A 57,671-nucleotide genomic window follows, 5' to 3' on the forward strand; every position below is an offset into this window, starting at 1 on the left:
GGAGTCACGTGAACCCGGGGGCCGCTCGGGCAGATAGCGGGCACCCTTGTGCAGCTTCTGCCATCGGGACCACTGAAGGTCGACGAACGCGTGGTGCAGCCAGAAGGCGGGGTCGTTGACCGAGGCGCCGCCCAGCATGTGGCCGCCGACCCAGCGGTGGACACGGTTGTGGTTCTCCCAGGTGGCGTTCCCCGTCCCGTGCCCCCACCCCTCCAGCCGGTTCCGGAAGCCGCGCGTGGTCGTCGAGTCGAAAGGCGCCGTGTCGTAGACGGGGTCGTTCAGGGCCGCGTTCAGCGCGGCCCGTGTGGGCAGTTGGATCGGCTTGCGCGGGCGGCCGAACTCACGCATGAGGAACGCGCCGTCGGTCACCCCTTCCTTGATCGTCCACTTGCCCTGGGCGTAGGCGAAGGGTCCGGTCATGACCTGCCGGTCGGAACGCCGCCCGTCGCCGCCGAGCAGGTCCTTGGTCCACGGGGCGGAGGTCGGTGTGCGGTCCCGCGTCCAGTCCCAGTACGGCACGCTCACACCGGAGTCCACGCGCCTGAGCGCCTGCTCCAGGTCCAGCAGGAAGCAGCGGTGCCAGGGCAGGAACGAGGGCGCCATGTGGGCCGCGCGCAGTCCGCCGTCGCCGTCGGAGACGTAGTAGTCGATGTGCCTGCGGACGAACTCGTCGTATTCCCCGCGGCGTTTGACCTCCAGCATCGCGGTGACGAATCGGCGCCGCTCCGCGCTCGTTAGGGTGCTGACGTTCTTACGCGTGTACACCATGGTGGTGGTCGCTCCCCTCCGTACCGTTCTTCCCTGTGCCGATCCCCCGCCCGCCCAGGCCGGCCGGCCTGCCGTCCATGCCGCCCATGTGCCTGAGCTGCTCGGCTGGGCCCAGCTGCTCGACGGCCGCGCGGACCGCCGCCAGCGGTGTCGGATACGACTCGTAGTGGTCCACCATGCTGAGATAGCTGCCGTCCGCGCGGCGCATCAGATGGAGCGGCCGGCCGTCCACCGTGACCTGCCAATCGCCGCCCGCGAACGCGGCCCTGCCGTCCGAGCGGCTCTGTGTGCCGAGGATGTGCCGGCCGCGGTACACCTCGTCGAAGGAGAGGTCCCGGGGGCGGCGGCGCGGCGGCCGTGAGGCCGCGACGACGGGGGCCAGCGCCACGCCGACGGCCGACACGAGCAGTCCCCGCATCGCACCGCGCCGGGTCAGCGCCAGCCCGCCGGCCACACGTTCCGTCCGGCGGCCGCGCGCCGGGGCACCCGGCACCCGGCCGCCCCGCCCGCGCCTCGGTACTCTGCCCGGCATCCAGCTGGCGAACATGCTTCTCTCCTCGGCGAATCGATGCTGTTTCGGTCCGTATCACGTAACGATTCCGGGAACGTCATCAGATCAAGATTCCCCTGACGGACTCATTAGTCGTCCGATAGGGAGATCTCAGCTCGTCCAGAAATCCCACCAGCGGGTGAGGATCAGCATTCCGATGACGCCGATGTGCAGCGCCGGAACGACCCAGGTGAACTCCGCGAGAAATACCTTCAGCCATTCCGGGGCGGGCAGAAATGCGTTCCGCACATTGAAGGATGTGACGTACCAGAACATGATGATCGTGGCGGCCCACGCCAGACAGCACCACAGACACAGTGCGTTGATCCGGTAGAACGACTGGAACTGGAGCCAGCTGCAGAATCCGACTCCGAACAACATGCCCGCGTTGAAGGTCAGCCAGTACCACCGCGGGAATCCCGCACCGGTCAGCAGACTCACACCGACACAGATCACCACGCTGTACGCCACCAGGCCCAGCATCGGGTTAGGGAACCCGAAGGCCGACGCCTGCTCGCTCTTCATGACGCTGCCGCACGAGACCACCGGGTTCAGGCTGCACCCCGGAACGAAGTTCGGGTTCTCCAGCAGCTTGAACTTGTCGATCGTGATGACCCACGCGGCGAGAAGACCGGCCGCCCCGGTGATCACCAGCAGCACGGCCAGGGCACGGCCACTGCCGACGGTGTGGCCGCGCGGACCGTTGCCGCCGCTCGTCCCCGATCCCGCGGCGGCCGCCATCAGCCGCGCAGCCTGCGCGCGGGCAGCAACACGTGGGACGCGCTGAGCAGAGTCTCCTCGTCGCCCGCGAAGGCCGTCAGGTCCTCGGGCGCGACGGGCTTGCCGGGCTGGGCCACGGGCCAGGCACGGGTGGCGAACAGGAAGTAGGCGTAGCCGCGTTCCCCGACCGCCTCGAGCCACTCCGGCGGCGCCACGCACTGGGCATTGAGGTACGGCATGCCGACGACGGCCTGGCCGGCCTCGACGAGCAGGGTGAGCGGCAGGCCCGGCTGCCGGGATCCGTCGATGAGCTTGTCGCCCACGGGCAGTCCGTTGTCGATGAGCAGCTGCCGGATGGCCGCGGCGGAGCCCTCGGGACCCCCTTCGCCGTCTCCCAGCGAGTAGGCGAGGAGATAGGGCATGTCGCCGTCGGGGGCCTCGCCGCTGAATGCCATGACGGCGAGCGTGCCGAGATCGGCGCTCCGAAGTGAGCGCTTTTCGCTTGAGGTTGAGGTCACCGCGGAACCTTATCGATGCGCCCGTTCGGGTTCTGACCCGATATCACCCTCCCGGGGGATGTCAGGGAGCGTGACCACACGAACGAGGTACGCGGCTCGAACAGCGCGAAGGACCGATTCCGCGCCTGGGGAATCGGCCCTTCTCACCGCATCGGCCGCGCGATGTCAGTGATTGAGGCAGGCGTTGCCGAAAGCCGGGTTCAGCAGACCGACGACGTCGACCGTGTTGCCGCAGACATTGATCGGGGCGTGAATGGGAACCTGGACGACATTGCCCGACAGAACGCCCGGGGAATTGACCGCGGCACCCTCGGCCCCGGAGTCCGCGGCGGCACTCCCCGCGGCAGCACCCGCAGCCATTCCGGCGGTGGCGAAAATAAGAGCGGCCTTCTTGGCAGTGTTCATTGTGAGCCCTTTCATCGGAGATTTTCTCCAGAGCCTAGGGAAATGCCCGCGGGCATTGCGGAAAGACACGCACGCAAGGGATACGACTAACCCCGAGGGGGAAGCCCGCCGAGGAGCTGTGCGGGGGAGGCCGTCGTGTTCAGCGTCTTCGCCGCGCTGTTCACGCCGCTCAGCGCGGAGTCCTTGTTCTCGGTGTCGAGCGCGTTCGACTGGTGCTGGAGAGGAAGGGCGTCCTGCACGCTGAGCGAACGCTGGCTGGTGACGGTCTCCAGGGCGCCGTTGAGGCTGGAGGGCGCGAGGTCGGAGGCTCCGGCGGCGAACGCGGGCGCGGCGGCTCCGGCGACGACCAGGGACCCGGCGACCACTGCGGCGGCCTTGAGAGACTTCATCGTGTTCCTTTCTTCGGCGACGGATGTCACCGGAGGGAATTCCTCTGTGCGCTGCCTAACGAGCCCCGAACGCAACGGAAACTCCGCGTGCGGAGAATTCCTGTGCCCCGCCGGGAGCCCCTGCGCGTCACGCCGGACGGCACCGGCCCGTGCCGGGCTTTCGCGCGAACGGCCGGCGCCGGGCCCGCCGACGCGGACCGGCCGCCCTCCGTTTCGGGAGGACGGCCGGCCAGAAGGGTCCGCGACGGCGTCAGGCGTTGACGCAGGTGTTCCCGAACGTGGGGTTCAGCAGAGCGATGACGTTCACGGTGTTGCCGCAGACGTTGACCGGGACGTGAACGGGAACCTGCAGGACATTGCCCGACAGGACGCCCGGGGAGTGGGCGGCCGCGCCGTGCGCGCCGCTGTCGGCGGCGGCGATGCCGGCGGTGCCGGCCACGGCGGCGGCGGCAACGGAGGTCAGGGCCAGGCCCTTCGCGATACGCGACATGGAGAAGTGCTCCTTGGAAATCGACACGACATCCGGGCGGAATGCCCGGCTCTGGTGCAACGCGTGAGGCTCACGCGGGTTGTGCCTCCAAAGGGGTGATGTCTCAAGCGACCGGGCTCACGATTCCGACACACATCACAGCTTTCGATGACAAAGGAGGACACCGGCTAGAGTCGGGCTCTCCGAGGACGGCTGGAAGCAGGCGCCCAGGGGCGCCGGGGGCTCGCGGGGAGCCGACGCGCACACGCCTGATTCATCGGATTCTCGGATTTCCGTCCGTCCGCTCGTCCGCCAGTCCAGAACCTTTCCCCGAAAGGGCACCGCCGGTCATGCGTACTTCCCCGGGCCTGCTGCCGCGCCGTGCGATCGTGGGCGGCTCCGCCCTCACCGCCTGGGCGCCCGGCGGCCCCGCGTCCGCGGAGCCGCCCGCCGACAGACCGCCCGCCGCGCGGGCACGGACGCTCCCGTTCCCCCAGCGGTACCGCGCCCTCCAGCACCACGGAATCGCACGGGCCGCCAACTCCTCCATCAGCTGCCGGAGTTCGGCCGGGACACTCGGCTCCGGCGAGGAGCGCGTGGTCCGGCCGGACCGGAGCGAACTCCCCGGACACGTACGGGGCCGGGTGGGCCCGGTCGCGTACAACGGCGACCGCGGACGCGGGGGCGACTCGCTGTCCGTCTCGACGGGCCGCGGTACGCCGACGGCGCTGGGCGACCTGGCCAACCCCCGGGACGACGTGCTGAATTCCACGATCAGCGGGTCCGGCCCCGGTGCCCCGAGGCGGGTGCCCTCGTACGCGAACACCCTCGGTTACGACTCGGACGTCCTCGAACTCGGCGAGGGGATCCGCGGCGGGGGTGACCAGTTGGCCTTCCGGATCGTTTCGCAGCGGGACGCGGCCTGGATCGGAGCACTGTTCGCCGCCGTCGACGCGAAGCAGTGACGCGCGCCCCGGTGCGCCGCCCGTGAGCAAGGAACCGCGCATGCATCTGCCAACAGACCCTCCGCCGCGGGTCCTTCATGTCACACAGCCGGTCGACGGCGGTGTCGCACGCGTGGTCACCGACCTCGTCCGCGCCCAGATCGCCGCCGGAACCCGGGTGACCGTCGCCTGCCCGGACGGCAACGGCTTCGGCCGGGAGCTGCGGGCGCTCGGCGCGGACGTACGGCCCTGGCACGCGACGCGGGCGCCGGGGCCGCAGCTCGCTCAGGAGGTACGGCGACTCGGCCGGGTTCTGGCGCGGGTGCGGCCGGACGTGGTGCACGCGCACAGCGCGAAGGCGGGGCTCGCGGCCCGGCTCGCGCTGCGTGGACGGGTACCGACGGTGTTCCAGCCGCACGCCTGGTCGTTCGAGGCCGTCGACGGTGCCGCCGCGGCGCTCGCGCTGCGCTGGGAGCGGTGGGGGACGCGCTGGGCGTCCCGGGTGGTGTGCGTCAGCGAGGCGGAGCGCGCGACCGGCGTACGAGCCGGAGTGCGCGCCCCCTGGAGGGTGATCCCCAACGGCGTCGACCCCGGGCGGTTCCACCCCGCCGACGCGGACGCCGTACGAGCCGGGATGCCGCTGCTCGCGGGGGTCGATCCGGCCGCTCCCCTGGTGGTGTGCGTGGGACGGCTGTGCCGGCAGAAGGGGCAGGACATCCTCCTCGACGCGTGGCCCTCGGTGCTGCGGCGAGTGCCCGCGGCGCGGCTCGTGCTCGTCGGGGACGGACCGGACTCGGCGCGGCTGCGCGCCGTGGCACCGCGTGACGTGCTGTTCGCCGGGGCCGCCGCCGACGCGGTGCCCTGGTACCAGGCCGCCGATCTGGTGGTGCTGCCGTCCCGCTGGGAAGGCATGGCGCTGGCCCCGCTGGAGGCCATGGCCTGCGGGCGTCCGGTCGTCATGACGGACGTGGACGGCGCCCGCGAGAGCCTGCCGCCGGGGCACGAAGCCCGCTGTCTGGTGGCCGCGCCGGAACCGGCGCCGCTGGCGGAGGCGATCGGCGCGCTGCTGGCCGATCCCCCGCTGCGCGCCTCGCTCGGCCACCAGGGGCGCCGCCACGTACTGACCACGCACGACGTGCGCCTCACGGCCGACGCGGTCGCGGGGGTGTACCGCGAACTGCTGGCCGGCCGAGAGCCGCAGCACGCCGGAAGGGTCATGTGCGCGGACCACACCGAGTGCAGGGAGTCCATCCACTCGTGACTGCGGAAAGCACCGTTCCCACCCCCGGCGGACAGCCCCGGGAGTACGGATTCTCACCCGTCTCGGTCATGTCGTCGCGCGAGAGCGACGGCGGTTTCAGGTTCCCGGCCGGACAGCGGAACAGGGTCCGGCGCGTCTCCTGGCTGCCACTGGCCGCCGTGGACGCCGTCGCGGCGCTGGCTGCCGGACAGTCGCTCACGGAGATCCAGCGGCACCCGCTGTCCGTCGTCGCGCTGCTGCTGGTCGTGGTCCTGCTGAACGCCCGGGCTTCCCTGTACCGGCCGACGCCGCTGCCCGCCCTGCTCGACGAACTGCCCGCCGTCTGCGCGCGGATCGCGGTCACCTGGTGCGCCCTGGCCGCCGTCTTCGCCGCGTTCGCCCCGGACGAGGCGCTGACGGCCCGGACGCTGGCCCTGGGATGCGCCGCGCAGTCGGTGATCAGCTGCGCCGGCCGTGGCACCGTGCACTGGCGGCGTCGCCGGGCCCTCGCTCAGCACCCCGGCGCCGCCCTGGTGATCGGTCCCGCCGGGACCGCGCAGCGGGTGGCCGCGGCCTTCCTGCGCCACCCGAACTGCGGGGTACGGCCGGTCGGCGTCGTCGCCGACCGGCCGACCGGCCCCGACGGACTGCCGGTACTCACCACCGGCGAGGAGGTGCAGCGGGCGCTCATCCAGAACGGGGTGCGGGCCGTGCTGGTGGTGGAGCCGCCGGTCAGGCGCGGGCCGATGCTGCGGGCGCTGGCCCTCGCGGGCTGCGAGCTGTGGGAGGTCGACCCGGACTCCCCGTCGTACGACCGCGCGGGCCGGCACACACTGGCCGGCTTCGCCTGCCGCCCCCTGTCGATCGGCGCCCGGCGCGCCGCGTTCGGGAAGCGGTTCCTCGATGTCGCCGTCTCCGGCGCGCTGCTGCTGCTGGTCAGTCCGCTGCTGCTGGTGTTCGCGGCCGTCCTGCGGCTGACCGACGGGCCCGGTGTGGTGTTCCGGCAGGAGCGCATCGGCAAGGACGGACGGCCGTTCACGCTGCTGAAGTTCCGCACCCACCGCCCGGTCGACGCGCACGAGGCCGCGACCCGCTGGAGTGTGGCGGGCGAGCAGGAGATGAGCCGCTTCTGCGCGTTCCTCAGACGCACCTCGCTCGATGAACTGCTCCAGCTCCTGAACGTCCTGTGGGGCGACATGAGCCTGGTCGGACCGCGACCCGAACGGCCCTACTTCGTGGCCAAGTTCAGCCAGACCTACCCCGGCTACGCGGCCCGGCACCGGATGCAGACCGGCATCACCGGACTCGCCCAGGTGCACGGGCTGCGCGGGGACACCTCGATCGAGGACCGGTGCCGGTTCGACAACGCGTACATCGACAACTGGTCGATGTGGCAGGACATCTGCATCCTGCTGCGCACGGCCGCGGCGCTCGTGCGCCCGACGGGGAGCTGAGCCGGTGAGCCAGGCCCTGCCCGTCACCCCCCTGGACAGCGTGACCGCCGCCCTGCGGCGCGTGCTGCCGGTCCTGCCCGTCGTCGCGGTGATCGCGCTGCTCGGGCTGCCGATCGCGCCGCGCGACGAGGGCGGCGCGAACATCGCGGACGCCATGTCCGGTCTCGTGGTGCTCTGCTGCGCGCTCCGTCTCGTACGGACCCGCCGACGCCCCCTGTCCGCGACCGCCGCCCTGGTTCTCGGTCTCCCCGTGGTCGGCATCTCGGTCGCGGCGGCCGGGGCGGCGGACCCGGGCGCGGGGATCACCGGGCTCACCCGCTATCTCCAGGTCTTCGTGCTGGTGCCGGCCGCGGTCCTGCTGCTCGTCCGCGACCGGCGCGACCTCAGGCTGCTGGCCTGGTCGTTCGTGGCGCTGGCGCTGTGGCAGGGGGCTATCGGGGTACGGCAGTACGTCACCGGGACCGGCGCCTCGTACCAGGGCGAGAACGTCCGGGCGGTCGGCACCTTCGGGCCGACCGACGTGATGGGCATGGCGACGGTGGTCGCGTTCGGGCTGGTGTGCGCGGTGGCACTGGCCCTGGGAGCCGGTGAGGCACGGCAGCGCTCCGTCGCCGTGCTGTGCGCGCTGGCCCTGCTGCCGCCGCTCGCGCTGTCGTTCAGCCGGGGCGCGTGGATCGCCACGGCCGTGGCCTGCGGCGCGCAGCTCGTGCTGGCGGGGCTGCGGCGCGCGGTGAAGGCGGTCGCCGCGCTGGCCGCGGCCGGGATGATCCTGGTGGGCGGGCTGGGCCTCGGCAGCGCGATGCTCCAGGAGCGCGTCACCAGCATCACGCAGGTCACCGACGCGCCGGACCAGTCGGTGACCGACCGGTACACGATGTGGGCGGCGGCCACCGACATGTGGCGCGAACACCCGCTGACGGGCGTCGGGCTGAAGGGCTTCCCCGAGTACCGGGACGGTCACGCCTCGCTCGCGCTCTCCTCGGGCAGCGACATCGCGGGCGCGGGAACCGCCTTTCACAAGCAGGCGCTGCTCTCGCCGCACAACATGTATCTCCTCGTGCTCGGCGAGCAGGGTCTCGTCGGACTGCTCGCGCTGGTGGGCAGCTGGCTGGCGCTGCTGGTGTGCGCGCTGCGCGGACTCGTCCGCCTACGCCGCACGACACGGCAGGCCCCGGGCCCCGGCCTCGCGGCGGCGGGCCGTACCCCGCACGGAACGGACTGCGCGCTCGTTGCGTGCGGGCTGCTCGTCTGGCAGCTCGTCGACTTCGTGTACGCGGACATCGGCGGCCCCTCCACGGTCCTGACGGCCGTCGTCTTCGGCGTCATCGGCTGGTGGGCCCTGATGGATCCGTCGGCCACGCCCGGCTTCGGGGCGGCGGCCCCAGCCGCCGCCGTACGGGAAGAGGCCGCGGCGCGATGACGGTGACGCCGCCCAGGGCGGGGGAAGGCCCGGACACCACCCCGGACTTCGGGACGGGCAGGGCGACGGACACAGGCGCGCGGACCGGTCCGGGAGCGGGCACGGGGACCGGCACGGGGGCGGGGCCAGGTTCGGGCGCGCGCACCGGTCCGGGAGACGGCACGGGGACCGGTGCGAGGGGCGGTATGGGTGTCGGGGGCGTGGGGATGAGCACGGAAACGGAAACGGGGGCGGGGGCGGGGACGGGCGTCAGCTCGGGAACGGGCATCGGTTCGGGGGCGGTTGCCGCCGCGGGAACCGGCGCCGAGCCGGCCCTGTCGTTGCCACCCGCCCGGGAACCCGGCTCTCCCGGCGGTCCGCCGCCCGCGTCCGTCGCCGTGAAGACACCCGGTTCCCGGAAGGGCCGGAAGAAGGCGGATCGGCCCGAAGCCGCCTCCGACCGGTTCCTCGCCAAGGCCGCGTTCGTCACCGTCGCCCTCTCGATCGCCGGAGCCCTGCTGGGCCTCGGCCGGGACCAGGCGCTGGCGCATCTGTTCGGGGCGGGGTCGGACACGGACGCGTTCCTCGTCGCGTGGACGGTGCCGGAGTTCGCGGCGACGCTGCTGATCGAGGACGGGCTGGCCTTCGTGCTGATCCCGGCGTTCAGCATGGCCGTGACGCGGCGTGCCCGGGGAGCCGCCGGTGATCCCGTACGCGCCCTGGTCGCCGCCACCCTGCCCCGGCTGACGTTCGCCTTCGCGGCCTTCGGCGCGCTGCTCGTCGCGGGGGCGCCGTACCTGGTCGAGGCACTCGCGCCCGGCCTGCCCGACCCCCGCCTCGCGGTGGACTGCACCCGGCTGACCGCGACCTGTGTGTTCTCCTTCGGGCTCGCCGGGTACTGCAGCGCGGCCCTGCGGGCGCACCGGCGCTTCGTGGCACCGGCGGCGATCTACATGGCGTACAACACCGCGATCATCGGGGCGATGTTCGTCCTCGGCACGCGCTGGGGCGTACGGTCGGCGGCCCTCGGTGTCGCGGTCGGCGGCGCGCTCATGGCGGTGGCGCAGGCACCGTCGCTGTGGCGACAGCTGCGGCGCGGGCGACCGGCGGCCGGGACCCTGGAGGGTGAGCCGGCCCGCCCGATGGACCTGACCCTCATCGGAACGGTCCTGCTCTTCGCGCTGTGCCGGCAGTCCCAGGTCCTCATCGAGCGCTTCCTCGCCTCCTCGCTGCCCGCCGGGGCCATCTCGCATCTGAACTACGCCCAGAAAGTGGCCCAGATGCCGATGGTGCTCTCGCTGATGCTCTGCACGGTCACCTTCCCGGTGGTCGCGCAGGCCATCGCCGAGGGCGACACCGAGCGGGCCCGCGACCGGGTGGAGCGCGATCTGACGCTCGTCGCCTGCACCGTGCTCCTCGGCGCGGCCGTGGTCGTGGCGTGCGCCCCGCAGATCATCCAGCTGCTCTTCCAGCGCGGCGCGTTCACCGCCCAGGACACGGCGGCGACGGCGGCGGTCATACGGGTGTACGCCCTCGGACTGCTGGGCCACACCCTGGTCGGCGCGCTCGTGCGCTCGTACTTCTGCTCGGGACGGCCGACCTGGTACCCGCTGTTCGCGATGACCGCCGGGGTCGTCGCGACCGGCTGGGCCGGGGCCCTGGCCGTCGGCCCGTGGGGGGTCCGCGGGATCGCCGCCGCCAACGCGGCCGGCGTCACCCTCACCGCCGTGCTCCTGCTGTACGGCATGGGTCCGCGCAGTGTGCCGATCCGCACCCGCGCGGTGGTGTCCGAGATCGGCAAACCGCTGCGGGCCGCCCTGACCGCGGCGGTGACCGGTGCTCTGTGCGCCAGCGGCGTGGATTCCCCGCTGCTCGGACTCGTCGTCGGCTGCACGGTCGTGACCTTCGTCTTCGCCCTGCTGGCCTGGGCCTTCCGGGTCGAGGGGTTCGCCTCCGCAGTCCGTTCCGTCACACGAAGGGTTCAGAATGCCCGTTTCCGCTGACACCAGCAGACGTACCGGTACGCGCTCCCTCGACGCGCCGCCGTGGGTGGCGATGTACCACTCCGTCGGAGACTGTTCCGACGACCCGTACCGCGTCACGGTCTCCCCGGACCGCCTCGACCAGCAGTTCGGCTGGCTGAGCCGGCGCGGTCTGCGCGGGGTGTGCGTCGCGGACCTGCTCGCGGCCCGTGCCTGCGGCCAGGGGCGGGATCTGGTGGGCCTGACCTTCGACGACGGGTACGCCGACTTCGTCGAGACCGCGCTCCCCCTCTTGCGGCGCCACGGGTTCGGCGCCACCCTGTTCGTGCTGCCCGGCCGGCTCGACGGCGACAACGCCTGGGATCCGCTGGGCCCGCGCAAACCCCTGCTGGGCAAGCAGGGCATCCGGCTCACCGCCGCCTCCGAGGGCATGGAGGTCGGCTCGCACGGACTCACCCATGTCGACCTGACGAAGGCCGACGACGCCGTGCTGCGCGCCGAGGTCGCGGAGAGCAGAGCGGTGCTCTCGGAGCTGACCGGTGCTCACGTCGAGGGCTTCTGCTATCCGTACGGGACCGTCGACCGCCGGGTCGTCGACGCCGTCCGCGAGGCCGGATACGGCTACGCCTGCGGGATCGACCCCGGCCCGCTGACCGGCCCGTACGCCCTCCCCCGTGTGCACATCGGCGAGAACGACACCTCCGTACGCCTGTTCCTGAAGCACCGCCTTCACCGGCTGCGCCGGCGCCCCGTCGAGGCGGTCCGGTGAAGGTGCTGCACATCATCACCGGCCTCGGTGTCGGTGGCGCCGAGCAGCAACTGCGGCTGCTGCTGCGGCACCTGCCCGTCCCCTGCGACGTCGTGACGCTGACCAATCCGGGCGCCGTCGCCGAGGGGCTCGCCGCCGACGGCGTGCGCGTGATCCATCTCGGCATGTCCGGCAACCGCGACCTCGCCGCGCTCCCCCGCCTGGTGAAGGTGATCCGCGCGGGCCGCTACGACCTCGTGCACACCCACCTCTACCGGGCCTGCGTGTACGGAAGGCTCGCCGCCCGGCTGGCCGGGGTCAAAGGGGTCGTGGCCACCGAGCACTCGCTCGGCGACTCGCAGATGGAGGGCCGCCGGCTCGGACCGGGCGTACGCGCCCTGTATCTGGCCAGCGAGCGGCTCGGCCGCTCCACCGTCGCCGTCTCGCCCACGGTCGCCGAACGGCTGCGGCGCTGGGGTGTGCCCGCACCCCGCATCGAGGTCGTGCCGAACGGCGTCGACATCGCCCGCTTCCGCTTCGACCCGGACCTGCGCGAACACACCCGCCGTCGGCTCGGGCTCCCCCAGGACGCGTACGTCGTCGGCGGTGTCGGCCGGCTCGCGCCGGGCAAGCGGTTCGACGTCCTGATCAGCGCGCTGGCCGAGCTGCCCGGCGACTGCTGGCTGCTGCTGGTCGGCGGTGGCACGGAGGAGACCGCGCTGCGGCGCGCGGCACACGACGCCAGGGTCGCGGACCGGGTCCTGTTCGCCGGGGAACGCCCCGCCGGCGGCTCTCCCGGCGCCGATCTGCCGTCCCTGATGGGTGCCATGGACGTCCTCGCCTCGCCCAGTCCCGAGGAGGCGTTCGGGCTGGCCGTCGTGGAGGCGCTGGCGGCCGGACTGCCGGTGCTGTACGTCTCCTGTCCGGCCGTCGAGGACCTCCCGCCCGGGGTGGCGCGCGGCGCGACCCGGGTCGCGGGCGGTGCGGATTCCTTAGCCCGCGCGCTGGCCGGCGTCCGTGCCGGGGGCCCCGCCCCCCGCTCGGCCCCGGAGGCGGCCCACCAGTACTGCATCACCCGCAGCGCCGCACAGCTCATGGACGTGTACGCGGCCGCTGTCTCGCGCACCTGACTGGAGTGAGTTCCACATGTCCGAAATCCTCACCAGGGGCCACCGCCCCTCGGGTTCGTCCCTTCCCCGGGCGAGAACCGTCCCGGCGTGGTCGCTGCTCGCGGCCACGACCGTGCTCGGCGGCGCACTCGGCGGCGCGTACGGCGTGGTGAAGCCGCCGGCCTACACGGCCACGAGCTACGTCATCGCCGTTCCGACGGACAAGGGTGATCCGTCCGCCGCGCTCGGCTTCGCCCAGGCCTACGGCCGGGTCGCCACACAGCTCGCGGTGCTCGGGGACGCGCAGGTGTGGGCCGGTGTGCCCCTGAAGACGCTGGAGGCCGACGTGCGGACGGCGACCTCCCCGGACGCGCCGATGGTCGCCGTCTCGGCGACCTCCTCACGCCCCGACCGGGCCGCCGACATGGCCAACGCGGTCACCCGCTCCCTGACCCAGCACGCCAACGCGAGCCAGAAGAGCACCCACGTCCAGCTCCTCTCGTTCTCCCGCGCGATGAAGCCGACATCGGCGTCCTCCCCGTCCCCGACGGTGACGGGCCTGGTCGGCGCGAGCGCGGGCGGACTGCTCGGCGGCCTCGTGCTGCTGGTCCGTCCCCGGCGGACCGGCGACACGGCCCGCCCGGCCTCGGTTCCGGGCCCGGCCACCGCCGCCGATGTGCACGGCCAGCTGTGAGCGCGACGACACTCCGGGCCGGTGTACGCGGCACCGCGCCGACCGAACTCGTCACCGAGGAAAGGGAGTTCGCCGAACTGGCGGAAGCCTGGGGGCGCCTGCACCGCCGGTGCGGCGCGGCCACCGCGTTCCAGAGCCACGCCTGGCTGCACTCCTGGTGGCTCTCGTACGGCACACCGGGGCGCCTGCGTCTGATGGTCGTGCGCGAGGGCGGTGAACTGCTCGCGGTCGCGCCGCTGATGCGGGCCCGCCGCCCGCTGCCGACGCTCGTGCCGCTCGGCGGGCCGATCTCCGACTACGCGGACGTGCTCCTCGACGACGAGCACGCCGACCACGCGGCGGCCCTGCTCGCCGAAGGGCTGTCGGCCGCGGCCCGCACCGCGCTGATCGACTTCCGCGAGGTCCGTCCCGGCGGCGCGATGGAGCGGATCTACGAGCACTGGCGAGGACCGCGCCGCCGGGTCGGGGACTCCCTGTGTCTGGAGCTCCCGGCCACCTCGATGGACGAACTGGTCGGCCGCCTCCCCTCGTCCAAGGCCCAGCGCGTCCGGGCCAAGCTGCGCAAACTCACCGCGCTCGGGGTCGAACAGCGGGTGGTGGGCCACGACGAGGTGGACGCGGCCCTCGGCCGGCTGCTCGAACTGCACCGGTTGCAGTGGGAGGGCCGGAAGGTGACCTCCGAGCACCTCCACGAACGGTTCTCGGAGCATCTGGTCCGCTCGGTGCGCCCGATGGTGCGGTCCGGGGACGCGGTGGTCACCGAGTTCCGGCTCGACGGCACCGTGATGGCCGTGGACCTCACGCTGCTGTCCCGGCGCCTGGCGGGCGGCTATCTGTACGGCGCCCATCCGCGGTTGCGCGAACGCAAGGCGGACGTGGCGGTGATGCTGCTCGACGCCTGCTCCCGGCACACCGAGGGCGGCGACCGCTGGACGCTGAGCCTGCTGCGCGGCGACGAACCGTACAAGCACCACTGGCGCCCGGACCCGGTCGTCAACCAACGGCTGCTCCTGGCCCGTCGGCGTACGGCGTTGCTGATGTCGGCGGTGATCTTCGAGGTCGCCGCGCGCCGGCGGGGCAAGGAGCTGCTGCGGAGCTGGAAGGAACGCGGTGGCGGCAGGCCCTGACCGACCCGCCGCCGCCCGAGGGTCACCAGCCGCTCGACCACCGGTCGCCTGACCACCACTCGTCCGGCGCCCAGTCGAGCCGCACGCACGGCTTCCCGCCGAGCCAGTACTCCACCCAGTCACCGAGCTCCAGCGGCGCACAGGTGGCCGGGTCCGGCGTCGCGTGCGGCACGGGCTCGCGCGCCGGGGGCGGGGTCGGCGTCGGGGTCGGGGTGGAGACCGGCTCGGACACGGGGGTCTTGACCGGCGTCGGAACCGGCTCGGGCGTCGCGGTCGGGGTGGAGACCGGCTCGGACACGGGGGTCTTGACCGGCGTCGGAACCGGCTCGGGCGTCGCGGTCGGGGTGGAGACCGGCTCGGACACCGGGGTCTCGACCGGCGTCTGGACCGGTGTCGGAACCGGCTTCGACACCGGCGTCTTGACCGGCGTCGGCACCGGCTCGGGCGTCACGGTCGTGGTGGAGACCGGCTCCGGTGTCGGCTCAGGTTCCGGGGTCGGCGTCGGGGTCGGGGTCGGCTCCGGCGTGGAGGCGGGCTCGGTCGTCGGTGTCGAAGCCGGTACGGACGTGGAGGCCGCCGCGGATGTCGGCGTCGACGCCGGATCTGACGTCGGGGCCGGGGTCGCTGCCGGAGCCGTGGGCTGCGGATCGTCGAAGGGGGACAGCGCGGCCCGGTAGGCCTCGGCCGCCGACGGGTTGTCCTGGCACTGCCACACACCGTGCGGGCAGTAGTCGGTGAGCGTGTTGTACAGCGGCTTGTGCTCGTCGATCCACGCGAGCATGTCCTTCATGTACGTCACGTTGTCGCCGTTGCGATAAAGGCCCCACTCCGGATAGGAGATGGACTTGCCGTGGGCCTTGGCGAAATCCACCTGCTCCTGAAGCCCGTACGGCTCCTTCACCTGCTCGTCGAACGAGAGTCCCGACGGCTGGTCGTACGCGTCCATGCCGATGATGTCGACCGTGTCGTCACCGGGATAGCACTCGGTCCAGGGAATGGCGTCCAGGCCGCGGTTCGGGGCGAAATCGAACCGGAATCTCTGTCCCGGCACCGACCGCATGGCGGTGACGATTCTGTTCCAGTACGTCTTCCAGGCCTCCGGGTCGGGACCGCAGCGATGGGAGTACGTGATGCCGTTCATCTCCCAGCCGAGCACGATGACGGTGTCGGGCACCTTCAGCTCGACGAGCCGCTCGGCGAGCGCGCGGAAATGGTGGTCGAAGGCTCCGGTCTCGGCCTCGCGCAGCAGCCTGCGGACCTGGCCGTCGGAGAGACCTTCCTCGTTGCGCTCCATCATCGGGACGTTGAGGACGAGCATCCGGTCGTCCTGGCGGCGGCGCCAGTCCGCCCAGGCGTCCAGGAATCCGGGCGCGCCCTCGATGTTGCTCCAGCGGTCGCCGGGCAGATACGTGTGTCCGACCCGCAGTTCGGTGCCGCCGAGCCACCGGCTGAGCTGCTCGATACGGGCGACGCCCTCGGGGCCGAAGTCGAGGTAGGCGCCGAAGGCCGGCAGCCCGGCCGCTCCCTGCCGGGCGGGCTTCACGCCGTCCGTGACCGCCGCCGTGGGTACACCGGCGACCGGGCGCGGCGTCCCGGTGGCGGCCGAGGCCGACCCCGCGGCCGGAACGCCACCGCCGGCCGGGGAGTTCAGGGGTGGTTCCGCCGTCGTGGGTGTCGGAGCCGGCGGGTCGCCTGCCCGCACCGCCCCGGCGCCCACGGCGTACACCGGACCGGACGCGAGCGCGACCGACGTGACGATGCCGGCCGCGATGAACGCCAGTCTTCCGCTCCGGGGCCGCTGCCGCTGTGGGGCCATGCCTGCTCCTCTCCCTCTTGATCCTCGGATTTCCCTTTCCGATTACTGACACTCAGTCATATGAATGCGTATTCAGCCAACCGGGCTTCCGGTTTCCCGTTTTGATGATCACTCGCACGGGTGACCCGCCCGGTCGCCCCGCCCCTCTCCATTCCGAAGGAGAAGCCCGTGCGGAATCTCGACAGCCGAGTCCCCGCCGTGCCGCTGCGCGTCGACCGGAATCCCGTTCACCACGGAACGCCGGGAGCCGTGCGCTCACTCGGCAGAGCCGGTGTGGAGGTGCACCTGGTCGCGGATTCCGAGGAGAGTCCCGTCAGCAGATCGCGCTTTGCCGGCGAGACGCACCCTCCGCCCCACCCGGTTCGTCGCTCGCGGACATCGCCGCGGTGTTGCGCCAAGTGGCCGCCCGGGTTTCCCGGCCCGCCGTACTGGTCCCGTCGGATGACGTGAGCGCCCTCGCGGTGAGCGCTCTGGGCGAGGAGCTCGCCTCCGGGTTCCTGCTGCCGCTGGACGACGGTCTGCGCGCGGGTCTGGCGGCTCTGCCGGACGGTTCCCCGGAGGTCGGCCGGGACTTCGAGTGGTCTGTGCCGGGTCTCTTCATGGCGGGACTGATCACCGCCTCCGCCTCCGCCTTCGGCCCGACCATGCGCTTCGTGCAGGGCGCCGGCTTCACGGCGGGCACGCTGGTGCGCGGCGTACGGCGACGGCTGCGGCGACGGCTGCGCACGGGTGCGGGTGCGGGTGCGGGCGGTGGGCGGATCCCGGCGCCCGGGGAGGGCCGTCGGCGGGGATCGGACCTGGAGCTCGGCGCCGGGCTCTGACGTCGGGCCGCGCACCGGGCGCCCGGCTCCGGGCGGACCAGCCGCGTACCGGGCGGCCCTGCTCCGACCGCGCGGCGCGCGGACCGGCTCCGGGTGCCGGGCGCGAGAACGCGAGCGGCACCCGGAGCGGGGCGTCACGGGCGGGACTGGGCCCGGTTGCGCCGGTACAGCAGGGCGCCGCCCGTCATCAGGGCGACACTGATCGCGGCGTTGGCGAGCACACCCTCGCCGCCGGTCTCCGCCAGCGTGGGCGGGGTGTACTGACGGGGCACCGGGGGCTGCTCGTGGACCGTCACGGGGGTGTGCACGACGGGCGTCTTCGGCGGCTGCAGAACCGTCCGCGGGGGCGTCGCGTGGCCCTCCGGCGCGGGGTGGTGGGCGCACGAGTTGTCGAACGCGGCGTTCGCGATACCGATCACGTCCAGCGTGTTGCCGCAGAGCTCGACCGGGAGGTCCACGGGAGCCGCCACCTGGTTGCCCGAGAGGACACCGGGCGATCCGTGCGTCTCGCCGTACGACGAGGCGCCGCTCCAACCGCCGTGGCGGGCATCCGAGTCCCCGTACCCCGGGCTCATGTGACCGGACTGGCCGTGCCGGGAGTCGCCGTAGCCCGAGTGGCTGTAGCCGCCCCGCTCACCGCCGTAGCCGCCGTGCTCGGCACGCTGACCCCCGGCGTGGCCGCCGGGACCCTGCGCGTGGTCGGTACCACCGCGGCCGGCGCCGCGTCCCGGGTGGTACGCGGAGTCGGCGCCGTGCTGCGCGGGGTGGTGCGGCGCCGCGTGCCTGCCCTGTGAAACCGGGCCGTTGGCACAGGAGTTGCCGAACGCCGGGTTGAGGGCGGCGACGACGTCGACCGTGTTGCCGCAGATGTTCAGCGGCACGTTCACCGGAACCTGGACGTTGTTTCCCGACGCCACGCCGGGTGAGTCCGAAGCGGTCGCGGTCGTGTTCGAGTCCGCGAGGGCCGGACTGGCGTACAGGGACATGATGCCTGTCGCAGCCGCGGCCAGGACCACTCCCCTACTCAGGTTCTGTCGCACTCTTGTTGTCTTCCTGCTGGGAGAAGTGAGGAAGCCGGCCTTGGGTCCGCGAGGCGGTCCAAAGCCGGCCGTGGCACAGCCGGAGGCGGCTGAAGTGCCGAAACGTCAGTAGTTGGCGCAGACGTTGCCGATCGTCGGGTTCAGCAGGGCGATCACGTTGACCGAGTTGCCGCACGCGTTGACGGGGATGTGGATCGGGACCTGGATCACGTTGCCCGAGAGGACGCCGGGAGAGTTGGCGGCGATGCCCTCGGCACCCGAGTCCGCGAAGGCGGGGGCAGCCATGCCCAGAGCCATGATCGCGCCGACGGCGACGGAAGTGCTCTTCCTGAGCTTCACGTGCTTTCCCTTCTCTGCGGTCATGCCCCTTTGTCGGCCGAAACCGAGCGAGCACACCTGGGCGGCTCGCATCATGACCTGCGGGCTGTAAACGAGGGACGGACCACCGAGGAAACTGCGGAACGTAAGCCCTTGGGGAATTCACTCGAATCGCCCTGCCCGGAATGGGCACGGAAGCTTCACAGCGGGTGAAACGCTCCTCTCGAATGAGAAGCGTTTCACGGAGCAGGAATGTCAACACGACAGAAACGGAATTCATATATACGACGGGAACGCGCGTCGGGGCCCGGACCGCGCCTGAACACGGCGTGCGGCCCGGGCCCCGGGCGGAGGTCAGCTGCCGAGGGTGCCGTTGCCCGACAGGACCGGGATGTTCCCGTGTCCGGCGCGCTGTTCCCCTGTGTAACGGAATTTCCATGGGCCGCACACGATTCGTCGGGGCGCGCTACCGGGCGCAGTCGCCGGCGCAGATGTCCAGTTCGTCGGCCTGCCCGATCGCGGTGGCGAGTGCCGCGACGTCCTTGTCCTCGGTCACGTTCGCCAGGGAGCGGGCCCGCGAGGCGAGCTCTCCGAGGGACGGGACACCGGGCAGGGAGCTCCAGCGGGCGTCTCCGGAGCGCAGGTCGTCGGCGAAGTAGGCGGCCACGGCGGTGACCTGGAAGGAGTACGGCGAGGTCCAGACACCCTCGCGCAGGCCGCCGGTCTCCAGGCTGCCGGACTCCTCGTGCGGGGCGCGGGAGCCGGGGTCGAGCCAGCGGACGGTCGCGGTGGCCAGATGCCCGGAGGCACCGGGGCGGGTGCGGACGGCGTAGAGGGCGGTGACCGTGTGGCCGGGGCCCACCTCGCCGCCGTCCACCCGGTCGTCGCGGAAGTCCTCGTCGGCGACCTTGCGGTCGTCGTAGCCGATCAGCCGGAACCGCTCGACCGTCTCGGGGTCGAAGGCGACCTGCGCCTTGGCGTCGCGTGCCGTGAGGTCGATGTTCTGCGGAAGCCGGTCACAGAACACGGTGAGGGCGTCGTCGCGGTCGGAGACGTACGTCGTGTGGCCGTCGCCCTTGTCGGCGAGGCGTTCCATGAGGGCGTCGCCGTAGTCGCTGCCGACACCCACGCCGAAGAGCGTGATGCCGTGTTCGCGGCGGGCCGAGGAGATCCGTTCGAGGATGTCGTCCGCGTCCGTGTCGCCGGTGTTGGCGAGGGCGTCGGAGATCAGGACGACCCGGTTGGTGGCCCCCTCGCGCAGCCCGTCGACGGCCGTCGCGTACCCGGTCCGCACGCCCGCGCCGAGATTGGTCGAGTCGGTCGGCTCCAGACTGCCGATCGCCCGGTGGACGCGGGCGCGGTGGCCGCCGAGCCGGGTCATCGGCAGCACGGTCTCGGCTTCGTCGCTGAAGGTGACCAGGGCGACCGAGTCGTCGTCGCGCAGCCGGTCCGTCATCACGTCGAGGGATTCCCTGGCCAGGTCGAGGCGGCCCGGCTCCGCCATGGAACCCGAGATGTCGATGACGAAGGTGAGGGCGGCGGGCGGGCGTTCGCGCTCGCTGTCGGCGGGCCTGGTGGCGAGCCCGACCCGGACGAGGGACCAGCGTCCGTCGTCGGTGCGGGCTCCGTCGACGGACAACGAGAAGCCGTTGCCGTCGGGCCGTTCGTAGTCCTGGCGGAAGCTGTTGACGAACTCCTCGGGGCGGACCGTCGAGGGGTCGGGGGCGCGGCCGTCCGCAAGAGTGCGGCGGGCGTAGCCGTACGACGCGGTGTCGACGTCGAGGGCGAACGTGGAGAGGTAGTCGGGCGACGGCTGGACGTCCGGGGCGTCCGACTGCTCGCCCTCGGCGTCGCGCTCGGCCGCGCCGCCGGTCGGCTGCGCGGGGCCCGGCAGCGGGAGGTTGTTGCGGCCGCCGGACTTGTCCGAGCCGTCCGAGGAGTTGCTGCCGTCGCCCGCGCCGCATCCGGTGAGCAGCAGTGCGCCCGCCAGGGGCAGGGCGAGCAGGGTGCCGGCCAGCCTTCGACGGCTCGCTCTCCGTGCGCCGTTGTGCGGGCGGCCCGCGGCGGCCGCCGTCCGTGTGTACTTCATCCCCATCTGTGCCCCCTCGGCGTACGGCCCCTGTGTGGGCCGACCTGTGTGACTGTGACGGCCGAGGGGGCCGGGACGAGCGCTCGGATGCGTTGCGGAAGGATCTCGAAGCGGCCACGACGGCGGGCCGCCGAGACCGGTAGGTGATCTTCCGGAGACCTACGACACGATGTCCTTGCGCCGGAAGCCGCGGAAGGCCAGGGCGAACAGGACGAGGGCGTAGGTCACGGAGATCGCCGCGCCCTGGATCATGCCTCCCCACTCCGGTGTCGGCTGGATGGCGTCGGCCCAGGCGAACTGCCAGTGGGCGGGCAGGAAGTCGCGCCAGTGACCCAGTGCGGTGACCGCGTCCAGGACGTTGCCCACGATGGTCAGTCCGACCGCGCCGCCGACCGCGCCGAGCGGGGCGTCCGTCTTCGTCGACAGCCAGAACGCGAGCCCGGCGGTGACCAGTTGGGACACGAAGATGTACGCGATCACCGCGAACAGCCGCTGGGCGGCGGTGCCCGCGGGGAGCGCGCCGCCGGTGGGGATCTCCAGCGGGCCCCAGCCGTAGGCGGCGGTGCCCACGGCCAGCGCGACGACCGGCAGCAGGACCATCGCCGCGAGGCTGAGCCCGAGGGCGACAGTGAGCTTGGACCACAGCAGCCGGGCTCTGGGCACGGGCGCCGCCAGCAGGTAGCGCAGGGAGGACCAGCTCGCCTCGGAGGCGATGGTGTCCCCGCAGAACAGCGCGACCGGGATCACCAGGAGGAAGCCCGCCGAGACGAACAGGTTCACCGCGGCGAAGTTGGCGCCCGAGGCCGTGGCCGTGTCCAGCAGGGTGATCCGGCCGTTCCGCGCGCCCGGCTGACCGCCGATCGCGAACGCGACGAGCAGGACGAGGGGCAGGGCCGCGAGGACCGATCCCATCACCAGGGTGCGGCGGCGCTTGAGCTGGCGGACGAGCTCGACGCGCAGCGGCAGGGTGCGGCTCGCCCGGTACCCGTCCGCGGTCTCGGTCCGCTCGAGGAGCGTGCTCATGCGGAGCCTCCGATCAGGGTGAGGAACGCGTCTTCCAGACGGCGGTGGGGTCCCACCGACGCCACCGGTACTTCGAGGCGTACGAGTTCCACTACCAGGCGTTGTGCGCTGCCGCCGGGGTCGAGGCGGACCAGCAGTCCGTCCTCGGTCGCGACGGCCGAAAGGACGCCCGGCAGTGCGCCGACCTTCTCCACGACCGGCGCGTCGACGGGTGTCCCCAAGCCGACGAGCAGGGTGTCGCCGGAGCCGATGATCTCGGACACCGGGCCGGCCTGGACGAGCCGGCCGCGGTCCATGACCACGAGGTGGGTGCAGGACTGCTCGACCTCGGCGAGGAGATGGCTGGAGACGATGACCGTGCGGCCCGCGGCGGCGTAGCGGATCATCACCTGGCGCATCTCGCGGATCTGCGGCGGGTCGAGGCCGTTGGTGGGTTCGTCCAGGATCAGCAGGTCCGGGAGGCCGAGCATGGCCTGGGCGATGGCGAGGCGCTGGCGCATGCCCTGGGAGTAGGTGCGCACCGCGCGGGCGAGGGCGTCGCCGAGTCCGGCGATCTCCAGGGCCTCTTCCAGGTGGGCGTCCTCGCGGGGACGGCCGGTGGCCTGCCAGTACAGCTCCAGGTTCTCGCGGCCGGTCAGGTGCGGGAGGAAGCCCGCGCCCTCGACGAACGCGCCGACCCGGGAGAGGACCGGCGCGCCGGGGCGGATCGCGTGCCCGAAGACGTGGATCTCGCCGTCGTCGGGCTTGATGAGGCCCATGAGCATGCGCAGGGTGGTGGTCTTGCCCGCGCCGTTCGGCCCGAGCAGGCCGAGGACCTGGCCCTTCTCCACGCGGAACGACAGGTCCCGTACGGCGTACCGGTCGGCGGACTTGGCGTAGCGCTTGCTCAGGTCGGTGATCTGGAGCGGGACTTCGGCCAGTCCGGGGTCGGGTGCCGGGGCGCTCGTACGGCGGCGGCCGGTCACCAGCAGGGCCAGGGCGGCGAGCGCGCCGGCGAGCGGCAGCCACCACACCCAGGAGGGCAGCGGCGCCGCGGCGGTCTTCACCGCGGGGGCCGTCGGCACCTGGAGGGCGCTCTTGAGGGACACGGTGTACGTCGCCGGGGCCGCCGGGGAGGCGTAGGCGAGGTCGGTCGAGGCGAGGACCAGGCGCAGCCGGTGGCCTTTCCGGACCGCGTGGTCGACTGCGGGAAGGGTCAGGGACACGTCCTTGCCGTTCCTCGCGCCCTCGACGCGGACCGGGGTGACGAGCTGGGAGGGCAGTACCTGCTGGGTGCCGCCGGGACCGACGTCGTACACCTTGCCGAAGAGGACCGCGTCGTCGGTGCTCGACTCGACGTGCACGGTGACGGTCGGCGAGCCGGTGATCCGCAGGTCGTCCCGGAAGGGAGCGGACTCGAAGCGGGCGTACTGGCCGGGGAAGTCGAGGGAGACCCCGAGGCCGAGGGTGGAGAGCTGGGCGAGGCTGCCGGAGCCGCCGAGCCCCGGCAGGGCCGAGATGGCGGGCGGACTGGCGCCCGCCGGGTTCTGGAAGCGCTGCTCACGGCCGGTCAGCTCGATCGTGCGGCGGCCGCTGTCCAGTCCGGGGTAGGTGTCCGAGCTCGCGCCGCGCAGCAGGGCGGCGCCGTCGGTGGAGTCGACGCCTCCGGTGCGGGTGACGCGGAAGGCGGTGCCGGTGCCGGCGCCCTTGTCGTCCTTCAGGTAGCGGTCGAACCAGGAGACGACGCGGGAGGTGACGCGGTCCGTCTCCATCTCGCCGCCGTCGTGTCCGCCCGCGATCCAGTCGACGTCGACGGGAGCGCCGTTGGCCTTGACCGCCCTGGCCATCGCGTCGGCCTGGCCGAGCGTGAAGAGGGAGTCGGACTGGCCCTGGGTGATGAGGGTGGGGACCTTGATGCGGTCGCCGACGGCCGAGGGGCTGCGCTCCTGGAGCAGCTTCGTCGCCGCCGCGTCCGGCTTCCCGGACTCCGCGACCCGGTCGTACATCGCGCACAGCTCGGGCTGGAAGCGGGCGCAGCCACCGCCGGAGTTGATGAAGATGCCCGCCCAGAGCTTCTTGAACACGCCGTTCGGGAACAGGGCGTCCGCGAGGTTCCAGTACGTGATCGACGGGGCGATGGCGTCCACGCGCCGGTCGTTCGCGGCGGCCAGCAGGGAGATCGCCCCGCCGTACGAGGCTCCCGCCACGCCCACGCGCGGGTCGCCGTTGCCGTCGAGCCGGACCTCGGGGCGCCGGGCGAGCCAGTCGACGAGCCGGGAGACGTCGGCGACCTCGGCCTCGGGGTCGTTCAGCCCGATCTTTCCGGTGGACCTGCCGAAGCCGCGCGCCGACCAGGTCAGGACCGCGTATCCGTCGCGGGCGAGTTTCTCCGCCTCGGGGCGTACGTCCGCCTTGCTGCCGCCGAAGCCGTGCGCGAGGAGAACGGCGGGGCGGCGGGGCGAGGACGGTCCCGCGGTGAAGTACGAGGTGTCGATCCGTACTCCTCCGTCCATGGCCATGACGCGGTCGGAGCGGTGGACGGCGGGCGTGCCGTCGGAGGCGACGGCCGTCCAGGTGCCCGCGCCGGCGAGCACCACGAGGGCAGCGGCCGCGGCCGCCCATCGCCCGCGGGCTCGGGCCGCCGTGCGGCCGGAGGGGTGTCCCCGGCGCGGCCCGCGCGGCCGGGGCAGTCGAAGATCCATGGCTCAACGGTACGGGCGCGCGCCCGCGCCAGGGACAGCCGCCGGGTTGAACCGGCTCCCCTCCCGGGGAAGTACGGCGGGGGCCGCGTGTACCGCGTCCGTGGTACGAACGGGCCATGGAGCTGCGCCGCGCCGCCACCGTCCTGGAACTGACCGCCGCCGAGTACCTCTTCGACTCCCCCGTGCGTCCCGAGTGGGCCCGGCGGTTCCTTCGGGCGCAGGGCCATCATCTGTTCCTGGCCTACGAGGGCGAGGTGCCGGTCGGCTTCGTCAGCGGGGTCGAGACGGTCCATCCGGACAAGGGCACCGAGATGTTCCTGTACGAGCTGGCGGTGGCGGAGCCGTTCCGGCGGCGTGGCGTCGGCCGTGCGCTGGTCCGTGAACTCGCCGCCCTGGCCCGGGAACGCGGCTGCTACGGCATGTGGGTGGGCGTGGACGCCGGGAACGACGTCGCCCTCGCCACGTACCGCAGCGCGGGTGGCAAGGACGACGGGATGTGCACGGTGGTGACGTGGGAGTTCGGCTGAGGTTCCCGCGGGGCGCCGGGGCCCGGCTCGGGGGAGCCGGGCGGGCGGACCGTCGCGGTCACGCCTGCGCGTCCTCCGGGATCGACACCAGCCAGCGGGTGTCGCGGCGCGGGCGCAGGTAGAAGGCCCAGTACAGGGTGGCGACGGCGGTGATGCCGCCGGTCCACAGCAGGTACTGCGTCTCCTGCTGGGTGAGGACGTAGGCGAGGACGACGATCAGCAGGACCGGCATCGCGGGCCACAGCGGCATCCGCCAGGCGGGGGTGTGGCGGTGGTGGCCGCGCCGGGCGAGCAGGGCGGCGACCGCGACGAGCAGGTACATGGCGGTCACCGACACGCCCGTGACGCCGTACAGGGTGTCGAGGTTGACGAAGCAGAGGGCGGCGCCGGGGACGCCCACCATCAGGGTGGCGACCCAGGGGGAGCCGAACCGGCCGAGCCTGGACAGGCCGTTGTTGACCGGCTCGGGCCACGCCTTGTCGCGGGCCGAGGCGAACAGGACACGCGAGTTCTGGATGACCATGACGATGCCCGCGTTGATGATCGCGAGGGCGACACAGAGGCTGACGAACGTGCCGACGGCCGAGTTGGACCAGGCGGTGACCATGCTGCTGATGTCGCCGCCGGTGAGCTCCTTGAGGTCGGAGGCGCCCATGGTGATGGCGACGACCGGGACCAGGATGACGACCGTGGAGATGGCGAGAGTCGCCAGCACCGTGCGGGCGACGTTGCGGCGCGGGTTCTCCAGCTCCTCGGAGAGGTAGACGGCGGTCGAGAAGCCCTGGGTGGCGAAGAGGGCGATGGCGAGCCCGGAGATGACGAGCATGGCCGTCACGGCGTCGGTGTGTCCGCCGGTCCCGGCGACCTGCATGGAGGTCAGGCTGCCGAGGCCTCGGTGGCTGTGCGTGAAGCCCAGCAGGGCCACCACACCGGCGGCGACGACCTCGAGGACCAGGAAGATGCCGGTGATCCAGGCGTTGGCGCGCAGGTCGAGCAGTCCGGCGAGGGTGGCCAGCAGCATCACGCCGGCGCCGGTCATCGCCGGGTCGAGGTGCACCAGCGGGGCGAGGTAGTCGGCGGTGCCGATGGCGATCACCGGCGGGACGATCATGACGACGAGCAGGGACATCACGAAGACGAGCCAGCCCGCGAGCCGTCCGGCCATCGTGGAGACCATGGCGTACTCGCCGCCGGCGCTGGGGATGAGGGTGCCCAGCTCCGAGTAGCAGAACGCCACGGCGACGCAGAGGAGCGAGCCGATCGCGATCGTGAGGGCGGTCGCGGTGCCGAGCGAGCCGAAGAGGTCGGGGATGACCACGAACAGCGTCGAGGCCGGGGTCACGCAGGACAGCGTCAGCAGGGTGCCGCCGACGACGCCTATGGAACGCTTGAGTGTCTTCGGGTTCCCGGTCTCCGTGGGGGCTGCGTCCAGGACGGCGGTCTCTGCGGGGCGGAGCGTGTCGGTCATCAAGCGGTTCCGATCGACTCGTGCGTCAGGTGGTTCGGGCGGGAGCGATATCGCCTCCGGCGGCTCGCGTCGTACTTCGTTCCCGTCCGCTCCCGCGCCGATGGAACCTTGACGGAAACCGTTGCGTCAATGGCCGTTCACCTACGGAATCCGCAGGAGCGAAGCGGCGCGCGTCACATCACATTCTCAGGCGACAGCACCCTCATGCTGCAATCGTCAAAGCTTTTCGAAAGATGACCTTGCTTTCGAAGGTCAAACAAACAAGTCACCTACATCACCCGGTTCATCCGCATGAACGGGAATCGTTGCGAGGCCGTCAAAAAAACGTCAAGCCGTCCGCATAGCGGACGGCTTGACGAGGTGGGTCGGGAGGTGGTCCGGCGGGACCTCAGTGGTTGCGGGGGAAGCCCAGGTCGACGCCCGCCGGCGCCTCCGACGGGTCCGGCCAGCGGGTGGTGACGACCTTGCCGCGGGTGTAGAAGTGCGTGCCGTCGTTGCCGTAGATGTGGTGGTCCCCGAAGAGGGAGTCCTTCCAGCCGCCGAAGGAGTGATAGCCCACCGGCACCGGGATCGGCACGTTCACGCCGACCATGCCCGCCTCGATCTCCAGCTGGAAGCGGCGGGCGGCGCCGCCGTCCCGGGTGAAGATCGCGGTGCCGTTGCCGAAGGGGGACGCGTTGATCAGCGCCACGCCCTCGTCGTAGGTGTCCACGCGCAGCACGCACAGCACCGGGCCGAAGATCTCGTCCTTGTACGCGTCCGCCGTCACCGGAACGCGGTCCAGGAGCGAGAGGCCGATCCAGTGGCCGTCCTCGTACCCGTCGACCGTGTAGCCCGTGCCGTCGAGGACGACCTCCGAGCCCTGGCCGGCGGCACCCTTCACGTACGACGCCACCTTGTCGCGGTGGACGGCCGTGATGAGCGGGCCCATCTCCGACGTCGGGTCGTTGCCGGGGCCGATCTTGATCTTCTCGGCGCGCTCGCGGATCTTGGCCACCAGCTCGTCGCCGATGGAGCCGACCGCCACGACCGCGGAGATCGCCATGCAGCGCTCGCCGGCCGAGCCGTACGCGGCGGAGACGGCGGCGTCGGCGGCCGCGTCCAGGTCGGCGTCCGGCAGGACCAGCATGTGGTTCTTGGCACCGCCGAGAGCCTGGACCCGCTTGTGGTTCGCGGCGGCGGTGGTGTGGATGTAGCGGGCGATCGGCGTCGAGCCGACGAAAGACACCGCCTTGACGTCCGGGTGCTCCAGGAGGCGGTCGACGGCCACCTTGTCACCGTGCACGACGTTGAAGACACCGTCGGGCAGACCGGCCTCGGCCAGCAGCTCGGCGAGCTTCATGGCGGCCGACGGGTCCTTCTCCGAGGGCTTGAGGACGAAGGTGTTGCCGCACGCGATGGCGAGCGGGAACATCCACATCGGCACCATGGCCGGGAAGTTGAACGGCGTGATGCCCGCGACGACGCCGAGCGGCTGGCGGATCGACGCCACATCGACCTTGGAGGCCACCTCGGTCGACAGCTCGCCCTTCAGCTGCACGGTGATCCCGCAGGCCAGGTCGACGATCTCCAGACCGCGCGCGACCTCGCCGAGCGCGTCCGAGTGCACCTTGCCGTGCTCGGCGGTGATCAGCTCGGCGATCGCGTCCCGGTTGGCGTCGAGCAGCGCGCGGAACTTGAACAGGATCGTGGAACGCTTGGCCAGCGAGGACTGTCCCCAGGTCACGTAGGCGTCCTTCGCGGCGGCGACCGCGGCGTCGACCTCCTCGACGCTCGCGAACGCGACCTTCGTGGTCACGGCGCCGGTCGCCGGGTCGGTGACCGGCCCGTACGTACCCGACGCACCCTCGACGGTCTTGCCGGCGATCCAGTGGTCGACGGTCTTCGTCATGGCCATGCACTCCTTCACAGATGGCGGCGTCGGGCGGCGACGTGCCGGTCGTACTCCTCACGGGCCTTGACCGCCGACGGTCGGGTCGCGGTCTCGGCCACAGGTACATCCCACCAGGCCTGGGCCGGGGGCGCGCCCGACACTGTGTCTGCCGTTTCGGTCTCCACGTAGACACAAGTGGGAGTGTCCGCCTCGCGCGCCTCGGCCAGGGCCGCCCGCAGGTCACGCACGGTCCCCGCGCGCAGGACCCGCATCCCCAGACTGGCCGCGTTGGCCGCGAGATCCACCGGCAGCGGCGCCCCCGTGTACGTACGGTCCGCGGCCAGGGCGCGGTACGCCGTGCCCAGACGCTCGCCGCCCACGGACTCCGAGAGCCCGCCGATCGAGGCGTACCCGTGGTTCTGGAGGATGACCACCTTGATCGCGACACCCTCCTGGACCGCGGTGACGATCTCGGTCGGCATCATCAGATACGTGCCGTCGCCGACCAGCGCCCACACCGGCCGGTCCGGGGCAGCCATCCGCACCCCGATCGCGGCCGGGATCTCGTAGCCCATGCACGAATAGCCGTACTCGACGTGGTACTGGTCCCGCGACCGCGCCCGCCACAGTTTGTGCAGGTCGCCGGGGAGCGAGCCGGCCGCGTTGATCAGGATGTCGTCCTCGGTGACCAGCTCGTCGAGGACGCCGAGGACCTGCGGCTGGGTGGGCCGGATGTCGATGTCCTCGGCCTCGTAGGCCGCGTCGACGCGGTACTCCCAGCGCTCCTTGTCGTCCGTGTACTCGGTGACGTACGCGGGCTCCGCGCGGTGGCGGTGCGGCCCCAGCGCCTCGGTGAGCGCTTCCAGACCGGCGCGTGCGTCGGCGATCAGCGGGGAGCCGGCGAGCTTGTGACCGTCGTACGGAGCGATGTTGAGGTTGAGGAAGCGGACGCCCGAGGCCGTGAACAGCGTGCCCGAGGCGGTGGTGAAGTCGGTGTAGCGGGTGCCGACCCCGATCACCAGGTCGGCGGTGCGGGCGAGCTCGTCGGCGGTCGCCGTGCCGGTGTGCCCGATGCCGCCGACGTCCTGGGGGTGGTCCCAGCGCAGCGAGCCCTTGCCCGCCTGGGTGGAGGCGACGGGAATGCCGGTGGCCGAGGCGAACGCGGCGAGCGCCTCCTCGGCGCGGCTGTGGTGGACGCCGCCGCCCGCGACGATCAGCGGACGCCGGGCGCCGCGGACCGCCTCGACGGCCCGGGCCAGCTCCACGGCGTCGGGCGCCTGGCGCCGTACGGTCCAGGTCCGCTCGGCGAAGAACTCCTCGGGCCAGTCGTACGCCTCCGCCTGCACGTCCTGGGGCAGTGCGAGCGTGACGGCACCGGTGTCGACGGGGTCGGTGAGCACGCGCATCGCCTGGAGGGCCGCCGGGATCAGGGCCTCGGGGCGGGTGATCCGGTCGAAGTACTTCGACACCGGGCGCAGACAGTCGTTGACCGAGACGTCCCCGGCGAAGGGGACCTCCAGCTGCTGGAGCACCGGGTCGGCGGGGCGGGCCGCGAAGACGTCGCCGGGCAGGAGCAGCACCGGCAGGTGGTTGACGGTGGCGAGCGCGGCGCCGGTGACGAGGTTCGTGGCGCCGGGCCCGATGGAGGTGGTCACGGCGTGCGCCGACAGCCGGCCGCACTGACGGGCGTAGCCGACGGCCGCGTGCACCATCGCCTGTTCGTTGCGTCCCTGGTGGTACGGCATCACGGGGGGTGCGGAGGGTGTCCCCCCGCCGGGCACCGTGGCGTACTCGACGAGCGCCTGGCCGATCCCGGCGACGTTCCCGTGGCCGAAGATGCCCCAGGTGGCGCCGATCAGCCGGCGGCGCGCGCCGTCCCGTTCGGTGTACTGCGCGGCCAGGAACCGCACCAGCGCCTGCGCGACCGTCAGCCTCGTCGTCGAGGTCATCGGTATCCCCCTGTGCTCTTCGCGTGTCCCGGGTGGAAGCGGATCCGCCACTCCCTGTCCCCGCCGGGCCCCGCCATGACGTTCAGGTAGTACATGGCGTGACCGGGCTGGGCGATGGACGGGCCGTGCCATCCGTCGGGGACGAGGACGGCATCGCCGGTGCGGACCTCGGCGAGGACGTCCGAACCGCCCTCACGGGAGGGAAATACGCGCTGATAGCCGAAACCGTCCGGTCCGTCGATCTCGAAGTAGTAGATCTCCTCCAGCAGGGACTCGACGCCGGGCAGGTGTTCGTCGTGCTTGTGCGGCGGATACGAGGACCAGTTGCCGCCGGGGGTGATCACCTCCACGGCGATGAGCCGGTCGCACGCGAAGACGTCCGCGGCGGCGAAGTTGCGCACCTGGCGGGCGCAGTTGCCGCTGCCGCGGTCTTCGACGGGAACCTCCGGCGCGGGGCCGTAGCGGGCGGGGAGTCGGCGCTCGCACTTCGCTCCTGCCAGGGCGAAGCGGCCTCCCGCACCGGAGGCGATCTGGGCCCGGGCCTCACGGGGAACGTACGCGAAGTCGGAGACTCCGTCGAACACGCTCCGCCTGCCCAGGAGTTGGAACTCCTTATCGTCCATACCGTCTTTGGCGCGCACCGTGCAGCCGCCGTCGAGCGGGAGCACGATCCACTCGCTGTCCCCGGTGGTGAACGTATGGGTGCCGCCGGGTGCCAGCTCCACGATCCGCAGGCTGCTGTGGGTCCAGCCGGCCCGTTCGGGGTCGATGTCGAGGGCGTAGTGGGCGTCGGCGGCGGTGCCCGCGGGCACGTACAGCTCGTTGCTCGGACGACTCATGCGACCCTCACAGAAGTCCTACGGCGGTGTCCACGGCCGCGGCGACATCGCCGTCCGCGGGATACAGCAGCGAACGGCCCACCACCAGGCCCTGCACGGTGGGAAGTTGGAGCGCCCCGCGCCATTTCTCGTACGCGCCCTCCTGGTCCTCGCCGACATCGCCGCCGAGCAGGACGGCGGGCAGCGTGGAGGTCTCCATGACCCTGGCCATGTCGTCGGGGTTCTCGGTGACGGGGACCTTCAGCCAGGTGTACGCCGAACTGCCGCCCAGGCCGCCGGCGATGGCGATGGACTTGGTGACGGCCTCGGCGCTCAGATCGTTGCGCAGGGAACCGTCGTCCCGGCGACGGCAGAGGAACGGTTCGACGAAGACCGGAAGCCGCCGTTCGGCCATGTCGTCGATCACGCGGGCGGCGGACTCCAGGGTGCGCAGCGACCCGGGATCGTCGTAGTCGACACGCAGCAGCAGTTTGCCGGCGTCGAAACCGAACCGTTCGATGTCCCTCGGGCGGTGGCCGGTGAACCGGTCGTCCAGCTCGAAGGCGGAGCCCGCGAGTCCGCCCCGGTTCATCGAGCCGATGGCCACCTTGCCGTCGAGCACGCCGAGCAGCAGCAGGTCGTCCAGTATGTCGGCGGTGGCGAGCACCCCGTCGACCCCGGGGCGCGCGAGCGCGACGCACAGGCGCTCCAGCAGACCGGCGCGCCCCGCCATGGCCAGCTTCCGGTCGCCGACGGCCAGCATGCCGCGTGCCGGATGGTCCGCGGCGACGATCATCAGCCGTCCGGAGCCGTCGACCAGCGGCCGCCGGACCCGCCGGGCGGCGGCCTCCGCGATGGCCTCGGGCCGGCGGGCGCGGGTCCGGGCGAGGGCGGAGACGTCGACGCGCACGGACGCGGGCCCGTCGCCGCCCTGTTCGGGGCGGGCTCCCCCGACGTGGCCGGCCCTCACCGCACCGCTCCGGCGGCGAGGGCCTGTTCGATCTCGCGCGGGGTGGGCATCGCGGAGGAGCACTCCAGCCGGGAGGCGACGATGGCGCCCGCCGCGTTCGCGTGGCGCACGGTCTTCTCCAGGTCCCAGCCGGCGAGCAGCCCGTGGCAGAGGGAGCCGCCGAACGCGTCGCCGGCACCGAGGCCGTTGAGGACCTCGACCGGGAGGGGCGGGACCTCGGCGGTGGTGCCGTCGCGATGGACCGCGAGGACGCCCTTCGGGCCCTGTTTCACCACGGCGAGTTCGACGCCGGCCGCCAGGAGCGCGGCGGCCGCCGCGTGCGGCTCGCGTTCTCCGGTGGCGACCTCGACCTCGTCGACGTTGCCGACGGCGACGGTGGCGTGGCGCAGGGCCTCGGCGTAGAAGGGGCGCGCGGAGGAGGCCGGGTCGTCCTGGGCCCGGTTCTCCGGGGCCCGGTTCTCCAGGGCCCGGTTCTCCAGGGCCCGGTTCTCCTGGGCTGCGACTGTCCGGGCCGTGTCTGTCCGGGCGGTGTTTGCCGAGGCCGCGCCGTTCCAAAACATGGGGCGCCAGTCGAGGTCGAAGACCGTCGTGCCGGAGCGGGCCCGGTGGGCCAGGGCGGCGAGGGTGGCCGTGCGGCTGGGCTCCGCGCTCAGGCCCGTGCCCGTCATCCAGAAGACACGGGCGTCGCGCACGGCGTCGAGGTCGAGCTCGTCGACACGGATCTCCAGGTCGGGGGCCTTGGGCTCGCGGTAGAAGTACAGCGGGAAGTCGTCCGGCGGGAAGATCTCGCAGAAGGTGACCGGAGTCGGCAGTCCCGGGACCGCGGTGACCCAGCGGTCGTCGACACCGAAGTCGCGCAGCGCCTCGCGCAGATAGGTTCCGAAGGGATCAGCACCCGTTCGGGTGACGACGGCCGTACGCCGTCCGAGCCGCGCGGCCGCCACCGCGACATTGGTCGCCGAGCCGCCGAGGAACTTGCCGAAGGAGGTCACCCGGGACAGCGGGACACCCGTCTGCAACGGGTAGAGGTCCACACCGATCCGCCCCATGGTGATCAGCTCGTACGCCATCGAGTTCCCTTCTCCGCGGTCCCTGCGGCTGCCCCCAGGTCTAGTCCCGCGAGGGGACCCTGTCAACGTTTTGTCCAGACATTCGGACCAGGGCTTGACACCTCCCGGGAGCCGCCGGAAGCTGACGCCCATGACGTCGTTGCCGCCGCAGTCATCGCCGCAGCCACCCCCCGGACCCTCACCGAGGTCGTCACCGCGGTCGTCACCTCCTTCCTCACTGTCGCGCATCCGGATCGGTTCGGCTCCCGACTCCTGGGGCGTCTGGTTCCCCGACGACCCCGGGCAGGTCCCCTGGCGGCGCTTCCTCGACGAGGTCTCAGGATCCGGCTACGAGTGGATCGAGCTCGGCCCGTACGGCTATCTGCCCACCGATCCGGACGTCCTGCGGGAGGAGACCGCCCGGCGCGGGCTCAGCGTCTCGGCGGGCACCGTCTTCACCGGGCTGCACCGGGGTCCCGACGTGTGGGAGTCCACCTGGGCGCACGTCTCGGACATCGCCGCGCTCGCCCAGGCGATGGGCGCCGGGCATCTCGTGGTCATCCCGGCCTTCTGGCGGGACGACAAGACCGGCGCGGTGCTGGAGGACAGCGTGCTGACGCCGGCCCAGTGGCGCGATCTGACCGCCCAGACCGAGCGGCTCGCCCATGAGGTGCGCGAGCGCTACGGGCTGCGTGTCGTCGTCCATCCGCACGCCGACACCCACATCGACAGCGAGGAGAACGTCACCCGTTTCCTCGATGCGACCGACTCCTCGCTGGTGTCGCTCTGTCTGGACACGGGCCACTACGCCTACTGCGGCGGCGACAGCGTCAAGCTCATCGAGACGTACGGCGAACGCGTCGGCTACCTCCACCTCAAGCAGGTGGACCCGCAGGTGCTGGCCGGGGTGCGGGCCGAGGAGCTGCCCTTCGGGCCCGCCGTCGCCCGCGGCGTGATGTGCGAACCGCCCTCCGGCGTACCGGCGCTGGAACCCGTCCTCGCCGCCGCGCAGGACCTCGGCGTCGAGCTCTTCGCGATCGTCGAGCAGGACATGTACCCGTGCCCGCCGGACAAGCCGCTCCCCATCGCCCGGCGCACCCGGGCGTTCCTGCGGTCCTGCGGGGCCTGACGTCCGCCTCCCGGGGCACCCGGGCCGGCGGGTGCCCGGGGCCGGCGGGCCATCGGGGCCGGCGGGCCATCGGTGTCACCCGTCCGCCCCGCCGGGCGGCGGCCGAAAAGCCCCGTCGCCCCCGCCCCGCTCCGCCCGCTCAACCCCCTCCACCTTCTCCGTCCCCATCGCCCTCTCCAGCCCGTTACCGCCAATGCGTCACTCGTGTCACAAAGAACACCCCTGTGTCACACATGTCGCGTTTACGCGGGTCTTGGGTCACATCCGGTCGACAGTCACAGCCCGGCGCTCACGCTGCGTCGTTCACCGGGCACACGCTTTGTGATCACCAGCGCAGCGCCCGGCTCCCCCGACGACCGTCCCAGGCCGCCGCCGCGGCGCGCGCGGGGAGGTGCCACTCATGACCGACCGCACGCTCTGGTCGTACAAGGAGATCGCCGCGCACATCAAGGTGCAGCCGGACACCGTCCGGTCCTACCGCAAGCACGGGCTGCTGCCGCCGCCCGACCACGTCGAAACCGGAAAGCCCTACTGGTACGCCGACACCGTCCGTGCCTGGGTCGCCGCCCGCCCGGGAAACCGGGGCCGCAGCGACAGGTGACCCTGCGCGCGGGTTCCCGGGCGTCGGGCACCTCTCCTGGCGGCGCCTCACCTCCGGGTGGGGTGCCGCCCCGAATTCGATTGCCGTCGTGCCGGCCGCCCGTCGATGATCCACCGATGAGCTTCTCCGAGAAACCCGTCCTCAGCGGCGAGAAGACCCTGCTCCGACCGTTCACGCCCGACGACGTCCCCGTGATGACCGAGATCCTCGCCGACCCCGAGGTCCTGCGGCTCACCGGCAGCCCCGACGAGGAGCTGGCGCCGGAGCGGCTGCGCTCCTGGTACGGGACGCGCAACGACCAGCCGGACCGGCTGGACCTCGGCGTGGTGGACCGCGCCACCGGTGAACTGGTCGGCGAGGCCGTCCTCCACGAGTGGGACCGGCACAACCACAACTGCGTGTTCCGCATCCTCATCGGGCCGCACGGCCGGGACCGGGGGCTCGGCACCGAGGCCACCCGGCTCATCGTCGGACACGCCTTCGAGCAACTGGCCCTGCACCGCGTCTCGCTGTACGTCTTCGCCTTCAACCACCGCGCCCGCCGCGCCTACGAGAAGGCCGGCTTCGTGGCCGAGGGGATCGAACGCCAGACGCTGCTCCAGGGCGGCGAGTGGATCGACGCCGTACGGATGTCGGTCCTGGCCCACGAGTGGGCCGCCCACCGGGGACACCCCACCGGCCCGACGGCGGTCAGCTCCACGGCTCGATGACCGTCACCCCCGATCCCGGTGCCGAGCCCATCGCCGCCAGTGCCGCCGGTGCCGCGTCCAGGGTGATGGTGGACGTCACCAGGAGGTCGGGCCGGAGGGTCCCGGCGCGGACCGACTCCAGCAGCGGCGGGTAGGCGTGGGCCGCCATCCCGTGGCTGCCGAGGAGTTCGAGTTCGAGGGCGATCACCCGGGCCATCGGGACCGGGGTGACACCGGTCGGTGAGGGCAGCAGGCCGACCTGGACATGCCGGCCGCGGCGGCGCAGGCCCTCGACCGAGGCCGCGCAGGTGCCGGGCGATCCGAGGGCGTCCAGCGACACATGCGCGCCACCGCCGGTCAGTTCACGGACCGCCCGCGCCGGGTCGGCCACGGCGGAGGCGTCCACGCACTCCTCCGCCCCGAACCGCCGCGCCAGACCGAGCGCCGCCGAGGACACGTCGACGGCCACGACCCGCGCCCCGGAGGCCGCCGCGATCATCACCGCCGAAAGGCCCACGCCACCGCAGCCGTACACCGCGACCCACTCCCCCGGGGCCGTCCTCCCCTGCGCGACCACCGCCCGGAACGCCGTGGCGAACCGGCATCCCAGCGAGGCCGCCGTCGCGAAGGACAGCTCCGGCGGCAGCGGGATCAGGTTCACCTCCGCGTGGTCGAGCGCCACGTACTGGGCGAAGGAGCCCCAGTGCGTGAACCCCGGCTGGGTCTGGCGCTCGCACACCTGCTGGTCGCCCGCCGCGCAGGCGGGGCAGCTTCCGCAGGCGCAGACGAACGGGACGGTGACCCGGTCGCCGGGGCGGTGGCCGCTCACCCCGGCGCCCACCGCCTCGATCACCCCGGCCAGTTCATGGCCCGGCACGTGCGGCAGTGTGATGTCCGGGTCGTGGCCCATCCAGCCGTGCCAGTCGCTGCGGCACAGTCCCGTGGCCTCGACCCGCACCACCACGCCGTGCTCCGCGGGCGCCGGGTCCGCCACCTCCCGGACCTCGGCCGGCTCCCCGTACCGCTCGAACACCACTGCCCGCATCCGCTCCCGCCCTCCACTCGGAGATCAGCTCCCGCGGAAACGCTATCCGCGTGCCTCGGCCCTGTCCCGGCCGGACTCCGCCGACTCTTCCGGCACCGCGTCCGGGGCCGGCCCGGCCTTGGACACCGCGTCCGCGACCGGCTCGGCGGCCGGGGCCGGCTCCGGTGTCTCCGCCTCGCTGAGGCCGAACCGGTCGTGAAAGCGCCGCAGGGGTCCGGGCGCCCACCAGGTGGCCGTGCCCGTCAGACGCATGACCGCCGGGACCAGCAGGCTCCGCACGACCATCGCGTCCATCAGGACGGCCAGCGCGACGCCCAGTCCGAGCATCTTGGTGTTGGCCACCCGGGAGGTGCCGATGGCGGCCATCACCACCGCGAGGATGACCGCCGCCGCGGTGATGAGTCCTCCGGTGCGCTGGAGTCCGAAGCGGACCGCCTCCCGGTGGTCGCCGGTGTGGTCGTACTCCTCCTTGATGCGGGAGAGGAGGAAGACGCCGTAGTCCATGGAGAGACCGAAGGCCACGCAGAACATCAGGACCGGGAGGGTCGTCTCGATCGACCCGGAACTGGTGAAGTCGAGGAGGCCGGAGAGATGGCCGTCCTGGAAGACCCAGACCACCGCGCCGAACATCGCGGTCAGACTCAGCGCGTTGAGCAGGACCGCCTGGACCGGGATCAGCACGCTGCCCGTCAGCAGGAACACCAGGAGCAGGGTGACGATCGCGATGAAGGCGGCCGCCCACGGGAGCCGGTCGGCTATCGCGTGCTTGGAGTCGACCAGAACGGCCGCGGTGCCGGTCACGGAGGTGTCGAAGGGAGCTTCGGCCGCCCGGAGTTCGCCCACCAGCCGCTGGGCCCCCTCGTCCACGGCCTCGCCCTTGGGCAGCACCGAGAAGTAGGCGGCGTCGCCCTTGACCAGTGGGCCGTCCACACGCAGCACCTCGGGCAGCGCGGCGATCCGTTCCCGGTACCGGGCGTACTCCGTCTGCGTGGCGCTCCCCTCGGCCAGGACCTCCAGAGCGCCGCCGGGGCTGCCCGGGAAGCCGTCGCGGATGTGCTGCTGGACGATGTGCGACTCCGCGCCCGAAGGCAGCTGGCGGTCGTCGGCCGTGCCGAACTTCACTCCCAGGAAGGGCAGTCCGAGCACGATGAGGCCGGCCGTGGTGGCCACCGCGAAGAGCGGTGCCCTGCGCATGACGAGGGCGGCCATGCGGCCCCACGCCGCCCCACTGCCGGCCGGGTCCTGCCTTCCGCGCCGGAACAGACGCCGCAGGTCCAGGGAGTTCACCCGGTCGCCGAGGAGCATGAGCGCGGCGGGGAGCAGGATCAGGGCGGCGGCCGCGGCGAGCAGCACGACGGCGATGCCCGCGTAGGCGAAGGAGCGCAGGAAGTACTGCGGGAAGACCAGCATCGCGGCCAGCGACACGGCGACCGTGAGGGAGGAGAAGAGAACGGTCCGGCCCGCGGTGCGCAGGGTGACACCGACCGCGGCGCGCGGCGGGGCACCGGTGGCCAGCTCCTCGCGGAATCTGCGGACGATGAACAGGGCGTAGTCGATGGCGAGGCCGAGACCGAGGGCCGTCGTCAGGTTCATCGCGAAGACCGAGACGTCCGTGACCTCGGTGAGTCCGCGCAGCACGGCGTTGGTGCCGAGGATCGCGATGATCCCGACCCCGAGCGGGAGCAGGGCCGCGACGGCGCTGCCGAAGACCATGACCAGCAGCAGGAGGGTCACCGGGAGGGCGATCATCTCGGCCCGGGTGAGGTCCTCCTTGATGGTCGTCTGCATCTCGTGCCGTACGGCGACCGGTCCGCCGACCTCGACCTCGACGGGCCCGCTCTTTCCTCGGTAGGAGGGTGCGAGGCGGTCCAGGGTGTGGGCCGCGGCCGTCTCGTCGCCGGTGATCCGGGCGGCGATCAGCGCTTCGTGGCCGTCGCGCGCCTTGAGCGCGGGTGAACCGGACTGCCAGTACGAACCGACGCCGGTGACGCCGTGCTCGGCGGCCAGACGTGCCGCGATCCGCTTCGCCTCCGCCGCGACCGAGGGGTCGTCGACCGAGCCCGCGCCCGCGTCGATGAGGAGCAGCAGATTGGGCTGCGAGGCCGGGAACTCCCGTTCCAGCGCCTCGGTCGCGTACGTGGACTGCGCGGTGGGGTCCTCCCAGCCGCCGCTGCCCATCCGGTCCGCGACCCCGCTGCCGGCGACCACGGCGAGCGCGGTCAGCAGGAGGGCGACGAGCAGCGAGAGCCGTGGCCGCGCGGTGACGAACCGGGTCCAGCCGCCGAGGCGCGCACCCCCGCCCGTACCGCCGCCCGCGTCCGTGGCGCCGCCTGTACCCGTACCCGTTCCCCCGCCCCCGCCGTGGCCCGGGTCCTTGCCGGGCCTCTTCGCGGGCCCGTCGTCCGCGCCGTCGACTTCGGACATGATGCGGTGTCCCCTTCACCGTGACCCGATGACCCGCATCCGTGCAGGCATCATGGATCGCCCATTGCCATAGACTGGCAAACACGAGTCGTCGCTCGCGTTTTTCAAGAATGCGAGTGACCGCTCGTGTTTGTCAATCGTGTCCCGAGAAGCTGGGGATGACCCGTGCCCGAGAATCAGCAGACCGAGGAGTCCCCGGAGCACCCGCAGCCGGCCGAGGAGAAGCCACGCCGCCGCCAGGCCCGCGGCGAGCGCCGCGTCGCCCAGCTCCTGGAAGCGGCGGCCTCGGTGTTCTGCCGGTCCGGCTACACCGCGGCGAGCACCAACGCCATCGCCCGCGAGGCCGGCGTCTCACCCGGCACGCTCTACCAGTTCTTCCCGAACAAGGAGGCCATCGCCGTCGGCCTCAGCGACCAGCTCCTCGACCACTGGGCCCGGTCGCACGGACAGGCGCTCGCCCAGGAGAACCTCGGTCTCCCGCTGGAGCGGATGCTCGACGCGGTCCTGGACCCGCTGATCGCGTTCAACGTCGAGAACCCGGCCTTCGCCGTCCTGATGCACGGCGCCGACACCCCGGGGGTGATCGTCGAGGAGATCGGCACCCTGCACGGCACCCTCCTCGCCCGTGTCGAGGAGATGATCGCGGCCCGCCTGCCGGACATGCCCTCCGACGAGCGCACCCGCACGGCGAACATGACGGTCCACCTGTTCAAGGCCGGCCTCACCCTGGTGATGTCCCACGAGGGCGCCGAACGGGACGCCTACATCGGGGAGCTGAAGACGGTCATGCACCGCTATCTGGAGCCGCTGCTCGCAAGCGGGTCACCCGCCGGACACTGAGCCGCGCGGGACGGGGCCGACACCAGTGCTCCGGCCTGCGACATCAGGGACATGTGTCATAAGGTTCGGACAAATCGAATCAGTGATCCGCGGCATCGATCCGTCCACACGCCCCCGCGTCCCGCACCAGGGGGCCCCGACGCGCCGGAACACGGGCCCCGTCCGGGCCCGCGGGCCGCCCCCGAGGGACAGAGGGATGGCCGTGACCCAGAATCAGCCACCGGGCACACCCCGGGCCCGCATCCCCGGACCGCGGCAGCCCCCGACGCCGTACCCCCGGATCCCCGCCGGCCTCTGGAAGCGCTGCCTGGGCATCTGCCCGGCCCCCTGGACGCCGACCGCGGTCGTCACGTACGCCACGGGCGGACGTCACGCCGCTGCCGACCCTGATCCTGCTCGGCGGCTTCCTCGTGCCCGCCCCCTTCGCGCTCCGGGCGTACGAACGGCACGGCCGCGACCTGGCCACGCGTGTGGTCCTCGGCCGCTTCCTGGCCGGCGGCGCCCCGGGCGTGCTCGGCGCCTCGGTGACGGAGTACCAGCTCACCCGCCCTTCGCTGTGGATGTACGTGGGCACCGGACTCGCCGAGGAGGCCGTGAAGCCCGGCGCGCCGATGTTCCTGGTCCGCCGGCACACCCGGATCCGCGGACCACGGGCCGGTCCGGTGCCCGGCGCGACGCCCGGGTTCGGCTTCGCGGCCCTGGAGAGCGCGGGCCACGCCTTCGACGCGGCCGTGTCCCTGCAGGGCGTCGGCCTGCGCACGCTCCTGGAGACCGAGATCCTGCGCGAGGCGCTCACCCCGTTCGGACACGGCCCGTGGGCCGCGGTCACCGGCGCGGCCCTGCCGGCGCGGCCCTGCCGGCGCGGCGCCGCCCCGACGGGCGCTTCCGCCTCACCGCCCGACCGCCGGCGCCTGCCTCGGCGCCTCCCTGCTGCACGCACCGTGGGACTCCACGCACGGGATCGCGCTGTGGCCGGTGGCCCGGCTCACCCGCGCCGGACTCGACGGAACGCGCTTCGCCCCGGGCGGGCTGCCGCGGCCCACCGGCGGACAGGACCACCTCCTCACCCCGCTTTCGGTGGGCGGCCTGTTCCTCGTCGCGATCGTGAGGCCGGTCCGGGCGCGCTCGCCGGCGCACCGCGACGCCGCTTGGAGAAATACCCCCTAGGGGTATAGTGTGGTGAACATCGAGGGGAACCCTGGGTTCCCAGGGATCCCTCCCGTACGCGCACGCCCCAGAACGCCTCGATGAGGAGTAACGCCATGACCGCCCAGACCGGCACCCCGGGTTCCGTCACCACCGTCTACCAGGTGAGCGGCATGAGCTGCGGACACTGCGAAGGCTCCGTCAGCGGCGAGATCTCCGCGATCCCCGGCGTGAGCTCGGTGAAGGCCGTCGCCTCGACCGGCGAGGTCACCGTCGCCTCGGCGGCCGCGCTCGACGAGAACGCCGTCCGCGCCGCGGTCGACGAGGCGGGCTTCGAGCTCGTCGGCCAGGCCTGAGCGATCCCGCAGCTCTTCATCTCCGTACCGGGCCGTGCCGACCGGCTGATACCGGCTCCGCGCGGCCCGGCCCCTTCCTGGAGCCGCACCATGACCACCGCAGCACCCGAGACGCCGATAGGCACGGCCTCGGAGATCGAGCTCTCCATCGGCGGGATGACCTGCGCCTCCTGCGCCGCCCGCGTCGAGAAGAAGCTCAACCGCATGGACGGCGTCACCGCCACGGTCAACTTCGCGACGGAGAAGGCCAAGGTCTCCTACCCCGAGGGGGTACGGGTCGCCGATCTGATCGCCACCGTGGTCAAGACGGGGTACACCGCCGAGGAGCCCCCGCCGCCCGCGCCGCCCGAGCAGGAGGCGCCTCCCGCCGACGACGATCCCGAGACGGCCTCCCTGCGCGAGCGGCTGACCGTCTCCGCGGTGCTCGCCCTGCCCGTCGTCCTCATGTCGATGATCCCGGCCCTCCAGTTCGAGAACTGGCAGTGGCTCTCACTGACGCTCGCCGCGCCCGTGGTGGTCTGGGGCGGACTGCCCTTCCACCGGGCCGCCGTGACGAACGCGCGGCACGGCGCGGCCACCATGGACACCCTGGTGTCGGTCGGCACCCTCGCCGCGTTCGGCTGGTCCCTGTGGGCGCTCTTCTTCGGCGACGCGGGGATGCCGGGCATGCGGCACGGCTTCGAGTTCACCGTCTCCCGTACGGACGGCGCCTCCACGCTCTACCTCGAGGTCGCCGCGGGCGTCATCGCGTTCATCCTGCTCGGCCGTTTCCTGGAGGCCCGCTCCAAGCGGCGCGCCGGAGCGGCGCTGCGGGCGCTCCTGGAGCTCGGCGCCAAGGACGTCAGCGTCCTGCGGGACGGCCGTGAGGTCCGCGTCCCCGTGGCGCGGCTGGCGGTCGGCGACCGCTTCGTCGTCCGGCCCGGCGAGAAGATCGCCACCGACGGGACCGTCGTCGAGGGCACGTCGGCCGTGGACGCCTCCATGCTGACCGGGGAGTCGGTGCCGGTGGACGTGGGCGTCGGGGACGCCGTCACCGGTGCGACCGTGAACGCCGGGGGCCGGCTCGTCGTCGAGGCGGGCCGGATCGGCGCGGACACCCAGCTCGCCCGGATGGCCCGGCTCGTCGAGGACGCGCAGAACGGCAAGGCCGAGGTGCAGCGTCTCGCCGACCGGATCTCCGGGGTCTTCGTGCCCGTCGTCCTGCTCATCGCGCTCGGCACCTTCGCGGCCTGGATCGCGGTCACCGGCGACACGGTCGCGGCCTTCACCGCCGCCGTCGCGGTGCTGATCATCGCCTGCCCGTGCGCGCTCGGCCTGGCCACCCCGACCGCCCTGATGGTCGGCACCGGCCGCGGCGCCCAGCTGGGCATCCTCATCAAGGGGCCCGAGGTCCTGGAGTCCACGCGCCGCGTCGACACCGTCCTGCTGGACAAGACCGGCACGGTGACGACGGGCCGCATGAGCCTGCACGAGGTGTACGTCGCCGGGGGGCGGGCCGAGGAAGACGTCCTGCGGCTCGCTGGAGCCCTGGAACACGCCTCGGAGCATCCGGTTGCCCGAGCGATCGCGACAGGCGCTCAGGAGCGCGTCGGTGACCTTCCGGCGCCTGAGCACTTCGAGAACGTGCCGGGGCGAGGCGTGCGCGGGCGGGTGGACGGCCACGACGTCACCGTCGGCCGGTTCCCGGGCACGCTGCCGGCAACGCTTGCGGACGCGAAGAACGCGGCCGAGGCGGCGGGCCGTACGGCCGTCGTGGTCACCCTGGACGGCACGGCGGCGGGCGTCCTGGCTGTCGCCGACACGGTCAAGGAGACCAGCGCCGAGGCCGTACGCGAACTGCGGGACCTCGGTCTCACGCCGATGCTGCTGACCGGGGACAACCGGGCCGTCGCCGAGGCCGTGGCACGGGAGGTCGGCATCGCCCCGGCCGACGTGTTCGCCGAAGTGCTGCCCGAGGACAAGGTCGCCGTGGTCCAGCGACTGCGGGGTGAGGGGCGGACGGTCGCGATGGTCGGCGACGGGGTGAACGACGCGGCGGCGCTCGCCACCGCCGATCTGGGCCTCGCGATGGGCACCGGGACGGACGCGGCGATCGAGGCGAGCGACCTGACGCTCGTGCGCGGGGATCTGCGGGTGGCCGCGGACGCGATCCGGCTGGCCCGCGCCACGCTGTCGACGATCAAGGGAAATCTGGTCTGGGCCTTCGGCTACAACGTGGCGGCGCTTCCGCTGGCCGCCGCCGGCCTGCTGAACCCCATGATCGCGGGAGCGGCGATGGCCTTCTCCTCGGTCTTCGTGGTCACGAACAGCCTTCGACTGCGTGCATTCGCGTGACGACAGACCACGAGTCCCCCTAGAGTCCAACGAGAGCCTCACATAAGCTCTTCACAAGGCTCGCGCATCTTCCTTACGATTGGTCCTCGATTCCCGTATCGGGGCTCTTGCGTATCTTCAGGACATATGCAAGAGATCCAGATCACAGTGATGTGAACGTAACCACCGAAGGGGTTCGTCGGTCTAAGTTGGCGATGTCAGAAGCGTCTTGGGGGGCGTGACTGGCATCTGGGGATGTCTTGGGGGACGTTCCCGGAAATTACGTCGCCGGGGCACGTACAGCGGGGAGCTTTGAGCGGCCCTCCCGATCCGTACGCGTCCCGGCAGATCGCACCGCACCACCGCAGTACGGCGAGCACCGCTCGCCCGGCTCACCGCCGGCTCGTGCCGGCACACAGCGATTCAGGCGCTGTCCACAGACGCCCGGCCGGATCCCGTGGGGGGAATCCGCACCGGGACAAGGAAAGCGCCCTGACTGCCGGCCCGTGGGGGGACCAGTAGCAGGGCGCTTTCCGTTTTTTCGTTGCCACTCACGGGTTCACCGGGCCCCGCACGGGAGCCCGGTGGTCGTGTACGAGCCTCAGCGGGCCTCGACCGGCACGAAGTCGCGCTCGACGACGCCCGTGTAGATCTGACGCGGGCGGCCGATGCGGGAGCCGGGCTCCTTGATCATCTCGTGCCACTGGGCGATCCAGCCCGGCAGCCGGCCGAGGGCGAACAGGACCGTGAACATCTCGGTCGGGAAGCCCATGGCGCGGTAGATCAGGCCGGTGTAGAAGTCGACGTTCGGGTAGAGGTTGCGCGAGACGAAGTAGTCGTCGGAGAGCGCGTGCTCCTCCAGCTTCAGCGCGATGTCCAGCAGCTCGTCGGACTTGCCGAGAGCGGACAGGACGTCGTGCGCGGCGGCCTTGATGATCTTCGCGCGCGGGTCGAAGGACTTGTACACCCGGTGGCCGAAGCCCATCAGGCGGACGCCGTCCTCCTTGTTCTTCACCTTGCGGATGAAGGAGTCGACGTCGCCGCCGTTGGCCTGGATGCCCTCGAGCATCTCCAGGACCGACTGGTTGGCGCCGCCGTGCAGCGGGCCCCACAGCGCGGAGATGCCGGCGGAGATCGAGGCGAACATGTTCGCCTGCGAGGAGCCGACCAGACGCACGGTGGAGGTCGAACAGTTCTGCTCGTGGTCGGCGTGCAGGATCAGCAGCTTGTCGAGCGCGGAGACGACCACCGGGTCGAGCTCGTAGTCCTGCGCGGGGACCGAGAAGGTCATGCGCAGGAAGTTCTCGACGTACCCGAGGTCGTTGCGCGGGTAGACGAAGGGGTGACCGATCGACTTCTTGTACGCGTACGCCGCGATCGTCGGAAGCTTCGCGAGCAGCCGGATCGTGGAGAGGTTGCGCTGCTTCTCGTCGAACGGGTTGTGGCTGTCCTGGTAGAAGGTCGACAGCGCCGAGACGACCGAGGAGAGCATCGCCATCGGGTGGGCGTCGCGCGGGAAGCCGCGGTAGAAGTTCTTGACGTCCTCGTGCAGCAGGGTGTGCTGCGTGATTTCGTTCTTGAAGGTGGAGAGCTCGTCGACGTTCGGGAGCTCGCCGTTGATCAGCAGGTAGGCCACCTCCAGGAAGGTGGACCGCTCGGCCAGCTGCTCGATCGGGTAGCCGCGGTAGCGGAGGATGCCCTGCTCGCCGTCGAGATAGGTGATCGCGGATTTGTAGGCGGCGGTATTGCCGTACCCACTGTCCAGCGTCACCAGACCGGTCTGGGCGCGGAGCTTGCCGATGTCGAAGCCCTTGTCGCCGACGGTGCTGTCGATCACCGGGTAGGTGTACTCGCCATCGCCGAACCGCAGTACTACAGAGTTGTCGCTCACGTCATCCCTCACCGACGTTGTGCCTCTTCTTCGAGGTGCCCTGACTGTCTCTACCATCCCCCATTTGGCCCTGGAGAGTGCACTCGGGGTCGACCATTGGGCCTATTGGCGGCACTCAGTGCCGCCAACCTGCTCATCCTGCCGCGTTCGCCCCGCAACCGGAAGTGCTCTGTGACCTTCACGACTCGTTTGATCGATCATTTTTTGTGATGGACCTCGCACCGTGTCCGAAAGGCCCCGTTCGGGGCCCGGTCGGGGTCTTTCGCCGCGCGGGGAGGCGGTGGTTCACGAGCCGGACAGCCGGAAGTCCAGGGCCGTGCACCGGCGTCCCGCGGACACCGTACGCACCGCCTGGCCTATCGCCTTGCGCGAACCGACGAGAACGACGAGCTTCTTGGCCCGGGTGACCGCCGTGTAGAGCAGATTGCGCTGGAGCATCATCCAGGCGCCCGTGGTCACGGGGATCACCACCGCCGGGTACTCGCTGCCCTGGGAACGGTGGATGGTCACCGCGTAGGCGTGCGCCAGTTCGTCGAGCTCGTCGAATTCGTACGGCACCTCCTCGTCCTCGTCGGTGCGCACCGTCAGCCGCTGCTCGACCGGATCCAGGGAGGTGACGACACCCACGGTGCCGTTGAAGACGCCGTTCTCGCCCTTGTCGTAGTTGTTGCGGATCTGCGTGACCTTGTCGCCGACCCGGAAGACACGGCCGCCGATCCGCTTCTCGGCGAGGTCCGGGCGGCCGGGAGTGATGGCCTGCTGGAGCAGTCCGTTCAGATGCCCCGCGCCGGCCGGACCCCGGTGCATGGGCGCGAGGACCTGGATGTCCCGGCGGGGGTCGAGGCCGAATTTGGCCGGAATCCGCCGGGCCGCCACGTCCACGGTGAGCCGCCCGGCCTCCTCCGTGTCGTCCTCGACGAACAGGAAGAAGTCCTTCATGCCGTCGGTGAGCGGATGCTGCCCCGAGTTGATCCGGTGGGCGTTGGTCACCACACCGGACTGCTGGGCCTGGCGGAAGACCTTGGTGAGGCGCACCGCGGGAACCGGGCCCCGGTCGGCGAGCAGGTCGCGCAGCACCTCGCCCGCGCCGACGCTCGGAAGCTGGTCGACATCGCCGACGAAGAGCAGATGGGCACCCGGCGGCACCGCCTTGACCAGCTTGTTGGCGAGCAGCAGGTCGAGCATGGAGGCCTCGTCCACGACCACCAGGTCGGCGTCCAGCGGCCGGTCCCTGTCGTAGGCCGCGTCTCCGCCCGGCTTGAGCTCCAGGAGCCGGTGCACGGTGGAGGCCTCGGCTCCGGTCAGCTCCGCCAGGCGCTTGGCGGCGCGGCCGGTGGGCGCCGCGAGAACGACCTTGGCCCCCTTGGCACGGGCCAGCTCCACGATCGAGCGGACCGTGAAGGACTTGCCGCAGCCCGGTCCTCCGGTCAGCACGGCGACCTTCTCGGTGAGCGCGAGCCGGACCGCCGCCTCCTGCTCGGGGGCCAGCTCCGCGCCCGTACGCCCCTTGAGCCAGGTCAGTGCCTTGTCCCAGGCCACGTCGTGGAAGCCGGGCATCCGGTCCCGGTCGGCGCGCAGCAGGCGCAGCAGCTGCGCGGACAGCGAGAGTTCGGCGCGGTGGAAGGGGACCAGGTAGACGGCCGTCACCGGGTCGCCTCCGTCCGGGCCTGGCACCTTCTCCCGTACGACACCGGGGTCCTCGCCGTCCTCGGCGGGGGCCGCCAGCTCGGCCAGGCACTCGATGACCAGGCCGGTGTCGACCTGGAGCAGTTTCACCGCGTCCGCGATCAGCCGCTCCTCGGGGAGGTAGCAGTGGCCCTGGTCGGTGGACTGCGACAGGGCGTACTGAAGGCCGGCCTTGACGCGCTCCGGGCTGTCGTGCGGGATGCCGACGGACTGGGCGATCTTGTCGGCGGTGAGGAAGCCGATGCCCCAGACGTCGGACGCCAGGCGGTAGGGCTGGTTCTTCACGACCGAGATCGACGCGTCGCCGTACTTCTTGTAGATGCGGACGGCGATGGAGGTGGACACCTCCACGGTCTGGAGGAAGAGCATGACCTCCTTGATCGCCTTCTGCTCCTCCCAGGCGTCGGCGATCCTGCCCGTGCGCTTGGGGCCGAGGCCGGGAACCTCGATGAGCCGCTTCGGCTCCTCCTCGATGATCCGCAGGGTGTCCAGGCCGAAGTGCCCGGTGATGCGGTCGGCGAAGACCGGTCCGATGCCTTTGACCAGGCCGGAGCCTAGATAGCGGCGGATCCCCTGGACGGTCGCCGGGAGCACGGTCGTGTAGTTCTCCACGGTGAACTGCTTGCCGTACTGCGGGTGGGAGCCCCAGCGGCCCTCCATGCGCAGGGACTCGCCGACCTGGGCGCCGAGCAGGGCACCGACGACGGTGAGCAGATCGCCCGCCCCCCGGCCGGTGTCGACCCGGGCGACCGTGTATCCGTTCTCCTCGTTGGCGTACGTGATGCGTTCGAGCACGCCTTCCAGCGTGGCCAGTCGCCGCTCGCCTGTCTGGGCGGCCCCCGCCTGATCGGTCATGATCCGACGGTACCGCCCGCCTCCGACAGTGTTCGGGCGCTGTGGACGACTCACCCGATCGCGGCCCGCCGAGGACGCCGCGAGCGCGGCCGCGAAAAGTCCGAGGGGCGGAGAAATTTCGAGGGGCCCGGTCCGTCGACCGGGCCCCTCGGTTTTCCCCTCCGTATCAGAACCCCCGCGATCCCCCCGGATCCCCCTCCAAAGGTCCTGATGCCACGTACGACCCACGAAGTCGCGGAAGGGTTGCACGGCTTCCGGATTTTTTCCGGCAGTCCTTTCGACGTGAACCGTCACATGACACGACATGAACCGAACAGGCCTGTGGCACATGCCAGGCGCACTAAACACCTCCGACGGGCATTGCATCACTTGTAGTGAACCCGCAGGTCAGGCGGGTAATTGGGGTGGATCGCCGCCAATACTGTGGACGTCCCCCCACCTCTCCCACAAGGAGCGCAACCATGTCCGAGAGCACCGAGCCCGAGATCGGCCCGTTCACGATCGGTGATCCGCTCGCCTCACCCGGCAACCCGATCGAGGTACCGGACTTCGACGACGAGTGGACCGTCCCCAAGGGCTTCACCTGGGTCTTCCGCGGCGACGGCAACAGCGAGATCACCCGCCCGGTGATCATCGCCGACGGCTTCAACCCCGGCGAGAGCGACCTCAAGAAGCTCTACCAGTTCCTGGAGGGCGAGGAGTACGGCTTCATCGGCGAGCTCCGCCGTCGCGGCATGGACGTGATCCTGCTGGGCTTCAAGAACCGCACGGCGTCCGTCCTGGACAACGCCGAGGCCGTCCAGGCGACCGTCCGGGAGACCATCGCCCACCGTGTCGGCGACCACCGGCTGGTCGTGGGCGGCTTCAGCATGGGCGGGCTGATCACCCGCTACGCCCTGGCCAGGATGGAGAGCCACGCCGAGGACCACCAGACGGGGGTGTACTTCTCCTACGACACCCCGCACCGCGGCGCCTCGATCCCCATCGGGGTCCAGGCGTTCTCCTACCTGCTCCCCCGGGGCCTCGACCTCAAGCCCCACCCCTTCACCCAGCAGATGGACAGCCCGGCCGCGCGGCAGATGCTGTGGCAGCACTACGACAACAAGACCGGGAAGACCGGCGTCGCCCCGGAGCGCGAGGCGCTGCTGCACGAACTCGACCGGGTCGGCCAGTGGCCGCGGATCCCGCTCAAGGTGGCCGTCGCCAACGGCCGCGGCGACGGCGTCGGGCTGCCCGAGATCGAGCCCGGTGAGGTCGCGCTGCGGCTCGACGTCCGCTACCCCGGCACCACGTTCTACACCCAGGCCCAGGGTGACGACGTGACGGTCGCCTATCTGAAGCGGACGTTCCCGGCGACCGAGAAGACCATCACGACCGACGGCTTCCCCGAGCTGGACGGCGCACCGGGCGGCACGCTCGCGACGTACGGGATCCTCGCCCAGTCGATCGAGGCGGCGGGCGGGGAGGCCGACCTGCGGCACGCCGAGGTGTGCTTCGTCCCCTCGGTGAGCGCGGTCGACATCCTGGACTTCGAGAACCAGGCCGACCTGTATGCCGAGGTCGACGGCCTGGACCCGGACAAGAGCGGCCTGGACGCGTTCCTCTGTTCCCCCACGACGACGGCGCACACCCTCCCGACCGAGGAGCTGTGCACCTGGCTGATGGGGCAGTTCGAGAGGTGACCGGCATACCCGTCGCCCGTCTCCCCCACGGACGGGCGACGGCCCCTCCTCCCTCACCTCCTCGGACCGGGGTCCGGGACCGGGGCCGGTGCGGTGCGGTCCGGGACCGGGGCGGTGCGGTCCGGGACCGGGGCCGGTGCGGTCCGGGACCGGGTCCCGAGTCCCGGTCCCGCGGTCATCGGACCACGTGCTCCACGAACCGTGCCGCCGTCTCCGCCAGCACCTCGCGCCCGTCCCTGGCCCACAGCTCCTCGTTGAAGAGTTCGACCTCGATGGGTCCGGTGTAGCCCGCCGCCTCGACCAGGCCGCGCCACACGCGGAAGTCGACCGAGCCGTCGCCGAGCTGGCCGCGGCCGTTGAGGACACCCTCGGGAAGCGGGGTGGTCCAGTCGGCGAGCTGGAAGCTGTGGATGCGGCCCCCCGCCCCCGCGCGGGCGATCTGGGCGGGCGCCGTGTCGTCCCACCAGAGGTGGTACGTGTCGACGGTGACGCCCACCTGCTCGGCGGGGAAGCGTTCCGCGAGGTCCAGGGCCTGGGCCAGCGTGGACACCACACAGCGGTCGGCCGCGTACATCGGGTGCAGCGGTTCGATGGCCAGGCGCACGCCGCGGGAGGCGGCGTACGGGCCCAGTTCGCCGAGCGCGTCGGCGATGCGCTCGCGGGCGCCGCGCAGGTCCTTGGAGCCGGGCGGCAGGCCGCCGGAGACCAGGACGAGGGTGTCGGTGCCGAGGACCGCGGCCTCGTCGACGGCGGCCCGGTTGTCGTCCAGCGCGCGCCGCCGCTCCCCCGGGTCGATCGCCGTGAGGAAGCCGCCCCGGCACAGGGTGGTGACGGCAAGACCGGCGTCGTGGACGAGCTTCGCGGTGGCGTCGAGGCCGTACGACCGCACGAGTTCGCGCCACAGGCCGACGCCCGGGACGCCCGTCTCCCGGCAGGCCGTGACCAGTTCGGGCATCGAGAGCTGTTTGACCGTCATCTGGTTGACGGAGAAGCGGGCGAGGGCGGTCATGGGGTCACTCCGTACAGGGCGAGCAGGGTCTTCATCCGGGTCTCGGCACGCCCCGGGTCCGGGAACAGGCCGAGCCCGTCGGCCAGTTCGTAGGCGCGGGCGAGGTGCGGCAGGGAGCGCGCCGACTGGAGGCCGCCCACCATGGCGAAGTGGTCCTGGTGACCCGCGAGCCAGGCCAGCAGGACGACACCGGTCTTGTAGAAACGGGTCGGGGGCTGGAAGAGGTGACGGGACAACTCGACGGTGGGGTCGAGGAGTTCGCGGAAGCCTTTGACGTCACCGGTGTCCAGGACCCGTACGGCCCGCGCGGCGAGGGGGCCGAGCGGGTCGAAGACGCCGAGCAACGCGTGACTGAAGCCGCGCTCGTCGCCCGCGATCAGTTCGGGGTAGTTGAAGTCGTCGCCCGTGTAGCAGCGGACGCCGTCCGGGAGGCGGCGGCGCAGTTCGACCTCCCGGCGGGCGTCCAGCAGGGAGACCTTGACGCCGTCCACTTTGTCCGGGTGTGCGGCGATCACCTCCAGGAACACCTCCGTCGCCGCGTCCAGGTCGCCTGAGCCCCAGTAGCCCTCCAGGGCCGGGTCGAACATCGGGCCCAGCCAGTGCAGGATCACCGGGTCGGCGGCCTGGCGCAGGAGCCGGCCGTAGACGTCGAGGTAGTCCTCGGGTCCGGCGGCGGTCGCGGCGAGCGCCCGGGAGGCCATCAGGATCGCCTGCGCGCCCGACTCCTCGACGAGGGCGAGCTGTTCCTCGTACGCGGCCCGCACCTCGTGGAGCGTGGCCGGGCCCGTGAGCTGGTCCGTGCCGGCGCCGCAGGCGATCCTGCCGCCGACGGCCCTGGCCTCGGCCGAGGAGCGCCGGATCAGTTCGGCCGCCCCGGCCCAGTCCAGGCCCATCCCCCGCTGGGCGGTGTCCATCGCCTCGGCGACACCGAGGCCGTGCGACCACAGATGACGCCGGAAGGCGAGCGTGGCGTCCCAGTCGACGGCGGCGGGCGCGTCGGGCGAGACGTCCGCGTACGGGTCGGCGACGACGTGCGCGGCCGAGAAGACCGTACGGGAGGCGAGGGGCGCGCCGTCGGGAAGGACGGCGAGGGGGTCCCTGCGCGGCTCGTAGGTCCGCAACCGGCCGCCGACGCCCGGGAGTCGGATGGTCACAGTGAGATCTCCGGCACGTCGAGGCGGCGGCCCTCGGCCGAGGACTTCAGGCCCAGCTCGGCGAGTTGCACGCCGCGGGCGCCGGCGAGGAGGTCCCAGCGGTAGGGGGCGTCGGCGTAGACGTGCCGCAGGAACAGCTCCCACTGGGCCTTGAAGCCGTTGTCGAACTCGGCGTTGTCGGGGACCTCCTGCCACTGGTCACGGAAGGAGTACGTGGCCGGGATGTCCGGGTTCCAGACCGGTTTGGGGGTGGAACCGCGGTGCTGGACGCGGCAGTTGCGCAGTCCCGCGACGGCGGACCCCTCCGTGCCGTCGACCTGGAACTCGACGAGCTCGTCGCGGTTGACGCGCACGGTCCAGGAGGAGTTGATCTGGGCGACCGCGCCGCCCTCCAGCTCGAAGATGCCGTAGGCGGCGTCGTCGGCCGTGGCGTCGTAGGGCTTGCCCCGCTCGTCCCAGCGCTGCGGGACGTGGGTGGCGGTCAGCGCCTGCACCGAGGTGACGCGGCCGAACAGCTCGTGCAGGACGTACTCCCAGTGCGGGAACATGTCGACGACGATGCCGCCGCCGTCCTCGGCGCGGTAGTTCCAGGAGGGCCGCTGGGCGCTCTGCCAGTCGCCCTCGAAGACCCAGTAGCCGAACTCCCCGCGGACGGACAGGATCCGCCCGAAGAAGCCGCCGTCGACGAGCCGCTTCAGTTTGAGCAGGCCGGGGAGGAAGAGCTTGTCCTGGACGACGCCGTGCTTGACGCCCGCGGCGTGCGCGAGGCGGGCCAGTTCGAGGGCTCCGTCGAACCCGGTGGCGGTCGGCTTCTCCGTGTAGATGTGCTTGCCGGCGGCGACGGCCTTCCTGAGGGCCTCCTCGCGGGCGGACGTCACCTGGGCGTCGAAGTAGAGGTCGACGGACGGATCGGCGAGCACCGCGTCCAGGTCGGTCGACCAGTGATCGAGGCCGTGCCGCTCGGCGAGCGCCTTCAGGGCGCGCTCGCGACGGCCGACGAGGACGGGCTCGGGCCACAGCACGGTGCCGTCGCCGAGGTCGAGGCCGCCCTGGTCACGCAGGGCGAGAATCGAGCGGACAAGGTGCTGGCGGTAGCCCATGCGTCCCGTCACGCCGTTCATGGCGATCCGCACCGTCTTGCGTGTCACGTCATTCCCTTCGTACGCGTCAGGCGCCGAGCACGCTCACAGGTGAGCGTGCTAGCAAGCGCTTTCTATCTGCTGAGAAGCTAGCCTCTGTGCAGCGGTCCGGACAAGACCACCGCGAAGTCGAGTTGTTCGAGGGGGCGAACGACGGGGGCCGTTGGCCGTATGGTCTGCACGGACCCTGCCCACAGGAAGCGGCGCACCCGGCCTTCTGCTCCGTGTTCGACGCCGTACGACGAGACAAGACCAGGCACGACGACGTACGAGACGTACGAAGTGGCACGACACAACGCGCGACCGGAGGACGACGAGATGACGGTGACCCTGGCGGACGTGGCGGCCCGCGCGCAGGTCTCTCCCGCGACGGTGTCGCGCGTGCTGAACGGGAACTACCCCGTGGCCTCCTCCACGCGTGAGCGGGTGCTGCGGGCGGTGGACGAGCTGGACTACGTGCTGAACGGGCCGGCGAGCTCGCTGGCCGCGGCGACCTCCGACCTCGTCGGCATCCTGGTCAACGACATCGCCGACCCCTTCTTCGGGATCATGGCGGCGGCCATCCAGTCGGAGATCGGCGGGCCCGGGGGGCGCGCGGGCGGGGAACGGCTCGGGGTCGTCTGCAACACCGGCGGCTCCCCGGAGCGCGAGCTCACCTACCTCACCCTCCTTCAGCGCCAGCGCGCTGCCGCGGTCGTGCTCACCGGCGGCGCCATAGAGGACACCGCGCACGCGGGCGCGGTCGCGGCCAAGCTGCGCAAGCTGACGGAAGCGGGCACCCGGGTCGTGCTGTGCGGGCGGCCGCCCGCGCCGGAGGCACCCGGGGCGATCGCGCTCACCTTCGACAACCGCGGTGGCGGCAGACAGCTCACCGAGCACCTGATCGGCCTCGGGCACCGGCGGCTCGGATACATCGCGGGACCCGAGGAACGCACGACGACCCGCCACCGGCTGGAGGGTCACCGTGCCGCGCTCGACGCCCACGGCATCGAGGACGACCCCCGGCGCACCGTGCACGGCCGCTACGACCGCCGGTCCGGTTACGAGGCGACGCTGGAACTCCTGCGCCGTGACCCGTCGTTGACGGCGGTCGTCGCCGCGAACGACACCGTGGCGCTGGGCGCCTGCGCGGCGCTGCGCGACTCCGGTCTCGGCATCCCCGGCGACGTGTCCGTCGCGGGCTTCGACGATCTGCCGTTCAGCATCGACGCCGTACCCGCCCTCACGACCGTACGGCTGCCGCTCTCCGAGGCGGGGGCCCGTGCCGGGCGGATCGCCATGGGACGCGAGGAGCCGCCGCCGGGCGGGATCGCGACGGTGCGCGGCGAGCTGATGGTGCGGGGATCCACCGGGGTTCCCCGGGACTGACCTCTCCTTCCTTGACTCCCCTGAGCCTGGACCCACTGCCGCGAGGGGTCTCCCGGGGCCGGGTTCCCCGGGGTTCCCCGGGGTTCCCGGGGTTCCCGGGGTTCCCGGGGTTCCCGGGGGCTCAGCCTTTCTTCGCCCCCTCCGCCCCTGCCCGACCCCTACCTGGGGCTCCGCCCCAGACCCCGCTCCTCAAACGCCGGAGGGGCTGAAAATTTCCCTGGCCGGGGCTGAACAGTGGGCTGGTGGGGCTGGATTTCCGCCGGCCGGGGCTGGATTTTCACGCGCGTGAGGAACGGTGCCCAAGCCACCACGCACCCGCAGCCGGGATCCGGCGGAAGGGGCCGTGCCGGTACATCAGATGCCCGTCGCTTACGTCCGGATCGAGCAGCGGCTCCCCAGAAAACTCACGTCTGATCCAACGGCGACGGGCGGATGTACCGGCACGGCCCCGACCCCCCACCGGACCGAACCAGCACCGCAAACGCCGGCGCAAGCGACTTGGCGCCGGGAGGGTAGGCCCGAGAGTCCCGGCGGTTCTATGCTCGGGGTGGTGATTATCTCTGACTGGGTCAGGTATCCAGGAGGAGCAGGCCGACCGCGACCGTGCACAGCCGAACTTCGGGGCCGATCATGACCGTCCAGGACATCCGCTCCTTCAACCGCTTCTACACGAACGTCATCGGCGCGCTCGACTACGGCCGCCATCTCTACGCGCCGTACACGCTGACCGAGTCCCGCGTCCTCTACGAACTGGCGCACACGCCCCAGGCGGACGCCGCCGACCTCCGGACCCGGCTCTTCTTGGACTCGGGCTATCTGAGCCGGATCCTGAACAAGTTCGAGCAGGACGGGCTGGTCGAGCGGGCCGCGTCCGAGAAGGACCCGCGGCGCCGCCGGGTCACGCTCACCGTGCGCGGCCGGGACGCCGCCGCGCTGCTGGACGAGCGGGCACGCCAGAGCGTGGGCACGCTGCTGGCGACCGTGCCGCCGGCCGACCGGCCGCGGCTCGCGGAGGCGATGCGCACGGTACGGACCCTCCTGGGGGACGGGCGGGCCGCGCCGGGCCCCGAGGACGTCCTCCTGCGCGAGCCGGGACCCGGCGACCTCGGCTGGATCGTGCAGCGCAACGCGGCGCTGTACGCGGCCGAGTACGGCTGGAACGCCGACTACGAGGGCCTGGTCGCGAGGATCGTCGCCGACTTCGCCGAGGACCACGCCCCCCACCTGGAGCGGGTGTGGATCGCCGAGCTCGACGGGCGGCCCGTCGGGTGCGTGATGTGCGTACGGGACGACGCTCCCGGCACCGCCCGCCTCCGGCTGCTGCTGGTCGAGCCGGAGACACGGGGGCTCGGCGTCGGCGACCGTCTCGTCGGGGCCGTCACCGACTTCGCGCGCGGGGTCGGCTATCACGAGCTCGTCCTGTGGACCAACGACGTCCTGGCCGCCGCCCGGCGGATCTACCAGCGCCACGGCTTCGTCCTGGTCGCCGAGAAGCCGCACCGGTCCTTCGGCGCGGACCTGACGGGCCAGGACTGGCGGCTGGACCTGCGCGCCGGCCAGGAGTGACACGGACCGCGGCGGCGCGCACCCAGGGCCTGCCGGGGGCGCGTGCCCAGCGCCGTGCGCCTGGGGTCTGTCCAAGGCGCGCGCCGGGGGCCTGTCCGGCGTGATCCGCCGCTCGGCCCCGCCGCCCGGACGCGCGCCGCCGTGTCCGGAGTGCGGACAGCGCGTCCGCCCGCTGAACGGATCCGCATCGCGGAGTTAACGCAACCACCCACCGTACGGATCCGCTCACGCAACCTGGGTACGGAATCGTGCTCCCCCAAGTCACCTATTCCCTGGGGGAGTTGGCATATATGCAAGGCACCGTGGACGGCTTCGAGTTCGGGGCGGTGACTCCGGCGGCCTCCTACATCGTCGCCTGTGTGGCCAGCGCCCTGGGGCTGCGCTGCGTCGTCCGTTCACTGAACAACCGGCAGTCGTGGAAGCCCGGTTGGCTGGCCCTCGGGGCGGGGACCATCGGCTGCGGCATCTGGACCATGCACTTCGTCGCGATGGTCGGCTTCAGGATCCAGGGGATCCCGATCGACTACGACACCCGGCTGACATCGCTGAGTCTCGTGGTGGCGATCGCGGTGGTCGGCATCGGCGTCTTCGCCGTGGGATACAGCGGGGCCACCCCCGTCACCCTGACCGCGGCCGGGATCCTCACCGGGCTCGCCGTGGTGGCCACGCACTACACCGGCATGGCCGCGCTCGAACTGAACGGGTCCCTGGAGTACGACTCGCTCACGGTGTCGGCCTCCGTGCTGCTCGCGGTCACCGCCGCGACCGCCGCGCTGTGGACCGCCGCCTCCTACCGGGGTTTCCCGGCCGCCCTCGGCGCCACCCTCCTCATGGGCGTCGCGCTGACCGGCACGCACTACACCGGCATGGCCGCCCTCGGAGTGCATCTGCGCGGCGCCACGGACGCGTCGTACATGACCGGGGCGTACGGCACCAGCTCGTCGGCCTCGATCCTGCTCCCCATGCTCATCGGACCGGTCGTCTTCCTGATCGTGGCCGGAGTCGTGGTGATGTTCGACCCCCAGCTCGTCCTCGGCGACGGGGAGTGGAGCCGGGTCACCCCGCGCCGGCGCCGGGCCGCGGCGGCCGTGCCCGAGCCCCCCGCGCAGCTCCCGGGGACCGGCTCCCTCTTCGATCCCCGCGACCAGCACCCGGGCCGGCACGCCAGCCCGCGCGGGCGGTGAGCCGCGCCGTCCCGTCCAGACACCACTCCAGCATCGCGGGCCAGGGCCCGTACCCGGCGTCCATGCCGAGATGCCCGGACCCGGGCAGGATCTGTGTCGGCACGCCCAGAGGCTCGCCGTAGACGGTGCCGGCGCCCTCGGGGCAGTACGGGTCGTCGTCGCCGGCGATCAGCCGGGTGGGCCCGGGGAGGGTGAAGTCCTGCGCGGCCAGGGCGAATCCGGCGATCTCCGGCAGCCTCGCGAGATCACCGGTGTCGTGCGTGCTCGTGGCACCGATCGTTTCCGATCCGCGGCCCCTCGGTCCAGTGGCTCCGGCGATCCGTCGCGGACGAAGGCCTCCGGACCGACCGCGCGGCCCCGGCGGCGACGCGCCACGCCTCGGCGCCACCCGATCCGAACGGCAGACCCTGGGACCGGCGGACCCCGGGCCCGGCAGACCCCGGGACCGGCGGACCCTAGGACCGACGGACCGTCGCGTCGGCCGCCCGGGACGATGCCCGGGCCACCCTCGCGGACAGCCGGTCCCGGCACTCGGGCCACTCCGCCGCCGTCACCGAGAAGACCGCGGAGTCGCGCAGCAGGCCTTCCTCGCCGGGCGCCCAGGAACGGGACCAGTTGCGCAGGACGCCCTCCAGG

Annotated in this window: 47 protein-coding genes and 3 pseudogenes (2 of these 50 cut by a window edge); 22 read left to right on the plus strand and 28 right to left on the minus strand. The window is 72.0% G+C overall.

What is annotated here, in order from left to right; translation table 11 throughout:
* The 7 genes from OG410_RS15855 to chpG all read right to left on the minus strand — a co-directional run.
* A protein-coding gene (locus tag OG410_RS15855; protein WP_329299748.1) for a tyrosinase family protein crosses the window boundary here: on the minus strand, positions 1–768 show its 5' portion. Its footprint begins 99 nt before the window's first position; only the first 768 of its 867 coding nucleotides appear in the window; the start codon lies at positions 766–768; its stop codon lies off the left edge, out of view.
* A complete protein-coding gene (locus tag OG410_RS15860; RefSeq protein ID WP_329299750.1) occupies positions 752–1,315 on the minus strand; it encodes a tyrosinase family oxidase copper chaperone in 564 nt (187 codons plus the stop codon). Before OG410_RS15860 ends, OG410_RS15855 begins: the two co-directional genes overlap by 17 nt.
* A gap of 114 nt (positions 1,316–1,429) precedes the next feature.
* Positions 1,430–2,059, minus strand: coding sequence for a vitamin K epoxide reductase family protein (locus OG410_RS15865; protein WP_329299751.1), 630 nt, complete (start codon positions 2,057–2,059; stop codon positions 1,430–1,432).
* Entirely contained in the window at positions 2,059–2,556 is a 498-nt protein-coding gene (locus OG410_RS15870; RefSeq protein ID WP_329299752.1) for a DUF5949 family protein, read from the minus strand. Before OG410_RS15870 ends, OG410_RS15865 begins: the two co-directional genes overlap by 1 nt.
* A gap of 165 nt (positions 2,557–2,721) precedes the next feature.
* Complete coding sequence (locus OG410_RS15875) at positions 2,722–2,961, minus strand: chaplin (RefSeq protein ID WP_329299753.1); 240 nt, start codon at positions 2,959–2,961, stop codon at positions 2,722–2,724.
* An 86-nt stretch (positions 2,962–3,047) separates the two neighbouring features.
* Positions 3,048–3,350 carry a hypothetical protein gene (locus OG410_RS15880; protein WP_329299754.1) on the minus strand — a complete coding sequence of 101 codons (303 nt, stop codon included), beginning with the start codon at positions 3,348–3,350 and terminating at the stop codon, positions 3,048–3,050.
* A 250-nt stretch (positions 3,351–3,600) separates the two neighbouring features.
* A complete protein-coding gene (gene chpG / locus OG410_RS15885) occupies positions 3,601–3,840 on the minus strand; it encodes a chaplin ChpG (RefSeq protein ID WP_329299755.1) in 240 nt (79 codons plus the stop codon).
* 599 nt (positions 3,841–4,439) lie between these two features.
* On the opposite strand from chpG, the pseudogene OG410_RS42600 reads away from it, so the two are divergent.
* From OG410_RS42600 to OG410_RS15930, 9 genes and pseudogenes are all read left to right on the plus strand, one after another.
* A pseudogene (locus tag OG410_RS42600) lies at positions 4,440–4,784 on the plus strand (DUF3344 domain-containing protein); the annotation flags it as partial.
* A gap of 40 nt (positions 4,785–4,824) precedes the next feature.
* Positions 4,825–6,024 (plus strand): glycosyltransferase family 4 protein, encoded by a 1,200-nt coding sequence (locus tag OG410_RS15895; protein ID WP_329299757.1) that lies wholly within the window; start codon positions 4,825–4,827, stop codon positions 6,022–6,024.
* Positions 6,021–7,457, plus strand: coding sequence for an exopolysaccharide biosynthesis polyprenyl glycosylphosphotransferase (locus OG410_RS15900; RefSeq protein WP_329299758.1), 1,437 nt, complete (start codon positions 6,021–6,023; stop codon positions 7,455–7,457). The genes OG410_RS15895 and OG410_RS15900 overlap by 4 nt, the downstream gene beginning before the upstream one ends.
* Positions 7,458–7,461: 4 nt before the next feature.
* Positions 7,462–8,877, plus strand: coding sequence for an O-antigen ligase family protein (locus tag OG410_RS15905; RefSeq protein WP_443063759.1), 1,416 nt, complete (start codon positions 7,462–7,464; stop codon positions 8,875–8,877).
* Positions 8,878–9,083: 206 nt separating this feature from the next.
* Positions 9,084–10,859 (plus strand): murein biosynthesis integral membrane protein MurJ, encoded by a 1,776-nt coding sequence (murJ, locus tag OG410_RS15910; RefSeq protein ID WP_329299759.1) that lies wholly within the window; start codon positions 9,084–9,086, stop codon positions 10,857–10,859.
* Positions 10,843–11,607, plus strand: a complete 765-nt coding sequence (locus OG410_RS15915; RefSeq protein ID WP_329299760.1) for a polysaccharide deacetylase family protein — start codon at positions 10,843–10,845, stop codon at positions 11,605–11,607. Before murJ ends, OG410_RS15915 begins: the two co-directional genes overlap by 17 nt.
* Positions 11,604–12,716, plus strand: coding sequence for a glycosyltransferase (locus tag OG410_RS15920; protein ID WP_329299761.1), 1,113 nt, complete (start codon positions 11,604–11,606; stop codon positions 12,714–12,716). Before OG410_RS15915 ends, OG410_RS15920 begins: the two co-directional genes overlap by 4 nt.
* 16 nt (positions 12,717–12,732) lie before the next feature.
* Positions 12,733–13,389, plus strand: a complete 657-nt coding sequence (locus tag OG410_RS15925) for a lipopolysaccharide biosynthesis protein (RefSeq protein ID WP_329299762.1) — start codon at positions 12,733–12,735, stop codon at positions 13,387–13,389.
* Complete coding sequence (locus OG410_RS15930) at positions 13,386–14,516, plus strand: GNAT family N-acetyltransferase (RefSeq protein WP_329299763.1); 1,131 nt, start codon at positions 13,386–13,388, stop codon at positions 14,514–14,516. Before OG410_RS15925 ends, OG410_RS15930 begins: the two co-directional genes overlap by 4 nt.
* Before the next feature lie 22 nt (positions 14,517–14,538).
* Here the strand turns inward: OG410_RS15930 and OG410_RS15935 are convergent, their stop codons facing one another.
* On the minus strand, positions 14,539–16,332 hold the full coding sequence (locus OG410_RS15935; protein ID WP_329299764.1) for a glycosyl hydrolase: 1,794 nt from the start codon (positions 16,330–16,332) through the stop codon (positions 14,539–14,541).
* 168 nt (positions 16,333–16,500) lie between these two features.
* On the opposite strand from OG410_RS15935, the pseudogene OG410_RS15940 reads away from it, so the two are divergent.
* Positions 16,501–16,850 (plus strand): annotated as a pseudogene (locus tag OG410_RS15940) (ATP-grasp domain-containing protein); the annotation flags it as partial.
* A gap of 437 nt (positions 16,851–17,287) precedes the next feature.
* Here the strand turns inward: OG410_RS15940 and OG410_RS15950 are convergent.
* The 5 genes from OG410_RS15950 to OG410_RS15970 all read right to left on the minus strand — a co-directional run bounded on the left by OG410_RS15950 (position 17,288) and on the right by OG410_RS15970 (position 24,304).
* Positions 17,288–18,139, minus strand: a complete 852-nt coding sequence (locus OG410_RS15950; protein WP_329299765.1) for a chaplin — start codon at positions 18,137–18,139, stop codon at positions 17,288–17,290.
* A 159-nt stretch (positions 18,140–18,298) separates the two neighbouring features.
* A complete protein-coding gene (locus tag OG410_RS15955; protein ID WP_329299766.1) occupies positions 18,299–18,556 on the minus strand; it encodes a chaplin in 258 nt (85 codons plus the stop codon).
* Positions 18,557–18,977: 421 nt separating this feature from the next.
* Positions 18,978–20,606 (minus strand): YfbK domain-containing protein, encoded by a 1,629-nt coding sequence (locus tag OG410_RS15960; RefSeq protein WP_443063760.1) that lies wholly within the window; start codon positions 20,604–20,606, stop codon positions 18,978–18,980.
* 153 nt (positions 20,607–20,759) lie between these two features.
* Complete coding sequence (locus OG410_RS15965) at positions 20,760–21,623, minus strand: ABC transporter permease (RefSeq protein ID WP_329299768.1); 864 nt, start codon at positions 21,621–21,623, stop codon at positions 20,760–20,762.
* Positions 21,620–24,304, minus strand: a complete 2,685-nt coding sequence (locus OG410_RS15970; RefSeq protein WP_329299770.1) for an alpha/beta fold hydrolase — start codon at positions 24,302–24,304, stop codon at positions 21,620–21,622. The genes OG410_RS15965 and OG410_RS15970 overlap by 4 nt, the downstream gene beginning before the upstream one ends.
* 116 nt (positions 24,305–24,420) lie before the next feature.
* Between OG410_RS15970 and OG410_RS15975 the strand changes: the two genes are divergently transcribed.
* Positions 24,421–24,831, plus strand: coding sequence for a GNAT family N-acetyltransferase (locus OG410_RS15975; protein WP_329299771.1), 411 nt, complete (start codon positions 24,421–24,423; stop codon positions 24,829–24,831).
* Between the two features lie 58 nt (positions 24,832–24,889).
* On the opposite strand, the gene OG410_RS15980 is transcribed toward OG410_RS15975, so the two are convergent.
* The 6 genes from OG410_RS15980 to iolC all read right to left on the minus strand — a co-directional run bounded on the left by OG410_RS15980 (position 24,890) and on the right by iolC (position 32,979).
* Positions 24,890–26,299: an APC family permease gene (locus OG410_RS15980; RefSeq protein WP_329299772.1), complete on the minus strand. Its 1,410-nt coding sequence runs from the start codon at positions 26,297–26,299 to the stop codon at positions 24,890–24,892.
* Between the two features lie 388 nt (positions 26,300–26,687).
* Positions 26,688–28,190 carry a CoA-acylating methylmalonate-semialdehyde dehydrogenase gene (gene mmsA, locus OG410_RS15985; protein ID WP_329299773.1) on the minus strand — a complete coding sequence of 501 codons (1,503 nt, stop codon included), beginning with the start codon at positions 28,188–28,190 and terminating at the stop codon, positions 26,688–26,690.
* A 14-nt stretch (positions 28,191–28,204) separates the two neighbouring features.
* Positions 28,205–30,121 (minus strand): 3D-(3,5/4)-trihydroxycyclohexane-1,2-dione acylhydrolase (decyclizing), encoded by a 1,917-nt coding sequence (gene iolD / locus OG410_RS15990; RefSeq protein ID WP_329299774.1) that lies wholly within the window; start codon positions 30,119–30,121, stop codon positions 28,205–28,207.
* Complete coding sequence (gene iolB, locus OG410_RS15995) at positions 30,118–30,960, minus strand: 5-deoxy-glucuronate isomerase (protein ID WP_329299775.1); 843 nt, start codon at positions 30,958–30,960, stop codon at positions 30,118–30,120. Before iolB ends, iolD begins: the two co-directional genes overlap by 4 nt.
* 7 nt (positions 30,961–30,967) lie before the next feature.
* A complete protein-coding gene (locus tag OG410_RS16000) occupies positions 30,968–31,849 on the minus strand; it encodes a Cgl0159 family (beta/alpha)8-fold protein (RefSeq protein WP_329304138.1) in 882 nt (293 codons plus the stop codon).
* 56 nt (positions 31,850–31,905) lie between these two features.
* Positions 31,906–32,979, minus strand: a complete 1,074-nt coding sequence (iolC, locus tag OG410_RS16005) for a 5-dehydro-2-deoxygluconokinase (RefSeq protein ID WP_329299776.1) — start codon at positions 32,977–32,979, stop codon at positions 31,906–31,908.
* Between the two features lie 130 nt (positions 32,980–33,109).
* Between iolC and OG410_RS16010 the strand changes: the two genes are divergently transcribed.
* From OG410_RS16010 to OG410_RS16020, 3 genes are all read left to right on the plus strand, one after another.
* Positions 33,110–34,087, plus strand: coding sequence for a sugar phosphate isomerase/epimerase family protein (locus OG410_RS16010; protein ID WP_329299777.1), 978 nt, complete (start codon positions 33,110–33,112; stop codon positions 34,085–34,087).
* Between the two features lie 400 nt (positions 34,088–34,487).
* Positions 34,488–34,688 (plus strand): helix-turn-helix transcriptional regulator, encoded by a 201-nt coding sequence (locus OG410_RS16015; RefSeq protein ID WP_329299778.1) that lies wholly within the window; start codon positions 34,488–34,490, stop codon positions 34,686–34,688.
* Positions 34,689–34,804: 116 nt separating this feature from the next.
* Positions 34,805–35,398 carry a GNAT family N-acetyltransferase gene (locus OG410_RS16020; protein ID WP_329299779.1) on the plus strand — a complete coding sequence of 198 codons (594 nt, stop codon included), beginning with the start codon at positions 34,805–34,807 and terminating at the stop codon, positions 35,396–35,398.
* Here the strand turns inward: OG410_RS16020 and OG410_RS16025 are convergent.
* Both OG410_RS16025 and OG410_RS16030 read right to left on the minus strand, forming a co-directional pair.
* Positions 35,379–36,422 (minus strand): zinc-dependent alcohol dehydrogenase family protein, encoded by a 1,044-nt coding sequence (locus tag OG410_RS16025; protein WP_329299780.1) that lies wholly within the window; start codon positions 36,420–36,422, stop codon positions 35,379–35,381. The two genes, OG410_RS16020 and OG410_RS16025, sit on opposite strands and share 20 nt — an antisense overlap.
* Before the next feature lie 42 nt (positions 36,423–36,464).
* On the minus strand, positions 36,465–38,846 hold the full coding sequence (locus OG410_RS16030) for an MMPL family transporter (protein WP_329299781.1): 2,382 nt from the start codon (positions 38,844–38,846) through the stop codon (positions 36,465–36,467).
* Between the two features lie 165 nt (positions 38,847–39,011).
* On the opposite strand from OG410_RS16030, the gene OG410_RS16035 reads away from it, so the two are divergent.
* From OG410_RS16035 to OG410_RS16050, 4 genes are all read left to right on the plus strand, one after another.
* Complete coding sequence (locus OG410_RS16035; RefSeq protein ID WP_329299782.1) at positions 39,012–39,686, plus strand: TetR family transcriptional regulator; 675 nt, start codon at positions 39,012–39,014, stop codon at positions 39,684–39,686.
* 410 nt (positions 39,687–40,096) lie between these two features.
* Complete coding sequence (locus OG410_RS16040) at positions 40,097–40,861, plus strand: PrsW family glutamic-type intramembrane protease (RefSeq protein WP_329299783.1); 765 nt, start codon at positions 40,097–40,099, stop codon at positions 40,859–40,861.
* Positions 40,862–40,948: 87 nt separating this feature from the next.
* The gene (locus OG410_RS16045) at positions 40,949–41,188 is read left to right on the plus strand and encodes a heavy-metal-associated domain-containing protein (protein ID WP_329299784.1); all 240 of its coding nucleotides are present in this window, start codon (positions 40,949–40,951) and stop codon (positions 41,186–41,188) included.
* 90 nt (positions 41,189–41,278) lie between these two features.
* A complete protein-coding gene (locus OG410_RS16050; RefSeq protein WP_329299785.1) occupies positions 41,279–43,522 on the plus strand; it encodes a heavy metal translocating P-type ATPase in 2,244 nt (747 codons plus the stop codon).
* A 580-nt stretch (positions 43,523–44,102) separates the two neighbouring features.
* Here the strand turns inward: OG410_RS16050 and OG410_RS16055 are convergent.
* Positions 44,103–45,392 carry a citrate synthase gene (locus OG410_RS16055; RefSeq protein ID WP_329299786.1) on the minus strand — a complete coding sequence of 430 codons (1,290 nt, stop codon included), beginning with the start codon at positions 45,390–45,392 and terminating at the stop codon, positions 44,103–44,105.
* Between the two features lie 285 nt (positions 45,393–45,677).
* Entirely contained in the window at positions 45,678–47,933 is a 2,256-nt protein-coding gene (gene recD2 / locus OG410_RS16060; protein ID WP_329299787.1) for an SF1B family DNA helicase RecD2, read from the minus strand.
* Between the two features lie 461 nt (positions 47,934–48,394).
* Here recD2 and OG410_RS16065 point away from each other — a divergent pair, with 461 nt between their 5' ends.
* Positions 48,395–49,615, plus strand: coding sequence for an esterase/lipase family protein (locus tag OG410_RS16065; protein WP_329299788.1), 1,221 nt, complete (start codon positions 48,395–48,397; stop codon positions 49,613–49,615).
* Between the two features lie 175 nt (positions 49,616–49,790).
* On the opposite strand, the gene OG410_RS16070 is transcribed toward OG410_RS16065, so the two are convergent.
* The 3 genes from OG410_RS16070 to OG410_RS16080 are packed head-to-tail and all read right to left on the minus strand — an operon-like array spanning position 49,791 to position 52,926.
* The gene (locus tag OG410_RS16070) at positions 49,791–50,624 is read right to left on the minus strand and encodes a sugar phosphate isomerase/epimerase family protein (RefSeq protein ID WP_329299789.1); all 834 of its coding nucleotides are present in this window, start codon (positions 50,622–50,624) and stop codon (positions 49,791–49,793) included.
* Positions 50,621–51,778, minus strand: coding sequence for a dihydrodipicolinate synthase family protein (locus OG410_RS16075; RefSeq protein WP_329299790.1), 1,158 nt, complete (start codon positions 51,776–51,778; stop codon positions 50,621–50,623). The genes OG410_RS16070 and OG410_RS16075 overlap by 4 nt, the downstream gene beginning before the upstream one ends.
* Positions 51,775–52,926 carry a Gfo/Idh/MocA family protein gene (locus OG410_RS16080; RefSeq protein WP_329299791.1) on the minus strand — a complete coding sequence of 384 codons (1,152 nt, stop codon included), beginning with the start codon at positions 52,924–52,926 and terminating at the stop codon, positions 51,775–51,777. The genes OG410_RS16075 and OG410_RS16080 overlap by 4 nt, the downstream gene beginning before the upstream one ends.
* A gap of 309 nt (positions 52,927–53,235) precedes the next feature.
* Between OG410_RS16080 and OG410_RS16085 the strand changes: the two genes are divergently transcribed.
* From OG410_RS16085 to OG410_RS16095, 3 genes are all read left to right on the plus strand, one after another.
* The gene (locus tag OG410_RS16085; RefSeq protein ID WP_329299792.1) at positions 53,236–54,285 is read left to right on the plus strand and encodes a LacI family DNA-binding transcriptional regulator; all 1,050 of its coding nucleotides are present in this window, start codon (positions 53,236–53,238) and stop codon (positions 54,283–54,285) included.
* 630 nt (positions 54,286–54,915) lie between these two features.
* Entirely contained in the window at positions 54,916–55,851 is a 936-nt protein-coding gene (locus tag OG410_RS16090) for a bifunctional helix-turn-helix transcriptional regulator/GNAT family N-acetyltransferase (RefSeq protein ID WP_329299793.1), read from the plus strand.
* Between the two features lie 290 nt (positions 55,852–56,141).
* Positions 56,142–57,035 carry an MHYT domain-containing protein gene (locus OG410_RS16095; protein WP_329299794.1) on the plus strand — a complete coding sequence of 298 codons (894 nt, stop codon included), beginning with the start codon at positions 56,142–56,144 and terminating at the stop codon, positions 57,033–57,035.
* A 91-nt stretch (positions 57,036–57,126) separates the two neighbouring features.
* Here OG410_RS16095 and OG410_RS16100 read toward each other — a convergent pair.
* Together OG410_RS16100 and OG410_RS16105 are read right to left on the minus strand one after the other, a co-directional pair.
* Positions 57,127–57,423, minus strand: a pseudogene (locus OG410_RS16100) (hypothetical protein); the annotation flags it as partial.
* A gap of 67 nt (positions 57,424–57,490) precedes the next feature.
* Positions 57,491–57,671: the 3' portion of a GNAT family N-acetyltransferase gene (locus OG410_RS16105; RefSeq protein WP_329299795.1), read on the minus strand. 473 nt of this gene lie beyond the right edge of the window; 181 of the gene's 654 nt are visible here — the last part of the coding sequence; its start codon lies off the right edge, out of view — the gene reads right to left on this strand; the stop codon is at positions 57,491–57,493.

Source organism: Streptomyces sp. NBC_00659 (assembly GCF_036226925.1).
In the GTDB taxonomy this organism is placed as follows: domain Bacteria; phylum Actinomycetota; class Actinomycetes; order Streptomycetales; family Streptomycetaceae; genus Streptomyces.

Bases quoted from the DNA above. Each gene is read 5' to 3' on its own strand.
- OG410_RS15860 (WP_329299750.1), bottom strand. From the start codon at position 1,315: ATGTTCGCCAGCTGGATGCCGGGCAGAGTACCGAGGCGCGGGCGGGGC.
- OG410_RS15865 (WP_329299751.1), bottom strand. From the start codon at position 2,059: ATGGCGGCCGCCGCGGGATCGGGGACGAGCGGCGGCAACGGTCCGCGC.
- OG410_RS15875 (WP_329299753.1), bottom strand. From the start codon at position 2,961: ATGAACACTGCCAAGAAGGCCGCTCTTATTTTCGCCACCGCCGGAATG.
- OG410_RS15880 (WP_329299754.1), bottom strand. From the start codon at position 3,350: ATGAAGTCTCTCAAGGCCGCCGCAGTGGTCGCCGGGTCCCTGGTCGTC.
- chpG (WP_329299755.1), bottom strand. From the start codon at position 3,840: ATGTCGCGTATCGCGAAGGGCCTGGCCCTGACCTCCGTTGCCGCCGCC.
- OG410_RS15895 (WP_329299757.1), top strand. From the start codon at position 4,825: ATGCATCTGCCAACAGACCCTCCGCCGCGGGTCCTTCATGTCACACAG.
- murJ (WP_329299759.1), top strand. From the start codon at position 9,084: ATGAGCACGGAAACGGAAACGGGGGCGGGGGCGGGGACGGGCGTCAGC.
- OG410_RS15915 (WP_329299760.1), top strand. From the start codon at position 10,843: ATGCCCGTTTCCGCTGACACCAGCAGACGTACCGGTACGCGCTCCCTC.
- OG410_RS15925 (WP_329299762.1), top strand. From the start codon at position 12,733: ATGTCCGAAATCCTCACCAGGGGCCACCGCCCCTCGGGTTCGTCCCTT.
- OG410_RS15935 (WP_329299764.1), bottom strand. From the start codon at position 16,332: ATGGCCCCACAGCGGCAGCGGCCCCGGAGCGGAAGACTGGCGTTCATC.
- OG410_RS15950 (WP_329299765.1), bottom strand. From the start codon at position 18,139: ATGTCCCTGTACGCCAGTCCGGCCCTCGCGGACTCGAACACGACCGCG.
- OG410_RS15955 (WP_329299766.1), bottom strand. From the start codon at position 18,556: ATGACCGCAGAGAAGGGAAAGCACGTGAAGCTCAGGAAGAGCACTTCC.
- OG410_RS15960 (WP_443063760.1), bottom strand. From the start codon at position 20,606: ATGGGGATGAAGTACACACGGACGGCGGCCGCCGCGGGCCGCCCGCAC.
- OG410_RS15965 (WP_329299768.1), bottom strand. From the start codon at position 21,623: ATGAGCACGCTCCTCGAGCGGACCGAGACCGCGGACGGGTACCGGGCG.
- OG410_RS15970 (WP_329299770.1), bottom strand. From the start codon at position 24,304: ATGGATCTTCGACTGCCCCGGCCGCGCGGGCCGCGCCGGGGACACCCC.
- OG410_RS15975 (WP_329299771.1), top strand. From the start codon at position 24,421: ATGGAGCTGCGCCGCGCCGCCACCGTCCTGGAACTGACCGCCGCCGAG.
- OG410_RS15980 (WP_329299772.1), bottom strand. From the start codon at position 26,299: ATGACCGACACGCTCCGCCCCGCAGAGACCGCCGTCCTGGACGCAGCC.
- mmsA (WP_329299773.1), bottom strand. From the start codon at position 28,190: ATGACGAAGACCGTCGACCACTGGATCGCCGGCAAGACCGTCGAGGGT.
- iolD (WP_329299774.1), bottom strand. From the start codon at position 30,121: ATGACCTCGACGACGAGGCTGACGGTCGCGCAGGCGCTGGTGCGGTTC.
- iolB (WP_329299775.1), bottom strand. From the start codon at position 30,960: ATGAGTCGTCCGAGCAACGAGCTGTACGTGCCCGCGGGCACCGCCGCC.
- iolC (WP_329299776.1), bottom strand. From the start codon at position 32,979: ATGGCGTACGAGCTGATCACCATGGGGCGGATCGGTGTGGACCTCTAC.
- OG410_RS16010 (WP_329299777.1), top strand. From the start codon at position 33,110: ATGACGTCGTTGCCGCCGCAGTCATCGCCGCAGCCACCCCCCGGACCC.
- OG410_RS16015 (WP_329299778.1), top strand. From the start codon at position 34,488: ATGACCGACCGCACGCTCTGGTCGTACAAGGAGATCGCCGCGCACATC.
- OG410_RS16020 (WP_329299779.1), top strand. From the start codon at position 34,805: ATGAGCTTCTCCGAGAAACCCGTCCTCAGCGGCGAGAAGACCCTGCTC.
- OG410_RS16025 (WP_329299780.1), bottom strand. From the start codon at position 36,422: ATGCGGGCAGTGGTGTTCGAGCGGTACGGGGAGCCGGCCGAGGTCCGG.
- OG410_RS16030 (WP_329299781.1), bottom strand. From the start codon at position 38,846: ATGTCCGAAGTCGACGGCGCGGACGACGGGCCCGCGAAGAGGCCCGGC.
- OG410_RS16045 (WP_329299784.1), top strand. From the start codon at position 40,949: ATGACCGCCCAGACCGGCACCCCGGGTTCCGTCACCACCGTCTACCAG.
- OG410_RS16050 (WP_329299785.1), top strand. From the start codon at position 41,279: ATGACCACCGCAGCACCCGAGACGCCGATAGGCACGGCCTCGGAGATC.
- recD2 (WP_329299787.1), bottom strand. From the start codon at position 47,933: ATGACCGATCAGGCGGGGGCCGCCCAGACAGGCGAGCGGCGACTGGCC.
- OG410_RS16065 (WP_329299788.1), top strand. From the start codon at position 48,395: ATGTCCGAGAGCACCGAGCCCGAGATCGGCCCGTTCACGATCGGTGAT.
- OG410_RS16070 (WP_329299789.1), bottom strand. From the start codon at position 50,624: ATGACCGCCCTCGCCCGCTTCTCCGTCAACCAGATGACGGTCAAACAG.
- OG410_RS16085 (WP_329299792.1), top strand. From the start codon at position 53,236: ATGACGGTGACCCTGGCGGACGTGGCGGCCCGCGCGCAGGTCTCTCCC.
- OG410_RS16090 (WP_329299793.1), top strand. From the start codon at position 54,916: ATGACCGTCCAGGACATCCGCTCCTTCAACCGCTTCTACACGAACGTC.
- OG410_RS16095 (WP_329299794.1), top strand. From the start codon at position 56,142: ATGCAAGGCACCGTGGACGGCTTCGAGTTCGGGGCGGTGACTCCGGCG.